The organism is Neobacillus sp. KR4-4, assembly GCF_042136325.1.
Lineage (GTDB): Bacteria > Bacillota > Bacilli > Bacillales > Cytobacillaceae > Neobacillus.
This window is the reverse complement of record NZ_JBHHJU010000010.1, coordinates 115,343-171,889: the sequence shown is the minus strand read 5'-3', so window position 1 is coordinate 171,889 and position 56,547 is coordinate 115,343. Positions and strand designations below refer to the sequence as shown.

At 38.6% G+C, this 56,547-nt stretch carries 63 protein-coding genes, 1 pseudogene and 2 riboswitches (1 of these 66 running past the window's edge); of the genes and pseudogenes, 18 read left to right on the top strand and 46 right to left on the bottom strand.

Annotation, left to right across the window (positions count from 1 at the left end):
- Together ACE198_RS12890 and ACE198_RS12885 are read left to right on the top strand one after the other, a co-directional pair.
- On the top strand, positions 1 to 278 hold the 3' end of the coding sequence (locus ACE198_RS12890; protein WP_375375792.1) for an alkaline phosphatase family protein. Its footprint begins 1,030 nt before the window's first position; the window shows 278 of its 1,308 coding nt (coding positions 1,031-1,308); its start codon lies beyond the left edge, outside the window; it ends in the stop codon at positions 276 to 278.
- Between the two features lie 14 nt (positions 279 to 292).
- On the top strand, positions 293 to 1,567 hold the full coding sequence (locus ACE198_RS12885) for an MFS transporter (protein WP_375375791.1): 1,275 nt from the start codon (positions 293 to 295) through the stop codon (positions 1,565 to 1,567).
- Positions 1,568 to 1,717: 150 nt separating this feature from the next.
- Here the strand turns inward: ACE198_RS12885 and ACE198_RS12880 are convergent, their stop codons facing one another.
- Entirely contained in the window at positions 1,718 to 2,065 is a 348-nt protein-coding gene (locus ACE198_RS12880) for a metal-sensitive transcriptional regulator (protein ID WP_375375790.1), read from the bottom strand.
- Positions 2,066 to 2,256: 191 nt separating this feature from the next.
- Here ACE198_RS12880 and ACE198_RS12875 point away from each other — a divergent pair, with 191 nt between their 5' ends.
- Positions 2,257 to 2,418: a hypothetical protein gene (locus tag ACE198_RS12875; protein ID WP_180230179.1), complete on the top strand. Its 162-nt coding sequence runs from the start codon at positions 2,257 to 2,259 to the stop codon at positions 2,416 to 2,418.
- Between the two features lie 121 nt (positions 2,419 to 2,539).
- Here ACE198_RS12875 and ACE198_RS12870 read toward each other — a convergent pair whose 3' ends face one another.
- Entirely contained in the window at positions 2,540 to 3,187 is a 648-nt protein-coding gene (locus tag ACE198_RS12870) for a TetR/AcrR family transcriptional regulator (protein WP_375375789.1), read from the bottom strand.
- 273 nt (positions 3,188 to 3,460) lie between these two features.
- Between ACE198_RS12870 and ACE198_RS12865 the strand changes: the two genes are divergently transcribed.
- Entirely contained in the window at positions 3,461 to 3,622 is a 162-nt protein-coding gene (locus ACE198_RS12865) for a hypothetical protein (RefSeq protein ID WP_180230178.1), read from the top strand.
- 43 nt (positions 3,623 to 3,665) lie between these two features.
- On the opposite strand, the gene ACE198_RS12860 is transcribed toward ACE198_RS12865, so the two are convergent.
- Positions 3,666 to 4,232: a DNA-3-methyladenine glycosylase I gene (locus ACE198_RS12860; protein ID WP_375375788.1), complete on the bottom strand. Its 567-nt coding sequence runs from the start codon at positions 4,230 to 4,232 to the stop codon at positions 3,666 to 3,668.
- A gap of 161 nt (positions 4,233 to 4,393) precedes the next feature.
- On the opposite strand from ACE198_RS12860, the gene ACE198_RS12855 reads away from it, so the two are divergent.
- On the top strand, positions 4,394 to 5,215 hold the full coding sequence (locus ACE198_RS12855) for a Cof-type HAD-IIB family hydrolase (protein WP_251460744.1): 822 nt from the start codon (positions 4,394 to 4,396) through the stop codon (positions 5,213 to 5,215).
- Between the two features lie 161 nt (positions 5,216 to 5,376).
- Positions 5,377 to 5,967 (top strand): hypothetical protein, encoded by a 591-nt coding sequence (locus ACE198_RS12850; RefSeq protein ID WP_251460742.1) that lies wholly within the window; start codon positions 5,377 to 5,379, stop codon positions 5,965 to 5,967.
- A gap of 94 nt (positions 5,968 to 6,061) precedes the next feature.
- Here ACE198_RS12850 and ACE198_RS12845 read toward each other — a convergent pair whose 3' ends face one another.
- From ACE198_RS12845 to ACE198_RS12830, 4 genes are all read right to left on the bottom strand, one after another.
- Positions 6,062 to 7,534 carry a sodium:solute symporter family protein gene (locus tag ACE198_RS12845; protein WP_098575352.1) on the bottom strand — a complete coding sequence of 491 codons (1,473 nt, stop codon included), beginning with the start codon at positions 7,532 to 7,534 and terminating at the stop codon, positions 6,062 to 6,064.
- Positions 7,534 to 7,731 carry a DUF3311 domain-containing protein gene (locus ACE198_RS12840; protein WP_098575351.1) on the bottom strand — a complete coding sequence of 66 codons (198 nt, stop codon included), beginning with the start codon at positions 7,729 to 7,731 and terminating at the stop codon, positions 7,534 to 7,536. Before ACE198_RS12840 ends, ACE198_RS12845 begins: the two co-directional genes overlap by 1 nt.
- Before the next feature lie 114 nt (positions 7,732 to 7,845).
- Positions 7,846 to 9,030: a M20 family metallopeptidase gene (locus ACE198_RS12835; protein WP_098575350.1), complete on the bottom strand. Its 1,185-nt coding sequence runs from the start codon at positions 9,028 to 9,030 to the stop codon at positions 7,846 to 7,848.
- Between the two features lie 15 nt (positions 9,031 to 9,045).
- Positions 9,046 to 10,293: a Zn-dependent hydrolase gene (locus tag ACE198_RS12830; RefSeq protein ID WP_251460789.1), complete on the bottom strand. Its 1,248-nt coding sequence runs from the start codon at positions 10,291 to 10,293 to the stop codon at positions 9,046 to 9,048.
- Between the two features lie 288 nt (positions 10,294 to 10,581).
- Here ACE198_RS12830 and ACE198_RS12825 point away from each other — a divergent pair, with 288 nt between their 5' ends.
- On the top strand, positions 10,582 to 12,426 hold the full coding sequence (locus ACE198_RS12825; RefSeq protein WP_375375787.1) for a helix-turn-helix domain-containing protein: 1,845 nt from the start codon (positions 10,582 to 10,584) through the stop codon (positions 12,424 to 12,426).
- Between the two features lie 57 nt (positions 12,427 to 12,483).
- Here ACE198_RS12825 and ACE198_RS12820 read toward each other — a convergent pair whose 3' ends face one another.
- The 10 genes from ACE198_RS12820 to fabG form a co-directional block, all read right to left on the bottom strand.
- On the bottom strand, positions 12,484 to 13,791 hold the full coding sequence (locus ACE198_RS12820) for a uracil/xanthine transporter (RefSeq protein WP_375375798.1): 1,308 nt from the start codon (positions 13,789 to 13,791) through the stop codon (positions 12,484 to 12,486).
- Between the two features lie 39 nt (positions 13,792 to 13,830).
- Positions 13,831 to 14,664: a DMT family transporter gene (locus ACE198_RS12815; protein ID WP_098575347.1), complete on the bottom strand. Its 834-nt coding sequence runs from the start codon at positions 14,662 to 14,664 to the stop codon at positions 13,831 to 13,833.
- A gap of 160 nt (positions 14,665 to 14,824) precedes the next feature.
- The gene (locus ACE198_RS12810) at positions 14,825 to 15,760 is read right to left on the bottom strand and encodes a manganese-dependent inorganic pyrophosphatase (RefSeq protein ID WP_251460734.1); all 936 of its coding nucleotides are present in this window, start codon (positions 15,758 to 15,760) and stop codon (positions 14,825 to 14,827) included.
- A 106-nt stretch (positions 15,761 to 15,866) separates the two neighbouring features.
- Positions 15,867 to 16,754, bottom strand: a complete 888-nt coding sequence (locus ACE198_RS12805) for a GNAT family N-acetyltransferase (RefSeq protein WP_375375786.1) — start codon at positions 16,752 to 16,754, stop codon at positions 15,867 to 15,869.
- Between the two features lie 107 nt (positions 16,755 to 16,861).
- Positions 16,862 to 18,076, bottom strand: a complete 1,215-nt coding sequence (locus tag ACE198_RS12800) for an iron-containing alcohol dehydrogenase (RefSeq protein ID WP_375375785.1) — start codon at positions 18,074 to 18,076, stop codon at positions 16,862 to 16,864.
- 13 nt (positions 18,077 to 18,089) lie between these two features.
- Positions 18,090 to 19,613 carry an aldehyde dehydrogenase family protein gene (locus ACE198_RS12795; RefSeq protein WP_375375784.1) on the bottom strand — a complete coding sequence of 508 codons (1,524 nt, stop codon included), beginning with the start codon at positions 19,611 to 19,613 and terminating at the stop codon, positions 18,090 to 18,092.
- Positions 19,614 to 19,981: 368 nt separating this feature from the next.
- The gene (locus tag ACE198_RS12790; RefSeq protein WP_098575343.1) at positions 19,982 to 20,755 is read right to left on the bottom strand and encodes an SDR family oxidoreductase; all 774 of its coding nucleotides are present in this window, start codon (positions 20,753 to 20,755) and stop codon (positions 19,982 to 19,984) included.
- 84 nt (positions 20,756 to 20,839) lie between these two features.
- Positions 20,840 to 21,247, bottom strand: a complete 408-nt coding sequence (locus ACE198_RS12785) for a MaoC family dehydratase (protein WP_375375783.1) — start codon at positions 21,245 to 21,247, stop codon at positions 20,840 to 20,842.
- Positions 21,244 to 21,693 carry a MaoC family dehydratase N-terminal domain-containing protein gene (locus ACE198_RS12780; protein WP_375375782.1) on the bottom strand — a complete coding sequence of 150 codons (450 nt, stop codon included), beginning with the start codon at positions 21,691 to 21,693 and terminating at the stop codon, positions 21,244 to 21,246. The genes ACE198_RS12785 and ACE198_RS12780 overlap by 4 nt, the downstream gene beginning before the upstream one ends.
- 20 nt (positions 21,694 to 21,713) lie before the next feature.
- A complete protein-coding gene (gene fabG, locus ACE198_RS12775; protein ID WP_098575340.1) occupies positions 21,714 to 22,478 on the bottom strand; it encodes a 3-oxoacyl-ACP reductase FabG in 765 nt (254 codons plus the stop codon).
- Positions 22,479 to 22,734: 256 nt separating this feature from the next.
- Between fabG and ACE198_RS12770 the strand changes: the two genes are divergently transcribed.
- The 3 genes from ACE198_RS12770 to ACE198_RS12760 all read left to right on the top strand — a co-directional run bounded on the left by ACE198_RS12770 (position 22,735) and on the right by ACE198_RS12760 (position 25,347).
- Positions 22,735 to 22,887: a YpzG family protein gene (locus ACE198_RS12770; protein ID WP_098575339.1), complete on the top strand. Its 153-nt coding sequence runs from the start codon at positions 22,735 to 22,737 to the stop codon at positions 22,885 to 22,887.
- A gap of 193 nt (positions 22,888 to 23,080) precedes the next feature.
- Entirely contained in the window at positions 23,081 to 23,584 is a 504-nt protein-coding gene (locus ACE198_RS12765) for a GNAT family N-acetyltransferase (RefSeq protein ID WP_098575338.1), read from the top strand.
- A 104-nt stretch (positions 23,585 to 23,688) separates the two neighbouring features.
- Positions 23,689 to 25,347 (top strand): PAS domain-containing sensor histidine kinase, encoded by a 1,659-nt coding sequence (locus ACE198_RS12760; protein ID WP_375375781.1) that lies wholly within the window; start codon positions 23,689 to 23,691, stop codon positions 25,345 to 25,347.
- Positions 25,348 to 25,369: 22 nt separating this feature from the next.
- Here the strand turns inward: ACE198_RS12760 and ACE198_RS12755 are convergent, their stop codons facing one another.
- The 4 genes from ACE198_RS12755 to ACE198_RS12740 all read right to left on the bottom strand — a co-directional run bounded on the left by ACE198_RS12755 (position 25,370) and on the right by ACE198_RS12740 (position 30,476).
- On the bottom strand, positions 25,370 to 26,476 hold the full coding sequence (locus tag ACE198_RS12755; protein WP_375375780.1) for a GerAB/ArcD/ProY family transporter: 1,107 nt from the start codon (positions 26,474 to 26,476) through the stop codon (positions 25,370 to 25,372).
- A 62-nt stretch (positions 26,477 to 26,538) separates the two neighbouring features.
- Positions 26,539 to 27,645: a GerAB/ArcD/ProY family transporter gene (locus tag ACE198_RS12750; protein WP_098575335.1), complete on the bottom strand. Its 1,107-nt coding sequence runs from the start codon at positions 27,643 to 27,645 to the stop codon at positions 26,539 to 26,541.
- 33 nt (positions 27,646 to 27,678) lie between these two features.
- Complete coding sequence (locus ACE198_RS12745; RefSeq protein WP_098575334.1) at positions 27,679 to 28,890, bottom strand: Ger(x)C family spore germination protein; 1,212 nt, start codon at positions 28,888 to 28,890, stop codon at positions 27,679 to 27,681.
- Positions 28,890 to 30,476 (bottom strand): spore germination protein, encoded by a 1,587-nt coding sequence (locus ACE198_RS12740; RefSeq protein WP_098575508.1) that lies wholly within the window; start codon positions 30,474 to 30,476, stop codon positions 28,890 to 28,892. The genes ACE198_RS12745 and ACE198_RS12740 overlap by 1 nt, the downstream gene beginning before the upstream one ends.
- Before the next feature lie 203 nt (positions 30,477 to 30,679).
- Here ACE198_RS12740 and ACE198_RS12735 point away from each other — a divergent pair, with 203 nt between their 5' ends.
- Positions 30,680 to 30,916, top strand: a complete 237-nt coding sequence (locus ACE198_RS12735) for a YczF family membrane protein (protein ID WP_375375779.1) — start codon at positions 30,680 to 30,682, stop codon at positions 30,914 to 30,916.
- An 18-nt stretch (positions 30,917 to 30,934) separates the two neighbouring features.
- On the opposite strand, the gene ACE198_RS12730 is transcribed toward ACE198_RS12735, so the two are convergent.
- Complete coding sequence (locus ACE198_RS12730; RefSeq protein ID WP_375375778.1) at positions 30,935 to 31,162, bottom strand: hypothetical protein; 228 nt, start codon at positions 31,160 to 31,162, stop codon at positions 30,935 to 30,937.
- A gap of 203 nt (positions 31,163 to 31,365) precedes the next feature.
- Between ACE198_RS12730 and ACE198_RS12725 the strand changes: the two genes are divergently transcribed.
- The gene (locus ACE198_RS12725; protein ID WP_098575331.1) at positions 31,366 to 32,310 is read left to right on the top strand and encodes an aldo/keto reductase family protein; all 945 of its coding nucleotides are present in this window, start codon (positions 31,366 to 31,368) and stop codon (positions 32,308 to 32,310) included.
- Positions 32,311 to 32,354: 44 nt separating this feature from the next.
- Here the strand turns inward: ACE198_RS12725 and ACE198_RS12720 are convergent, their stop codons facing one another.
- From ACE198_RS12720 to ACE198_RS12705, 4 genes are all read right to left on the bottom strand, one after another.
- Positions 32,355 to 33,578, bottom strand: a complete 1,224-nt coding sequence (locus ACE198_RS12720; protein WP_098575330.1) for an MDR family MFS transporter — start codon at positions 33,576 to 33,578, stop codon at positions 32,355 to 32,357.
- Positions 33,579 to 33,711: 133 nt separating this feature from the next.
- The gene (locus tag ACE198_RS12715) at positions 33,712 to 33,978 is read right to left on the bottom strand and encodes a phage holin (protein ID WP_098575329.1); all 267 of its coding nucleotides are present in this window, start codon (positions 33,976 to 33,978) and stop codon (positions 33,712 to 33,714) included.
- Positions 33,979 to 34,085: 107 nt separating this feature from the next.
- Positions 34,086 to 35,438 carry an ABC transporter permease gene (locus ACE198_RS12710; RefSeq protein ID WP_375375777.1) on the bottom strand — a complete coding sequence of 451 codons (1,353 nt, stop codon included), beginning with the start codon at positions 35,436 to 35,438 and terminating at the stop codon, positions 34,086 to 34,088.
- Positions 35,435 to 36,124, bottom strand: a complete 690-nt coding sequence (locus tag ACE198_RS12705) for an ABC transporter ATP-binding protein (protein WP_375375776.1) — start codon at positions 36,122 to 36,124, stop codon at positions 35,435 to 35,437. Before ACE198_RS12705 ends, ACE198_RS12710 begins: the two co-directional genes overlap by 4 nt.
- Before the next feature lie 216 nt (positions 36,125 to 36,340).
- On the opposite strand from ACE198_RS12705, the gene ACE198_RS12700 reads away from it, so the two are divergent.
- Complete coding sequence (locus ACE198_RS12700) at positions 36,341 to 38,434, top strand: transglycosylase domain-containing protein (RefSeq protein WP_375375775.1); 2,094 nt, start codon at positions 36,341 to 36,343, stop codon at positions 38,432 to 38,434.
- Between the two features lie 24 nt (positions 38,435 to 38,458).
- Here ACE198_RS12700 and ACE198_RS12695 read toward each other — a convergent pair whose 3' ends face one another.
- The 17 genes and pseudogenes from ACE198_RS12695 to ACE198_RS12615 form a co-directional block, all read right to left on the bottom strand.
- The gene (locus tag ACE198_RS12695; protein ID WP_375375774.1) at positions 38,459 to 39,175 is read right to left on the bottom strand and encodes an ATP-binding protein; all 717 of its coding nucleotides are present in this window, start codon (positions 39,173 to 39,175) and stop codon (positions 38,459 to 38,461) included.
- Positions 39,172 to 39,663, bottom strand: a complete 492-nt coding sequence (locus ACE198_RS12690; RefSeq protein WP_375375773.1) for an ECF transporter S component — start codon at positions 39,661 to 39,663, stop codon at positions 39,172 to 39,174. Before ACE198_RS12690 ends, ACE198_RS12695 begins: the two co-directional genes overlap by 4 nt.
- Positions 39,664 to 40,248: a cob(I)yrinic acid a,c-diamide adenosyltransferase gene (locus ACE198_RS12685; RefSeq protein ID WP_375375772.1), complete on the bottom strand. Its 585-nt coding sequence runs from the start codon at positions 40,246 to 40,248 to the stop codon at positions 39,664 to 39,666.
- 15 nt (positions 40,249 to 40,263) lie between these two features.
- Positions 40,264 to 40,698, bottom strand: coding sequence for a bifunctional adenosylcobinamide kinase/adenosylcobinamide-phosphate guanylyltransferase (locus tag ACE198_RS12680; protein WP_098575322.1), 435 nt, complete (start codon positions 40,696 to 40,698; stop codon positions 40,264 to 40,266).
- Positions 40,650 to 41,261 (bottom strand): histidine phosphatase family protein, encoded by a 612-nt coding sequence (locus tag ACE198_RS12675; protein WP_375375771.1) that lies wholly within the window; start codon positions 41,259 to 41,261, stop codon positions 40,650 to 40,652. Before ACE198_RS12675 ends, ACE198_RS12680 begins: the two co-directional genes overlap by 49 nt.
- Positions 41,219 to 42,010 carry an adenosylcobinamide-GDP ribazoletransferase gene (gene cobS / locus ACE198_RS12670; protein ID WP_375375770.1) on the bottom strand — a complete coding sequence of 264 codons (792 nt, stop codon included), beginning with the start codon at positions 42,008 to 42,010 and terminating at the stop codon, positions 41,219 to 41,221. The genes ACE198_RS12675 and cobS overlap by 43 nt, the downstream gene beginning before the upstream one ends.
- Positions 42,007 to 43,512 (bottom strand): cobyric acid synthase, encoded by a 1,506-nt coding sequence (locus ACE198_RS12665; RefSeq protein ID WP_375375769.1) that lies wholly within the window; start codon positions 43,510 to 43,512, stop codon positions 42,007 to 42,009. Before ACE198_RS12665 ends, cobS begins: the two co-directional genes overlap by 4 nt.
- Entirely contained in the window at positions 43,509 to 44,081 is a 573-nt protein-coding gene (locus tag ACE198_RS12660; RefSeq protein ID WP_251460693.1) for a bifunctional adenosylcobinamide kinase/adenosylcobinamide-phosphate guanylyltransferase, read from the bottom strand. Before ACE198_RS12660 ends, ACE198_RS12665 begins: the two co-directional genes overlap by 4 nt.
- A complete protein-coding gene (gene cobD / locus ACE198_RS12655) occupies positions 44,054 to 45,139 on the bottom strand; it encodes a threonine-phosphate decarboxylase CobD (RefSeq protein ID WP_375375768.1) in 1,086 nt (361 codons plus the stop codon). Before cobD ends, ACE198_RS12660 begins: the two co-directional genes overlap by 28 nt.
- The gene (gene cbiB / locus ACE198_RS12650) at positions 45,096 to 46,079 is read right to left on the bottom strand and encodes an adenosylcobinamide-phosphate synthase CbiB (RefSeq protein ID WP_375375767.1); all 984 of its coding nucleotides are present in this window, start codon (positions 46,077 to 46,079) and stop codon (positions 45,096 to 45,098) included. Before cbiB ends, cobD begins: the two co-directional genes overlap by 44 nt.
- On the bottom strand, positions 46,073 to 47,542 hold the full coding sequence (locus ACE198_RS12645) for an adenosylcobinamide amidohydrolase (RefSeq protein WP_098575315.1): 1,470 nt from the start codon (positions 47,540 to 47,542) through the stop codon (positions 46,073 to 46,075). Before ACE198_RS12645 ends, cbiB begins: the two co-directional genes overlap by 7 nt.
- Before the next feature lie 3 nt (positions 47,543 to 47,545).
- The gene (locus ACE198_RS12640; RefSeq protein WP_375375766.1) at positions 47,546 to 48,607 is read right to left on the bottom strand and encodes a FecCD family ABC transporter permease; all 1,062 of its coding nucleotides are present in this window, start codon (positions 48,605 to 48,607) and stop codon (positions 47,546 to 47,548) included.
- Positions 48,573 to 49,538: an ABC transporter substrate-binding protein gene (locus ACE198_RS12635; protein WP_375375765.1), complete on the bottom strand. Its 966-nt coding sequence runs from the start codon at positions 49,536 to 49,538 to the stop codon at positions 48,573 to 48,575. Before ACE198_RS12635 ends, ACE198_RS12640 begins: the two co-directional genes overlap by 35 nt.
- Before the next feature lie 192 nt (positions 49,539 to 49,730).
- A riboswitch (cobalamin riboswitch) is annotated at positions 49,731 to 49,922 on the bottom strand.
- A 60-nt stretch (positions 49,923 to 49,982) separates the two neighbouring features.
- The gene (ribH, locus tag ACE198_RS12630) at positions 49,983 to 50,453 is read right to left on the bottom strand and encodes a 6,7-dimethyl-8-ribityllumazine synthase (protein ID WP_251460681.1); all 471 of its coding nucleotides are present in this window, start codon (positions 50,451 to 50,453) and stop codon (positions 49,983 to 49,985) included.
- A gap of 56 nt (positions 50,454 to 50,509) precedes the next feature.
- A pseudogene (gene ribB / locus ACE198_RS12625) lies at positions 50,510 to 51,130 on the bottom strand (3,4-dihydroxy-2-butanone-4-phosphate synthase); the annotation flags it as partial.
- A gap of 24 nt (positions 51,131 to 51,154) precedes the next feature.
- Entirely contained in the window at positions 51,155 to 51,814 is a 660-nt protein-coding gene (gene ribE / locus ACE198_RS12620; RefSeq protein WP_098575310.1) for a riboflavin synthase, read from the bottom strand.
- A 151-nt stretch (positions 51,815 to 51,965) separates the two neighbouring features.
- A riboswitch (FMN riboswitch) is annotated at positions 51,966 to 52,114 on the bottom strand.
- Positions 52,115 to 52,241: 127 nt separating this feature from the next.
- Positions 52,242 to 52,712, bottom strand: a complete 471-nt coding sequence (locus ACE198_RS12615; protein ID WP_251460679.1) for a GyrI-like domain-containing protein — start codon at positions 52,710 to 52,712, stop codon at positions 52,242 to 52,244.
- 255 nt (positions 52,713 to 52,967) lie between these two features.
- Here ACE198_RS12615 and ACE198_RS12610 point away from each other — a divergent pair, with 255 nt between their 5' ends.
- Positions 52,968 to 53,171: a hypothetical protein gene (locus ACE198_RS12610; RefSeq protein ID WP_098575308.1), complete on the top strand. Its 204-nt coding sequence runs from the start codon at positions 52,968 to 52,970 to the stop codon at positions 53,169 to 53,171.
- Entirely contained in the window at positions 53,164 to 53,361 is a 198-nt protein-coding gene (locus ACE198_RS12605; RefSeq protein ID WP_283878803.1) for a YwbE family protein, read from the top strand. The genes ACE198_RS12610 and ACE198_RS12605 overlap by 8 nt, the downstream gene beginning before the upstream one ends.
- A gap of 97 nt (positions 53,362 to 53,458) precedes the next feature.
- On the opposite strand, the gene ACE198_RS12600 is transcribed toward ACE198_RS12605, so the two are convergent.
- The gene (locus ACE198_RS12600) at positions 53,459 to 53,659 is read right to left on the bottom strand and encodes a cold-shock protein (protein ID WP_026566955.1); all 201 of its coding nucleotides are present in this window, start codon (positions 53,657 to 53,659) and stop codon (positions 53,459 to 53,461) included.
- A 126-nt stretch (positions 53,660 to 53,785) separates the two neighbouring features.
- Positions 53,786 to 54,535: a Cof-type HAD-IIB family hydrolase gene (locus ACE198_RS12595; protein ID WP_375375764.1), complete on the bottom strand. Its 750-nt coding sequence runs from the start codon at positions 54,533 to 54,535 to the stop codon at positions 53,786 to 53,788.
- A gap of 206 nt (positions 54,536 to 54,741) precedes the next feature.
- Between ACE198_RS12595 and ACE198_RS12590 the strand changes: the two genes are divergently transcribed.
- From ACE198_RS12590 to ACE198_RS12580, 3 genes are read left to right on the top strand one after another with little or no spacing between them, the layout of a single operon-like run.
- A complete protein-coding gene (locus ACE198_RS12590) occupies positions 54,742 to 55,008 on the top strand; it encodes a spore germination protein (protein ID WP_098575305.1) in 267 nt (88 codons plus the stop codon).
- A 20-nt stretch (positions 55,009 to 55,028) separates the two neighbouring features.
- Positions 55,029 to 55,271 (top strand): spore germination protein, encoded by a 243-nt coding sequence (locus tag ACE198_RS12585; protein WP_098575304.1) that lies wholly within the window; start codon positions 55,029 to 55,031, stop codon positions 55,269 to 55,271.
- Positions 55,272 to 55,283: 12 nt separating this feature from the next.
- On the top strand, positions 55,284 to 55,691 hold the full coding sequence (locus tag ACE198_RS12580; RefSeq protein ID WP_098575303.1) for an Hsp20/alpha crystallin family protein: 408 nt from the start codon (positions 55,284 to 55,286) through the stop codon (positions 55,689 to 55,691).
- Between the two features lie 241 nt (positions 55,692 to 55,932).
- Here ACE198_RS12580 and ACE198_RS12575 read toward each other — a convergent pair whose 3' ends face one another.
- Complete coding sequence (locus ACE198_RS12575; RefSeq protein WP_098575302.1) at positions 55,933 to 56,235, bottom strand: heme biosynthesis protein HemY; 303 nt, start codon at positions 56,233 to 56,235, stop codon at positions 55,933 to 55,935.
- Positions 56,236 to 56,547: the final 312 nt, after the last annotated feature.

The window sequence follows — 56,547 nt, the reverse complement described above, 5'->3', positions numbered from 1 at the left end:
GAGGATATTTCTTTTTAGAAGACTACGAGGGGGAATTTATCAAAACCATTACTAAGGAGGATGTCAGCAAGGATCATAAGTACACATTAGCATGTCATGGCTATTCACCTGAGAAAGAAGAATATGGAACTATTTTTATGGCAGCTGGAAAAGGAATTCAAGCAGGCACCCTGCCTTCAATCCGTCTCATTGATGAAGGCCCCACATTTGCCCGTCTTCTTGGATTAGATTTAGGCCAGACAGATGGAAGGGTTATCGAAGAGATTTTGAAATTTTAAAAGGGGGAAAATCTATGAGCCGGATGTCAAAGCAAGAAAAGAGCTGGGTTTTATATGATTGGGCAAACTCTGCTTATTCCATCCTCATTACCACAGCCATATTTCCATTATATTTTAAAGCAGCGGCGAAAGAGGCAGGACTTGCAGCTTCGACTTCCACAGCTTATTGGGGCTATGCTAATTCATTTGCTACCCTGCTTATATCACTTTGTGCCCCTATTTTAGGAAGTATCGCCGACTTCAAAGGATTAAAGAAACGTCTTTTTACCTTTTTCTTTACATTAGGAATTGTTTTTACCTTGCTGCTTGCAGTGGTCCCAAGTAATCAATGGCTTTTTTTATTAATTTGCTATATGGTTACCGTAATTGGCTTTGGAGGGACAAATATTTTCTATGATGCCTTTCTTGTCGATGTAACGACAGAGGATCGGATGAATCAAGTATCCTCACGAGGCTTTGCAATGGGTTATATCGGCAGCACCATCCCTTTTATCATTAGTATTGCACTTATTATATTATCCCAGCAAAATATCATCCCCTTATCTGTGACTGTCGCAAGTCAAGCGGCCTTTGCGATAACCGCCCTATGGTGGGGATTATTCACGATTCCAATGCTTAAAAATGTCCAGCAGGTTTATTATAAGGAACCAGTGCCAAACCCGATTTCCAATGGCTTTAAACAACTATTTGACACCTTTAAAAAAATCAAACTATACAGATCCTTGTTTCTGTTCTTAATTGCTTATTTCTTTTATATTGATGGCGTCAATACGATTATTACCATGTCGACAGCCTATGGTTCTGACCTAGGCATTACATCTACTAACCTATTAATTATATTATTTGCTACACAAGTAGTGGCTGCACCGTTTGCCATTTTATATGGGAAACTTGCCGATAAATTCAAAGGCAAAACAATGCTGCTCGTGGGAATCTTTGTTTATATCATTATTTGTACGTATGCCTATTTCTTAAAGACCACATTAGATTTTTGGATCTTAGCGATGCTCGTGGCATCCTCACAAGGTGGAATCCAGGCCCTAAGCCGTTCCTATTTTGCCAAACTCGTTCCAAAGGAAAATGCCAATGAGTTCTTTGGTTTTTACAGTATTTTTTATAAATTTGCAGCGATATTAGGGCCATTCCTGGTTGGATTCACGGCTCAGATTACTGGAAATACAAACAGCGGTGTGTTTAGCTTAATTCTTCTCTTCATTATCGGAGGCACCATCCTACTGCGCGTTCCGGAATCAACAACTATCACAAAATCGAATTCACTTTCTCAATAAAAATGACTAAGACCTCAATTTTGAGGTCTACTTTTTTAAAAAGTTGGTTTATGCGATTCGCTGATTAAACTCAAAAATTCGCCAATTGAACCCGATAATTGCTGGGAATAAAAAAAGAACATACCAAAGGCACATTCTTCGTCGAAAAAATTATTTTTTCATTAATTTTTGAATAGTAATTAAAACCTCATCCAAGACTTCCAAATCACCTTCCTGTATTCTTTCAACAACACAGCTCTTTAGATGTCCTTCAAGCAGGATTTTGGCAACACTATTTAAAGCGGACTGAGTGGCCGATATCTGGTTAATGACATCATCACAATATGTATCTTTTTCAATTAAGCCTTTAATGCCGCGAATTTGACCTTCAATACGGTTTAATCTTGTGACAAGATTATTTTTCACTTTATCGGAATGATGACTTTTACGATCACTTTCATCAAGTGAGCAGCAAGGATCATCAATAAGCTCATTTTCCTTTCCGACTTCATTTGACATTGCTCCGCCTCCTTTTTGAGATGATTATATCATACACCATTTATTTTCATTTCACATATGAATGATATATAAAAATATTTGACTGTAATCCACAGAAATATTTTTTAACTTTTCTGATTATTTATTCTAGCTTTATTTCCTTATCTTCATATATAATATTTTCATAACTATTTTGAAGGGTGTTGGTTAATTTGGCAAACAAAGCTGATGTGAAAAAAATCTCTGTTAACTCAACAATTTCATTAAAAGGAATTGTCAAAGCCATTTTCAACGATACCGTTCATGTGCAGATTGGCGGTAAAATTATCACGCTTCCAGCATCTGAATTGCTGATTGAAAAGCCTGTCCAATAGTTCATTTATCTTGTAAATCCAAGCAATAGCAGTAAATTAGTATTTTACTAAAGAAAAGCCCTTCACATCTTTTGTGAAGGGCTGTTAAAATAAGCAAAAATTATTTCCAATCATTTATGATCTATTCTTCATCGGAAACACGCAATTGCTCTAATACATCTGGTGGAAATACCATCCGGCAAATAACTTTTGAAATCTCTCGATAGTCTGTACTTTTCCCACTAACGATTACGGTTCCGTGACTATTCTCCACTAAAACTAATATTGACCAAGCGACAGCTTCTAAATCCAAATCCTTCCACGTTAATCCATTTTCTTCGGCTTGCTTTAAACCGAACAAAATTTTTGAATAAATTTTCCTTCGTGCTTCACCTAAAAATTCAGCCAGACCAGGGTCTTTCAGCATCAATTCAGGCAGGACGCGCTGCAGACCTAACTCACTTAGTCGTTTATTATGAGCTTCTAATAATGATGCTAACAATGATTCCGGATCCCTTGAAACCCAGCTCGGTTCAGGTGGGAGAAGCTTGTCAATTTTATCTTCTAATACCGACATTAATAGCTGGCGTTTATCAGAGAAATACCGATAAAAGGTTCCGGTCGCCACCCCGGCATGGGCTGCGATTTCCTTAGCCGTCGTTTGCTCGTACCCACAAGAAATAAATAGATGCAATCCACTTTCAAGCAATGCATTCCTTTTTTGCTGAGCCCTCTCCTGCTTTGGGAGAAAAGGGAATTCACCAATTAATAGGTCATGATTGTCCGGCATTTTATCACCTCATTTATATCATACCACTTTTTTAAAATTTGAACCACAGTTCATGTTTTCGTTGACAGACCCTTCTCTCCATGCGATACTTGAACTACGGTTCATGTTAAATTGCTATTATTGTATAAACACCCCTTTACAAAATAGTTGGATCGTAACATGACCGATTTTTTATTAAATAATCCTCTATCTATGCAGGAATTCATTATATTTTTCCGAATAATTTAATGTAATATTAATTGTGCTTCTAACATTTCGAAAGGCGTTGATATTGTGGCAAACCAATCTGAATCCAAAAAAATCTCTGTTAATTCAACCATCTCCTTAAAAGGAATTGTAAAAGCCATTTTCAACGATACGATTCATGTTCAAATTGGTGGTAAGGTTATTACATTGCCTGCCTCTGAATTCGCAATCGATAAAACTATAAAGTAATTTGTATAGTAAGGAAGCCCACCACGGTAGTGATGGGCTTTTCTCATGGAGTACTTAATTTCTGGTAACAAACACAGGACTCGATATGGTCATTCACCATTCCAGTCGCTTGCATAAATGCATAACAGATAGTCGAGCCAACAAACTTAAACCCGCGCTTCTTTAAATCCTTACTTAATTTATCACTTATTTCCGTGACTGCAGGAACATCTTTCATTTCTTTAAAGTGATTTTGAATTGGTTTACCACCAACAAAGGACCATATGTACTTACTAAATGAGCCAAATTCGTCGACGACCTTCAAAAACGCATGTGCATTGGTAATAACAGCATTGATTTTGAGTTTATTTCTGACAATTCCTTCATTATTTATTAGTTCCTCGATTTTCTTTTCGTTATAGCGTATAATTTTTTCAGCCTCAAAGTTATCAAAGGCCTGTCGATAGTTCTCTCGCTTCTTTAAAATCGTATACCAGCTAAGACCTGCCTGAGCCCCTTCAAGATTTAAGTATTCGAATAAAAGCCGGTCATCATAGACTGGAACTCCCCATTCATGATCATGATAGTCAATATATAATGGATCCTGATTTACCCAACCACAGCGATTCATTATCAAGATTCCTCCCATACTCCCTTGATTGTTTCTTTAGTATTACATATTTTTTCAAATAGAAAAACCTCCCTCAGCAAAAAGGAGGCTAAAACAAAGTTTTTATCCTATTTTTATAGTAAGATAAGAGTATATATAGTAAAGAAAGGACTCAGCTAAGAATGAATTATAAAATGATTGTTTTAGATCTCGATGATACGTTACTACAGGACGACCATACAATTTCCCCACGGACAAAGAAGGCGTTAATGGATGCCCAGGAAGTGGGAGTTAAGGTCGTATTAGCATCAGGGCGACCAACCTATGCCATGTATGATATTGCTGAAGAATTGAATTTAAAGAAGTACGGAAGTTTTATTCTTTCTTTTAATGGGGCAAAAATAACAAACTGTCTAACCGGTGAAGAGCTTTTTAGCAGCACTTTGTCCCCTGAAACCGTACATCACCTCTACGATTTAAGTCGTCGTGAGAATGTTTGGATACATACCTATGTCGGCGACACCATTGTAACCGAAGCCGGGAATCAATATACCGATATTGAGAGTGAAATTACTGGTTTAGAAATCTTTGAGGTTGACAGCTTAGTAGATTCTGTGAAAGAACCTGTGGTTAAGGTGTTAATGCTTGAAGATGAAATGAAGCTTGCCAAAGTGGAGAAAAAACTTCAACAGGAATTAGCTGGTCAACTAAGTGTAATGCGTTCAAAACCTTTCTTTTTGGAATTCACCGAAGCAGGTGTAACAAAAGGTACGAGTCTCAACCACTTGATTGGACAACTCGGAATTAAACGCGAAGAAGTTATTGCTATAGGAGACAGCTACAATGATTTAGCAATGATAGAGTTTGCAGGACTTGGTGTAGCCATGGGCAATGCACCAGCCGATATTAAGGAAAAAGCTAATTATGTGACCGACACCAATATGAACGATGGTGTGGCAAAGGTCGTTGAAAAGTTTGTGTTGAAATCAGTACAGCTAGTGTAAATTAAAATTCATACATCAAACGCATGTGGTTTATAACAAAACCACATGCGTTTTTTTGTAAACAATGCACCAATTGCCTCTGACCTAGCCCAATCATGTCCCCTCTTATGAATATTAAGCATAAAATATCACATTCAAAAACATAAAAGGCGGAGAGAGGTATGGGATTATTCATCAACAAAAATCATCATCCGGAGGTCTACAAAAATAAAGGACAGCTGCAAACAAAAAATCAGATGATTTCAAGACAGGATTTTCTGTCAGAACTCGTACAAGAACAGCAAAAAGCGAATACAGCACTTAATAAAGCGTTATCTGAAATAGGCTTACAAACACAGTTACAAGAAAAAACACAATTCACTCAATGGAACCATATTGAATCACAGCTGAATGATTTACGTAATCGTTTGGAACGAAGCGAGGCTGTGAATCATCAACTTGTCAAACAAATGAATGAACAATTGGAAATACAAAAAGAGGTTTCAGAAAAAATGACGAAACAAGAGAAGTTTCAAGGGGGAGTTTTACTGCGCCTGGACAACCAAGAAGCACTAATGGACAAAATCTCCCGGCAAATCAATCATATTCGTTCGATTTTGTTTGAACGAACAAATTATTTAGCCGCGAAAATAGACGATGGCTATAAAATTACCTCTTCCTATGTGTACAAATTAATGACAGGAACAGAGCAGCCATTAACATTTTTGTTGATGAATCAAAAGAAAGAAGAAAATCACACACAAACAGACTGAATCCACTTAACTTTACAATTAACCATGTTCCAAAATAAAACACCTCCAGTCGTCAAATCACATCGACATTGGAGGTGTTTATATTGATTTTTAATTAAGCCACACGCTCATTCGTGTTATTAGAGGTTGCAGATTTTGTTACGAAACTAACAGCAAATGTAACTACTAAATTGATAATTAATGCGATAACACCCACATTTAGATCCTTAACAAATTGCGGTAGTGCAGGGAAAAGAGTCCCAACAGTTGAAGCACTGATTGTAATGTAGGCAACCGTAAAGACCCCTACTGCGATACCTGCGAAAGCACCTGCTTTTGTAACTACGTTGTTTTTCGCTAAGCTGAAAACCAATGCTGGGAACAATTGTGTAACAAGACTGTAACCCATTAATAACAAGGTTACTAAAGTGTCCCCGCCCTTAAATGTAAAGTATAAAGCGATAATTGCAACAACTGGTACTAAGTTCTTAGCTAATTTAGAAACTTGAAGGTCTGTCGCTTTTGGTACAAAGACCTTATAGACGTTTTTCGCTAATAGAGTAGATGCGGACATCATAATCATCGAACCTGGAACAATTGCTGTTAATAGACCAGCTGCACCGATTAACCCAACTACCCAAGGATCAAACGTCTGCATTGAAAGTTTTAATAAGGCAAGGTCACCGTCTGCCCCTTCTAACCCTTTCACCTGTAGGATGGCAGCAAAACCAACGAAGAAGACAAATAATAACACTAACTGATATAACGGCATGATAATCGCATTCTTACGGAAAACCTTTGAACTTTGTGCAGAATAAATGGAACCGAAAGTGTGCGGCCACATATAGAAACCAAGTGCCGTTAATAATACAGTTGATATGAACCAGGAAACACTTAAACCAGTTTCAGGCATAGCAAGGAATCCCGGTTTTGCAGCTTCAATTGCTTCAAACATTGGTTGGAAACCGCCATAGTAATGAATTGGCAGATAAATCCCTAAGAATAAAACAATCCCCAAAATCATGATATCCTTAATAACGGCTGTCCATGCAGAACCATGGATTCCTGAGATCATTACGTAAACCGTTACAGCAATAACACCAATCCAAATCGCTGCAGTGGATGAGATCGAACCACCTGAAGCTTCAGCAACGATAATCCCTAAACCTTTTAATTGAAGGACAAGATATGGAATAAGCGCTACTACGCCAACTAGCGAGACAAAAACACCAAGTAACGGGCTTTTGTATTTACTAACAAAAAAATCAGATTGAGACATTAAATTGTTATCTTTTGCATATTTCCAAATTGCAGGAAGCAACCAATAGGACATAATATAGGCTAAACAGCCGTATCCTAGAATATAATAAGTTGGGCCTCCTTTACCATAAGCCCAGCCGCTTCCGCCTAAGAAAGTAAACGTAGTGTAAATTTCCCCTGCCATTAATAAGAAGACAAAGATGGTGCCGAAGCCGCGGCCCCCAACAGACCATTGTTCAAGACTCATATCCTTCCCTTTTTGAGCTTGAACTCCGAGGAAGATGGATAACGCTAAAAATCCGAAAATGATAATTAATGCCGTATTCATTAGATCTCCTCCTCCTTATTTGCTGGGTCCATTTTAAACACAAGCGCCATAATTCCTGAAGTAATAACTACCCAAAGAACAATGTAAAAGAGAACAAAAGGCATTCCGAACACGTAGGGAGTGACCTTATTGACGAAAGGAACTCCGCCAAGTAATCCAATAAATGGTATGATTGCAAGAAGTTGATGTAATTTCATAGATAAACCCCCAATATTAGTTTATATTGATGCCTTCTTTCTATTTATATAGGCGGACCTTCGTGGAACCTTTTTTCTATATAAATTCCACGAAGGAACTAAATTGCGTATTTTTTAAGCTAAAAATTTAAAGGTCGCATGCAGGAACGTTTTTACTCCAATTTCTAGTGCGTCTTCATCGATTGTAAAACGTTCGTGGTGATGTGGATAAGTAATACCTTTCTCCTCATTACCTGCTCCAACATAAAAGTAACAGCCTGGAGCTTTTTCCATAAATGCAGAGAAATCTTCTCCACCCATATTTGGCCTCATCATATCAAGTGCCTCTTCACCAAATACTTCTCGTACGGTTTCTTCAATGACTGCAGTCACTTCGTTATCATTGATGACAGGGCGATAGCCAAACTCATATTTGAATTCGTAAGATGCTTCATGTGCTTCAGTAATACCCTTGACCACGCGTTCCATTTTAGCTGGAATCGATTCGCGAAGTGTTGAATCAAAGCTTCGTACAGTACCCCAAAGTTTTACAGAGCCAGGAATAACATTATGAGTTGTTCCTGCAAGAAATTGGGTTACTGAAATAACTAAACTATCTAGTGGATCCGTATTCCTTGAGACGATATGCTGAAGGTTGGTCACTACTTGCGCTGCGACAGCAATGGAATCAATTGTTTGATGTGGAAGTGCGGCATGCCCGCCTTTACCATTCACTGTAATCCAGAACGTATCGGGTGAAGCCATCATCGGACCGTACACAACTCCAACTTTGCCTTTTTCAATTGGTGACCATAAATGTGTCCCAATTACTAGGTCCACTCCGTCCATGACTCCTGCTTGAACCATTTCTTCCGCTCCACCTGGGAATAACTCTTCCGCATGCTGGAACAAGAAACGAACTTCACCTTTAATATGATCCTTTAATCCTGAAAGAATTTTTGCGGTACCAAGCAGCATCGCGGTATGACCGTCATGGCCGCATGCATGCATTACACCTGGAGTTTGGGAAGCAAATTCAAAAGTGTTCTCCTCTTGAATTGGCAGGGCGTCCATATCCGCACGAATTGCAAGTGTTTTACCTGGTTCAGCACCGATTAAGCGAGCCACCACACTTGTTTTAGTCGGGCGGGAAATCTCCAAGTTTCCAAACGATTGTAAAGTATCATAGATGAATTGCGAGGTTTTTTCCTCTTGGAATGATAATTCAGGATTTTGATGTAAATGCCTTCTCCAGGCAATGACTTGTTCTTTTGTTTCTTCTGCTAGTTGATTAAGATTGACTGTTGTAGTGATACTCATGCTCGACATCTCCTATTAGTTTGTTGTTATATTCACTTTTTGGACCGCTAGACTTAGAACTGTATGATATAGAATATTTGCTCCGTCTCTGCAGTCTTCTTTTGAACTCCATTCTGCTGGGTCATGACTAATTCCATTCTTGGAACGGATGAAGATCATCCCCATTGGACATAGGTCCATTAATTGCATCCCGTCATGACCTGCGCCGCTTGGAAGATAATTACTTTCTAAGCCTAATGTATCAAAGGCGTCTTTTGCTGCATTCTTTACGATATTAGAACATGGAGCCGGTGCAACCCGCTGTAGATCTTCAATCGTTAACTTAACACCTTGATTCCTACAAATTTGCTCGGCCTGTACTCTAATCTTTGCCTCTACCTCATCGCGAACGACTTCACTAATATCACGAAGATCTAAAGAGAATTCAACCCGACCTGGAATAATGTTGATTCCACCTGGCTGCACCTGAACTTGTCCAACAGTGCCAACGGTGGTTCCAGTCTTTGCCGCTTCTTCCTCAATCACGAGCATAATTCTTGCTGCAGTTGTCAATGCATCATGTCTGATCGACATCGGTGTGGCTCCTGCATGACCAACTTCCCCTTCTAAAATAAACTTAAGCCATAATGGACCAGCTAATCCTGAAACAATCCCGGCTGAGAGATTTTGTCCTTCAAGTACTTTCCCTTGTTCAATGTGAAGTTCGACATACGCCTTCACTTCTTCAGGCTTGCGGGCTGCTTTACCGATCGCTTCCGGCTCGAGACCATTTGCGACGAATGCATCAGCAATTGAGATCCCCTGTTTATCTTTATTAAGTAATTCTTCTTGTGTAAGTGTCCCAGCGATCCCCCTGCTGCCAATCATTCCAAAACTGAATCTTGCCCCTTCTTCATCGGTAAAAGCAATGACTTCAATTGGATGTTCTGTCTCAATCCCTTGCTCATTCATGACTTGAAGGGCTTCAACAGCCGATAGAACACCAAGCGGTCCATCAAAATTCCCGCCATTAAATACTGAATCGATATGTGAACCTGTTAATACCACTGGCGCGTCAGGGTTTACCCCTTCCTTCCTGCCTATTAGGTTTCCAACTTCATCCTCACGTACTTGCAAACCAGCTTCTCTCATAAATGCAGCTACAAGATCTTTAGCTGCTCGTTCTTCTGGAGTGAAAGACAAACGAGTGACACCATCAGATTCGGTTTTTCCAATTTCACTGAGAAGTTGCAAACGACCCCATAATCTCTCTTCGTTAATCACTGCTTCCATCCTTTCTGCCACATTCCTACTTGTTTAACGCTTTAATAGAATGGCGTGTATTATTAATGTATTTATAATTATAGAACTTATCAGAATATTTGTTATGTTATTTTTCACAAAATTCTTAACAAACAATTTGTGTAAAAACACAAATAAATAACAAATACCATCCTAACTCCTTATAATTCCTAACAAAAACCACACATTTTATTATAGAGTTTGTTACAATAAACAAAAGATATTAAATTTTTCATATTATTCTAAGATCATTAAATTGTGAGGTGCATGATGAAAGAAACACTTAGCCATCGTCAGTTGCAATCATTAATCCATGTTTCCAATGTGTTAAATTCATCACTAGATATTGATACGATTATTGATTCCATTATGGTTCAAACAGTGTCAGTTATCGATGCAGCGCACGGGGGGGTTCTATTCCTATATGACCCTGGTCAAGATCTGCTCATTCCAAAGTCAGACAGCAACTTTACATCTGAAATTACAAGGGTAAGGTTGAAACCAGGTGAATCGATGACAGGCTTAGCTTTTTCCGCGCAAAAATGCTTAATATTTCACAACCGGACAGAAGTTGAAAAGGCAACTGCCACATTATCGGAGAGGAATCATGCACTCATGGATCAATCGATTCCCACGCTGCCTTATTCAACCATTTGTGCTCCAATCTTATCAAAAGGAGCATGTATTGGTGTGATTACGCTTGACTCCTTTGATTCGTCGCTTCACTTTATTCCAGAAGATATACACCTTCTAACAGCGATTGCCCATCAAGCAGCTGTAGCACTTGAGAAAGCAAACCTTTATAGTGAGCAAGAAAAAGCCGTAAGACAGTTGGAAGATTTAAATAATACGATTTCAAAACAAAACGAGATGTTATCCCGCTCCGTTGATATCCATAATCGATTAGCTGCACTTGTATTGCATGGCGAAGGTCTCGATTCAATAATCACCTATCTGCACGATACATCCGGGAACACGGTCTTATTATTTGATGACCTTGGTGAGTTGATCTCTTCCGCTTTTAAAAGCAAACTGACCGACGATGAATTATATGCCATTCGAGATTTAGCACAGGACTCGATTCGAACACCTGGTAACGTCCGTTCATTGCTTGAAACAAACATAGATAAGGAAAGGCATTGTATTACCATTCTTCCCATTGGAGCAAAGCCGACTCTTTTTGGTTCACTTATTATCGTTTCCCCTGAAAAGATGCGTGATGTAGAAATTGCTGCCTTAGAGCATGCTTGTACGGTCATCTCACTTGAATTAGTAAAGGAGCAAGCTATTTTTGAGGCACAGGAAACAATCAATGGAGAACTCATTGATGTTCTATTTTCCGGTAAAATGGATGGCAACATCCTTCAAAAAGTAAAACAGCTGGATTTCGACCCATTAGGGGATTATTTAGCTGTGATGATTCGACTTGATGAAATGGACAATACTCCTAAAAAGAACAGTATCATCCGCCATCTTGTCCAAATGGCCAACCGGGTATTTTTAAAAAATCCGTTAAAAGGAATGGCCGTACGGAATCACGATCAAATTGTTGTTTTGCTAACTTTTCAACAAAAAGCTCCCTCCGCCTATACACATCAGCGCGTGAAGGAACTTGTTTCAAAATTTCAGCAGGAAATCCAGATAAAAAATTGGGGAACAACGGTTTCTATCGGGATCGGCAGAATCCATTCCAGTTTATTAAAGGTTACGAAATCCATGCAGGAAGCAGCGAAATGCTTACAATTCCTACAAAGCTTTGGAGGAAGAAATCAGGTCATCAGTTATAAGGAACTTGGGGTTCAACGACTTCTCCTCCAAAATACTGAGGAGGAACTCATCGATTTTATTATCGAAGTGCTAGGACCGCTATTTGAATACGATCAATCTCGAAAAGGAGAACTCCTCCCTTCGTTATTCGCCTATCTTGAACACAATCAAAATGCGAAGGAAGCAGCAGAATCCATCCATGTTCATACTAACACTCTGATGTATCGCTTAAAACGGATTGAAGAGATTCTTTCTACTGATTTATCTGATAGTCAACAATTTTTAAATATTCATCTCGCCGTCAGTCTCTATCCTTTTTTAAAAGATAAGCTGACACAACAGGTGTAATATTGATATCAAATAACTAGGCGCCCCTATTTTTTTAGGGGCGCCTTTCACTACTCTTTAACTAATTTTTCTTTCTGAACTTTGCATAGGGTTCTCTAGTTTAGTCCAATCTATAGTATTTTCTAGGACAATCGCTAGCAAAATTCCTACGAGTAAGCCGCTAGATAGCAGTGGTTGAACCAACATTGGCAGCGAGGAAAACATTTCAGACGGAATATTCATGATGGCAATTCCCAGCAGCACTGGAGCCGCAATACGATAGATCGTTCGCTGGTTAAAAAGAATGCCATTCAGATTGGTAAGTGCACCGCTGAAAAGTTGTAAATAAGCGACAAATAATACTGCATCGCCTACACTAATTGGTAATGATGAAAACAGGTTGCTTAATGCAGGGACCAAGCCAAGGACAATAAACAAAGCTCCACCAATGATGATAGGTGCCCGCTCAAATATAAGAGTAGACTGTAAAAATCCAAGCGAAGAAATATATGGCGCATATGGAACCATCCCAAACAGCCCCGAAACAATCGAATTTATCCCGGTTAGCACAAATGAGCGTCGGTATTGGTTATCTGTTGTTGAAGTCTTTAAGAAGGGCTCAACCCCTCTTATCGACGCCATGGTATTCGTTGTATTAACTAAACCAGTGATCACCGTCATAATAATGAGACCCAAGCTAAAACTAGGTTTCCCCCAAGGAAATAAATGAAAAAATTCCGTAGACGTACTCACATTCTCAGTTGTTGTTGGGAAAAATAAAGCGTGAATCACCCACCCTGTTACAATCCCAATGAGGATGGAAAAGTTCCGAATCACACCAGGCCCCTTCAAATTAATCCAGACAACAAGGATGATTAACAGGATTGATAATCCTGCGGTTGGAATATCAATCTGTTCGCCATTACCTAAGCCAAGCATTCCTTTGGTAAAAATGACAATCAGTTGGCTAGCAAGGAGAAAAAGGACCGTACTCATCACAACGGGTGTGAATAAACGCTTTAATATTGTTCCCATCCCTAACACACCAAGGATCATAACTAGAACTCCTGAACCAATAATCCCGAGCGCAAGTCCACCTCCTAATTCTTCCAAACTAATGCCAGCGGAAGAAGCCGATGCACAAAGACTTAAGATGGCCCCCCACCACAAGCCTGATTGCCCCTCCATCAAGGGATACTTATGCCCAAACAATGCTTGCAAGATACAGGCTGTCCCTGTATAAATAAATGCTCTTTGCATCGAACTTGCTACTTCCCCTGCTGATAAATTAAAGGCATCTCCAATCGTTAACGGGATGACCACAGTATTTGCAAACATGAAAAATAACCATTGTAGACCGGCCATGAACATGGTGGTCGAGTACATTCGGCTCAACTGCACATTCCTCCTTTTTATATTACTTCCTTAAACCACCGTAATAATAATTCCTAAAATAGTAATCACACATGCCGTTAGCTTCGCAGGAGTGATACGCTCCTTAAAATAATACCACGCCAAGAATACAGCAAATAATGGTGAAGTGAAAGCCAAGGAGACAACCAGTGTTCCATCAGCAAACTTTAAGGCTGTAAACAGGCAGACCCATTGGATGATGACGGTGAGTCCTCGTAAACTTAGATGTTTATGCAGGCTCGGAAACCATACTTTTGGACGATAAATCAGATAAGTAATCAAAGCAATCCCACAAGCCCGGTAAAAATAAAGTGTCACTGGATTAACCCAGCCATGAACAAGTAATTGCTGAGAAGGGACCATACTCACACCAAAAACAATCGCTGAAGCAATCCCTAATAAATTCCCTGGTTTCCGAAGCTCAAGAAATGGGGTCAGCGGGTTGCGGCCTTTTAAATTTAAGAAATAGACGCCCACCATAATAAACAAAACAGACACGAGCACAAATGGATGGAAACCATACAGAATAGAGTTTGGTATAAACGTGAACAATGGAGTTAAAGCCATGTAAACTGAAAGGACAGATACCTCGATTTTGTTCATTGCTTTAAAGAAAAGCAAATTTCCGAGCATATCCAGCAGGACAACCAAAATTAATAACGAAATCGAGATCGCGTTTGCTTTGAATAAATAAAGCCATGGCAATGTTAAACCAAGAAACACACCAATGTAGGCAAATGAAGTAACAATGAAACTATTATTATCCTTCATTTCTCCAACAATCTTCTTGGCATAAAGCGCATTTAGTGCATTAAAAAAAGAACTGATTAATGACAAAAACAGCATGCGAATTTTCCTTCCTCTTGTTGAATTTTAAGATAATTTCGGTTTTCTAAATATTTAATAGATTACAACAAAAGATTGTCGAAGGAAAGAAGGAATTTATTTGTCTAGTCTACTAACTGAAAAAACCGTCCATGGAAATCTCCATGAACGGTCTATTTTACTATTCACCTTTAGTAAAAATATCAGTTAAAACTGGTACAATTTGCTTTTTACGAGAAACAACACCTTTTAATGTAGCCGTGTTATCCGCTAGTGTTACATTATAGGCTTTTTCAACGGCAGTTGTTTTACTTCCTAACGCTAAACCAACTGAATCATTTGTTAAAATATCTGTTACCACGAACAAGAATAAGTCTAAGTTCTTTTCTTCGATAATGGTAGTGATCGCTGCTTCTAATTCCTCTTGGCGAGCAAGAACATCGGCAGTATCAACGACATTCACTTGAGCAATTTCTACTTTACTTGAACCCATTTCAAATCCTTTTGCGTCTAGACTTAAGAGTTCAGAAATGGATTTATCGCGAACATCTGCCCCAGCTTTGAGCATTTCAAGTCCATAAGTATCAGCGTCTACTCCAGCAATTTCAGCTAACTCGCGTGCTGCTGCCACATCCTCTGGCGTACAAGTTGGAGACTTAAATAATAAAGAGTCAGAAATAATCGCAGAAAGCATCAAACCTGCAATTGGTTTACTGATTTCTTTATTGTTTTCTTTATACATTTTATTTAAGATCGTTGCAGTACAGCCTACAGGCTCGCAGCGGTAATACAATGGATCGCTCGTTTCGAAGTTCGCAATACGGTGGTGGTCAATAACTTCTAGGACACGAACATCCGCGATATCATTGGCACTTTGCTGGCGCTCGTTGTGATCGACTAAAATAACTGAATTCACTTCACTAGCTACCGCTTCAACCAAACGTGGAACCTCTGCATTGAATTGGTTAAGCGCAAATTGTGTTTCCCCGTTAATTTGTCCTAAACGGACAGGTTCAACATCCATCCCTAATTGTTTTTTTAAGTCTGCATAGGCAATCGCAGAACAAATTGTATCGGTGTCAGGATTTTTGTGACCGAAAATAAGTACTTTTTCCATTTGTATTTCTCCTAGTCCTATTATTTTATGTAGGTCAAGCCCAATCGACCTGAGATTGGCCCTAACGAAAATTATATAATAATATGATTAAGGATTCAAAAAATTTTTATTGATTCATTTTTTTGACCATTTGGACTTGCTCTGTTGTTTTTACAAAGCCTAAATCTTGCAATATTAAAATGACAGGATTAGATAATGACGCATTTATGATCATGAAATTAATGGGATTCTTATTTTCTCTTGTGATCGTACTAAATATTGACTTAATCGATTCCTCTTTCAACTCAGCGAATATTTCAAGCTGATAGAGCACTACCTTCTCCAACTGCCCTTCTTGATTCCAAACCCTTTTGAATAAAGAGTAGCCTATTGGATTCTGATTCTCGTCATAATAAATCTGCGCTTCCCCTGACTTAACACTCTGCCACTGACATTGCCAAGGAAGATTTTCTTTGTAAAAATGGTAAGTTTGGAGCTGTTCGGGCCGAATCGATTCGTGTGAAATCGTTTCGGCCTTCAAGTCTACTGTACCACTAGTATAAACAAGGGAATCAGTAATCTCATAGCCAAATCGTTGATATAATCGAATCGCCCTTTCGTTTTCCTTTATGGCTTCAAGTGTGGCAACTTTGACTTCCTCTTTTGCATACACGTTTAAGGCTGCCTCCATTAACAACTTGGAAACACCCTTCCCCCGGTATTCAGTAGCAATTCCTGTTCCCCCATTCCAGGCTGTTTTTTGTCCGTCGACGACGCGAAAACCATTTAAAACAATCGCTACTGGTTTTTTTTCGTCAAAAGCTACCAATGAATGTTCTAACGATAAGCCTTCATTAACAAACCGGTTAAAGAATAATTCAGGTGTCATTTCTAATTGCACAAAATAGCCTTCAAACCCTCGATTCCAAGCCGTTATTGTATCTTGGATGGTACATTCTGTAAGTCTTTTAATTGTGATATTCATACAGTCGTTCAATTTTCTAGTATCCTCCACTGATTTCACTCCCATTGGTATGGTTAATTACTATGTAAAATATTTTAAATTGTCATTGAAAAACCATTATGATTTACAACACATCCATAATGGTTTTTACTGTTATCCTATTTTACTGTCAACGGAACCACCTTTTGTCCAATTGCTGCAATTAATTCTTTTGACATAGGAAAGCTCAATGCGGCTGGATCCTTCATGACAGCTGGAATCGCAAGTCGTAGCGCCTCTTCGGTGATATTGAATTGCTTGAAATCTGCCGGTAATCCTACCTTATACTGAAGTAATTTAATTTTTCCAATCACTTTGGCTAATGCTGTTTGTGGGGTGTCCCCCTTTACGTCTACATTCAAGGCCTGGGCTAGTTCAGCTGCCTTAGAAAGATATAAATCAGGAACCAGCTCCATGACCACCGATAAAAAGACGGCATTTGCGAGTCCATGCGGTATCCGGAATAAGGCCCCATAGGCGTGTGCCATATTATGGACAGGAATTGCGTTTAAGGCAAAACTAAAAGCGGTAATCCCCATCAAGCTTGCTTGTAATAAATCCATTCGGGCATCAAGGTTCGAACCATCTGCAACGGCAATAGGCAGATTTTTTTCAATCAGGCGAATGGCGTGGAGAGCATAGGCGTCAGTTAGGCCCGTTGCTGTTGGCGATGCGAGGGCCTCAATGGCATGTGTTAAGGCATCAAATCCTGTAAATGCTGTAATCATTGGTGGAAGTCCGACGGTTAAATCCGGATCCAAGATCGCCATATCGGCATTAATAAATGGATTGATGATATTCGTTTTCATTTGGATATCTTCATTAAAAATAACGGCAATCGGTGAAACTTCTGATCCGGTACCCGCTGTTGTCGGGATAGCTATATGTGGAATTGGCATGTAGTTGGCTTTTGGAAAGGACTCATACAATAAGCCGCCTGGAATCGCCTCTTTTATATCTGTCAATCCTTTGTGGAGAGCGTATTTTACCCCTTTTACAGTATCAAGAACACTGCCCCCGCCAACGGCTAGTAGGGAATCCGCTCCGATTTCTCGTGCGTAGCGGACGGCTTCATTGATACATTGGCTTTCGGCATCCTGCTTAATATCTAAAAATTGCCCCACCAATTCAGGTCCAGAGCCATGACCTGTCAGCGTAAAAATTTCGGCTACTTTTTCAACAATGCCTGCTGCCTCTAAGCCTCTGTCACTTAAGAGAAGTATGCGTTTAGCGCCCAGGCCTGCAAAAAGACTTGGGACCATCGCTCTTGAATTTGAACCGCTATATATTCCCGTACGTAACATAAACTGTGATAAGGTTGTTTTCAAATTCATCATCACCTCTTCATTAGTTTTGTCCAAACAGAATTCCATACCAATTACGTCGCTCTAACTCCGGTGACATTGATGTGTATACATGCTTTACTTGGGTATAGGCATCGAGTGATTGCTGTCCCATTTCACGGCCAATTCCGCTTTGTTTGTACCCGCCAAACGGGGCATCACTACGGAGCATATGCCAATCATTTATCCAGACGACACCCGCTTGCAATTTTCTAGCGACTGCGTACGCTTTATTAACATCGCGTGTCCAGACTCCTGCGGCTAAACCATAAATGGTGTCATTCGCCATTCGAATCGCATCATCCAGGTCAGAATAGCGAATCACACAGAGGACTGGTCCGAAAATTTCTTCTTGGGCAATTTTCATATCATTGGTGACATTCGTAAAAATCGTTGGTTCGATAAAATGACCTTCTTCACAGCCAGCTACCTTTATTTCCTTGCCTCCACAAAGAAGGGTAGCCCCTTCTTGTTTACCTGTTTCAATATAAGAAAGGATCATTTCCTTTTGCTTTTTTGAGATTACTGGGCCAACATCGGTGGCAGCATCAAGTGGATTGCCGAGTTTTAATCTCCTAGTGAGGGAGACTAACCCTGCAACGACTTGGTCATAAAGCTTATCCGGGACAAAAAGCCGTGTCCCTGATTCACAAAGCTGTCCGGAATGGAGAAATACTCCAAACAGACTTCCAGGCAGAGCAATATTAAGATCGGCATCATCTAGAAGGATATTTGGTGATTTACCACCTAACTCCAATGTGGTTTTCTTAATTGTGCCAGCTGCAAGTCCCATAATACGTCTGCCAACCTCTGTCGAACCAGTAAAGGCCACTTTATCAACCTTTGGATGGTTAACTAAGGATTCACCGATTTCCGCACCCGGACCTGAAACCACATTGATTACACCTGGAGGGAGCACGGCTGAAATAATTTCTGCTAGTTTAAGAGTCGATAGAGGTGTATAGCTGGCAGGCTTGATGACAATTGTATTCCCCATCGCTAGTGCGGGAGCAATCTTCCAGGTCGCAATCACCATCGGAAGGTTCCATGGAGTGATGGCAGCACATACTCCGATTGGCTCACGCCAAATAAAATTGTGGGCAGGTCCCGGGAATGGCGGAACAGGAAGTGTTTCTGAGAATGGGTAGTCTACCGTATAGTTGGCTAATGTTTGGAACAAGTCTACCATTTGCAGAACATCACTATTGCCAATTCGGCGTACCGTTCCGCCAGAACTTATTGCTTCCAGGTATGCCAGTTCTTCGGCATGTTCAGCAATTTTATAGGAAATAGCATAAAGTACTTTGGACCGGTCTTTTGGCTTCATGTTTCTCCAGTCACCTTGGTCAAACGCCACGCGTGCTGCATTTACAGCGAGGTCTACATCTTCCTTCGTCCCTTTCGCCACCCTTGCAACTAGTTCATCATTTGCCGGGTTAAACACATCAAACGTTTCATGACTGCTTGCAGGTACCCATTTTCCGTTAATAAAGTGGGGAAATGTTTGGACATCTACCTTTACCGTCATCGTAATTCCTCCTATTTCGCCTTAAAGTACTCCCAACTAACTTCTGAAAATCTATAAATCTCCTTAAAGCAAACCTCGATTGCTAGCTGTTAATATGGTTCTTTTTTCCACCTAATTTCTCCTCTTTTTTTCCTTTACGGTTTGATGACAATTTCTATGTATTTAGCTAGCAGCTCTATTCTATCGGCGAATTTCTTGACTCTATCAGCGAATTTCTCTATTCTATCGGCGAATTCTCCGGTTATATCAGCGAATTGCTAAAAAATACTAGACTATCCCCGTTCACTGGGGAATTCCCTCAATTTAATGAGCGAATTTTCCTGCACGCAGTATTATGAGAGAATCCTCCACTTCAATGAGTGAATCCTTTACATCGCATGTGCGCCCCCATCGACCACCAGGACATCACCTGTTACAAAATCGGATGCTGGTGCAGCTAGGAATAGGGCAACACCTTTAAGATCATTTTCAGAACCAAACTTTCTTAATGGTGTACCTTCAAGAATTGCCTCTCCCCCATGATCAAGCAACCCCTTAGACATTTTCGTCGGGAAAAATCCTGGGGCGATCGCATTTACATAAATACCACTTGGCCCCCATTTAACTGCCAAATCCTTCGTAAAAGTAATCACTGCCCCTTTGCTAGAGTTATAGCCAATGGCATTCATATATTTGGGATTACTGCCCTTTAAACCCGCTACTGATGCAATATTAATTATTTTTCCGGATTTTTGTTGAAGCATGACCTTACCAACCGCTTGAGACATTAAGAAAGTACCTGTAACATTAATATCCATTACCTTTTTCCATGCTTCGAGCGGCATTTCTTCGACCGGTGCACCCCAGGTTGCACCACTATTGTTAACGAGAATATCAATTCGCCCAAATCGCTCTACTGTTTTGTCGACGACATTCTTAATATCCTCTGGATTTGTGACATCACATTTTAAAGCCAAACTCTCTACACCCACTCTTTTTAACCCTTCACTAATTTCCACACAAGCTTCCAATTTTCTTGAACAAACCACTACATTTGCGCCAGCTTCAGCAAAGCCTTCAGCGATCTTCTGTCCCAATCCTCTTCCTCCGCCAGTAACAATAGCTACTTTTCCTGTTAAATCAAATAACGCTTTCACATTCATCCATCGTTCCCCCTATTCCGTTTCATTAGATAACAATAAACCCAGCACCCAAAAGAGATCTCTTGGTGCTGGGTCAGAATTCATTCATGCTTCATATTGTTGATACAAAACTTTCCCTTTTAACACTTCATTCCCATGTTGATTCACAGCCTGCACCGTAAAGCTCAGGATTCTATCCTGCTTTTCTTTCAATGTTGCCTTTAACGTGATTACGTCATTTAATAATACCATCCCTTTGAAGCGAATAGAGTAATCCTTCATAAAGCCTTCATCATAATACGCAGTAAAAAGCTTGGCAAGATTCCCCATCGTCCACATTCCGTGAGCAATGATTCCTGGTAATCCGGCCTTTTTTGCCTCATCATCAATGGTATGGATTGGGTTAAAGTCTCCAGATGCACCTGAATATTTAATAAGGTCCATCCTTGAAACAGGCTCCAGTTGAATTTCTTTAAGAGACTCTCCGACCTGTAACTGTGTGAGTGTACTCATTTAACCAACACCTTCCTCACAGCTTCTGATATGACCACCGTAGAGGTTGAACTAAATATTAATCCACCTTCTGTATCCTCCCCAAAGCTTTCAAGAATCAGAAATCCCATTTCTCCGAAGTTCCCTTTTTTCTCAAAATAATTCTTCACTCTGGAATAGCAAAAGATCTCCTCACCAACCCTTAGGGGACGTTCATAGTGAAAGGTTTGTTCACCATGGATTAAGCCTTCATTTGGCAGGTTTAATCCTGCAATGTCACCATAATCAAATGTCATTGGAAAGGTTGGCGGGGCAATATTGGTTTGATATCTAGACTTTCTTCCCGTTTCCTCATCAAAATAAATTGGATGGAGGTCCCCAATTGCTTTTGCAAATCTCTTAACAGCTCCTCTTTCAACGACATTTTTAACCTTGTTCGATTGTTTACCTATCTGTTCTTTAAACAATTCACCCTCACCTCATCTATTTAGCATTTTGGTCCGCCAGCAACATAAATCACTTGACCATTAACGAACGATGAATTTTCATCCGCAAAAAAGGCAACTGCATTGGCAATATCTGCTGGCTTTCCACTTCTGCCAACTGGGATACTTGCCACACTCGCTTGAATGAGCTGTTCAAATGGAATCCCGATTCTAGCAGCAGTTTCTTTGGTCATCTCTGTTTCAATAAATCCAGGGGCTACCGAGTTGGCAGTAATCCCGTATTTCCCTAACTCGATTGCGAGTGTTTTTGTAAAGCCCTGCAACCCCGCCTTGGCGGCAGCATAATTGGCCTGACCGCGATTTCCAAGTGCAGAAGTTGATGAAATATTGATTATACGGCCATATTTATTTTCGACCATATATTTTTGTGCAGCACGGGCTGCATTGAATGACCCTTTTAAGTGCACATCCATGACCATTTGCCAGTCTGAATCTGTCATTTTAAATAATAGATTGTCACGGATTACACCCGCATTATTAACTAAGATATCAATGGATCCGAAAGCTTCATAAACCTCTTTCATCACGGTTTCAACTTGCTCCGCATCCACGACATTTGCAACTTTCGAATACACATCAACACCTTTTTCTTTCAATGCAATGGTTGTTTCACTTAACGCCTCTTCATTTAAATCAATTAATGCAACCTTAGCCCCTTCTTTGGCAAAAAGCTCAACGATTCCTTTTCCAATTCCACGGCTTCCACCCGTTACAAAAGCTACTTTTCCAGCAAATCTTCCTGTCATTTTTATTCTCCTCCGGTATAATTCTTATTCGAAAATTACTAGTTAATTCCATTAAACTATCGTATGCTTAACCACGCTAAAGCATACCTACCGGTTGGTATGTAACTTTATTTTATTCTGAACTTTCAGATAATACAAGTGTTTATTTACATTTAATAATTTCAGTTTCAATGACTATTTTCCTGTTTTTTTACAAATGATAAATATGATATTCAATAGAATATCTTCGTTTCAAATCCTTTAATGAGGTGATTTGATGAGCTATAAAGATCAATTAGATCCGCACTCTGAGCTTTTTCATTATGGTACAACGAGAGCGAAGCATACCAAAGCACAGGTTAATGGACAAACAAAAATGTCTCAAAACCAGATCATTCTAAGGAGTAATGCCAAAGCCCATCGCTGGTAAGGGTTTGGCCAAGAAACGAGTTATGGCAGTTTAGAAATAAATTGTCATAAAATGAAAAGGCCTTTTCTCGGAGAACAATTTCGAGAAAAGGTTTTTTTTTTTCAATAATCATCGTACGTCGTTATTGATAATGTTAGTTCCAAAAGTTAATATAAAATCTATTAGACCATAAAAAACTGGAGTGGTAATTGACATGTTTGATGACTTTACGATTAGAGATGCAAATTTGAGTGATTTGGCAGCCATTATTGATATTTACAATACAACCATAGCAAGCAGGATGGTTACAGCCGATTTAGAACCAATTTCAGTGGAGAATCGGTTACAATGGTTTCATGAACATTCACCTGCTTTTCGGCCATTATGGGTTGTGGAAGACAAAGGTGTAATTTGCGCATGGGTAAGCTTCCAATCCTTTTACGGGCGCAAAGCTTATAATGCAACGGCGGAAATCAGTATTTATATTCATCCAGACTTTCGAGGGAGAAAACTAGGTAAATTTTTAATTCAAAAGGCAATAGATGCTTGTCCAGGCTTAAACATCAAAACCCTGCTTGGCTTTATTTTTGGTCATAACGAACCTAGTATCAAGCTTTTTAAAGGATTTGGTTTTGAGAAATGGGCCCATCTTCCAAATATAGCTGAACTAGATGGCGTTGAGAGAGATTTACTTATTCTTGGGAAAAGAATCCAATAATTAAAGGGATTCTACAATTTCTACCATTGTATTATTCCAATATAATGGTTTTTCTAGTACTATAGACTATGTACCATATTTATTGAACAGAACTGGAGATTTCCATGAATAAAAAAAGGCTGATCCTGTTTTACTTAATTACAAGTATTATTTGGATCTTTGGGTCCAATTATTTAATTGAAAAGTTTATACCCTCTTCAATAGTTAATGCGGTTGAAAGGGCAAAAGAGATTTTATATATATTGGTTACCGGAGGATTTCTTTATTTTTTTATCAGTAAAAAAGAGGAATTATCTGCTACCAAGGAGGATCAAAAACGGTTATCTACATTAATTAATTCAATGGTTGATTTTGTTAACTTTAAGGATGGACAAGGACGTTGGATTGAAGCCAATGAATTTGGGTTACATTTGTTTCAACTTGAGAATGTGGATTATCGAGGGAAAAAGGACTCTGAATTAGCCAATTATACTGACTTTTATGGTGATGCTCTCAGATATTGTGAAATTTCTGATGAAGAAGCATGGAATAATCGGGCCATTACTCGAATTGAAGAAGTCCTTCCTGTCCCAGACGGGTCAGTAAAAATCTTTGACACGATTAAAGTGCCTTTATTTAATAGTGATGGCACCAGGCAAGGCTTGGTAATCATCGGACGTGATATTACCGAGAAAAAGGAAATGGCGTTAAAATTGGCAGAAAGTCAGCAACAATATAAATCATTGTTTGAATACAGTCCAGATATTGTTTATATGATGGATTTGAGTGGGACTGTCACCAATTTAAATTCACAATATGATGTCATTACCGGTTTTAAACGAGAAGAAATGATTGGAAAAAATATAATAAATTTATTACCGAAAAGGTATATCAGATATCTGCCTGAATTTATATCCACGGTTGTTGAAGAAATTAAACCAGTCTTGTATGAGATCAACATTCCACATGCAAACGGGAATCGGATCATCTTACAATGTACCTCCCTCCCAATCATTATAAATGGGAAGATTGCTGGAATTATTGGCTATGGCAGTGATGTCACCAAATTAAGAGAAACTGAAGAACGTCTTAGAAGGACGGAAAAGTTATCGATTGTAGGTGAATTATCTGCAAGTGTTGCTCATGAAATTAGGAATCCACTAACATCTTTAAAAGGGTTTGTTCAGCTTTTACAAATAGAAGATAGTAAGCACGATTACTATTATCAAATTATGTTAGACGAATTAAACCGAATCAATCATATTGTTGGAGAACTTTTATTATTAGCCAAACCGCAAATATTAAAATATACCCAAGCAGTCCTTCAAAAGATATTGAAGGATGTCATTTCATTGTTGAGCACCGAAGCCAGTTTATACAATGTCCAAATCGAATCCTCCTTTCCAGAGAATGAAATTTTGATTGAGTGTGAACCCAACCAACTCAAGCAATTATTTATCAATCTTATTAAGAATTCGATTGAGGCTTCACCAAAGGGTGGAACTGTTTCAATTCATTTAGAACAGTTAGAAGAAAATAAAGTAGTAATCAATATTAATGACACTGGCTGTGGAATTTCAAAAGAAAGATTAGAGAAAATTGGCGAACCATTTTATTCTTCAAAAGAAAAAGGAACAGGGCTCGGATTAACGGTAAGTTTCAAGATTGTTGAATCACACCAAGGCACGATACATTTCAACAGTCAAAAGTATCAAGGGACATCTGTCCAGATATCCCTGCCTGTTAAGCAAAATACTCACCGATTGGCCAATGAAAAAATATAATAAATAATTTAAGCCCGAGCTATCATGCCGGGCTTTTCTTTTTCTTCTTATTCCGGAAAAAGGCAATAATTAGTAAGGAAGACGGGATGATTATTTGAAATGGCCAATGCAAATAAAGTGGGACCAAAATCAACCCTTCCTTTATATGTTCTGCATAATTGGAAGCAATGGTAACTGATGCAAATAAAACGATTAGACCTAAAGGGAAGCCAATTTTGCGTTGATTAGGAATTCGAAAGATATCCGCTGCACCAGCTACTGCTGCATAAAAGTAAATTGCAATTTTGAAAAAACCGCCAATAATTAGATAGAGCATAAATAATACGTCTAAACGTTCAATAAAATCAGCAATTTGAATTCGGCCAACAGTGGTTAAAAGTGGGAAAGTAGATCGATGAAAAAGAGCCACTCCTAATACAGAAATATTTACGATTACTGTTATGGTAATATTTATCCCACTTAAGATCATCCCACTCAAACAAACAATCTTAGCCTTCTTTTTATCCCTTAAGAATGGAAGCAGCATCGTAAAAACGACCATTTCTCCAAAGGGAAAGGTAATGGTTTGCGTTAGAAATGTTTTTATGACAGGTTTCATCCCGTTTTCTAAAATTGGTTTTAAGTTTTCTAAATGGATCAAACCAGAAAATACAATTAAGAGCATTCCTAATATTGCTGTCACATAGACAACTGCAAAGAAAATTTCTCCAACCCTTGATATTACTTCAAATCCTTTATGGATAGCATAAATTATCGTAAGAATCATTAAGGAATTGATTACAAATAAAGGAGTACTGTTATAAATGGTCGAAGATAATAACTCTCCAAAATCCCGTAAAACTCTTGATGCACAATATAAAAAATAAACAACATATAATACTCCAATTAACCGGCCAAACCATTTCCCAATTATTTCTTGAAGATAACTAGTTAAGGGCAGGTCAGGATAGTACACAAATAATCGATAATACACATAGAAGACCATTAATCCACCGATTAAACCCATCAATACAGCAATCCATGCATCCTGTTTGGCACCTGCTGCAATCCCCACCAGAATTGCACTGCCCATTTCAAACAATACAACTAGGACAAATAATTGGGTTGTACTAATTTTTGCTTTTTCCATTTAAGTATTTTCCCCCCTTTAGAAGGGTTATTTAGTACATCTATTCCAAAATCCATTTCGCCTTAAGCTGAACTTGTTCTTTTCTTTCGATCACGAAAAAACGCAATGATTAGTAAGATGGATGGGATTATAATTTGAAAGGGCCAAGATAAATACAGTGTAACAATATCTACCCCCTCCTTAATAAATTCTGCAAAATTAGATGCAATCGTTATTGATGAAAACAAAACGATAAGTCCAATAGGGAATCCAAGCTTTCGTTGATTTTTAATTTGAAAGATATCAGCAGCCCCTGCTACCGCTGCATAATAAAAAATGGAAATTTTAAAAAAACCACCAATGATTAAATAGAGCATAAATAATACATCTAAACGTTCGATAAAATCGGCAATCTGGATTTTTCCTATCGTGGTTAATAAGGGGAAGGTGGAACGATAATAGAGGCTCACTCCTAATACAGTAATATTAACAATCGATGTAATAGTAATATTTATTCCAGCCAAGATCATCCCGCCAATACAAACAATTTTAGCCTTACTTTTCTCATTTAAAAACGGGAGAAGCATCGTAAAGACAACCATTTCACCAAAGGGAAAGACGATGGTTTCTCTTAGTAATGTTTTTATTATGGGTTTCCAACCATTTTCTAAAATTGGTTTTAAGTTTCCTAAATGAATCAAACCAGAAAAAACGATTAACAGCATGCCTAAAATAGCTGCAAAATAGACCACTCCAAAAAATATTTCGCCTACTCGGGCTATTACTTCAAACCCTTTATGGAGCCCATAGATAATAGTAATAATCATCAATGTATTGATTACAAACAAAGGGGTGCTATTGTAAATCGTCGTCGTTAATAACTCCCCGAAATCTCTCAATACCCTTGAAGCAATATAAATAAAATAAATAATATATAAAAAGCCAATTATCCGTCCAAGCCATTTACCAACTATTTTTTGAAGATAACTAGTTAAAGGCAGGTCAGGAAAGTACATATATAAGCGGTAATAAATGAAAAAGACAATGATTCCGCCAGCTAATCCGAACAAAATAGCGATCCAGGAGTCCTGTTTCACTTGTGATCCAAGTCCAAGAAGAATGGCACTCCCCATCTCAAACATAACAATCAGAACGAACATTTGGAAGGAACTAACTTTCGCCTTTTCCATGTATTACCATTCTCCCACCTTTTAAAAAAAGCGTTATTTATTAATATCAGACCAAAACGGATTCGTCCGAACCCCTTCACGCCGGACGTAAGTATCCACCTTAACATTCACCTCAATGTCTGCAAAATAATTGTTCCAATCTCCCTTTAGTTTTTTCCATAGGACAGGATTGGCTTTATGAACAACATCACCAAACCCAAAAATATCGCACTTTAGCCTTTTCACTTCCTTCACAGTCGTCTGTACTTCCTTCTTAATTGCTTTCTCCGTTAACTTTTCAATTTTTCCTATCGTTTTTGGATCCATCAAGTCAATAGCTGTATTTGCTTCACTCACCCAGCCCTCGTTCTCAATCTTTATATTAATAACGGGTTTTCCGTTTTTAAATACAGGTGAAACCTTGGTTTTTGACCGAATAGGGACGATACTAAGGGCATTTTTCTTCCCATTCCATTTAAGGGTAATATCAGTACTCTTGGCTTTATTTAAAATCCATATGACCCCGCGAGACTTTTTACTTTCTATCCAATCAATCAATGCCCCATCTTTAATGACTGCGAGTCCATCCGCTGAGAGAAAAGCATCCGTGGTTGTTTTTTGCAGATTGGTTGCTTTATTGGCTTCTTCTTTTATTCCAATTAGTTTATAACCATTTAATATCGGTTCTTTCCCGTTTCCGACGATTCCGTCAATCAAATCATCAATACTTATACTCATGTTCTCCCCTTTCATTGATTCTGTAAATTTTAACTCTTTAGTAATTTTGGTAACAGGCAGTTTATCAAGAATAGTCAGCGTAGTTACGATTTGCTCTGCGCTAGAACCTCTTGCAATAACGATCTCTGTAGTAGTTCTGAACTCTGGGTCCCTTGCAAAGGCATCCAGCATTTTAAGCATTAAAGTTCTATCCCTAGCTACCTCTTCACTTATAACCACTAAATTGGTATGTGCATAATATAGCCGTCGGGAAACTTTTTTCGTTGCATTTCTCGCTGCTTCTGTAATCGTCCTCCCCTTGCTTTTATAAACGGCAATCGGCAGACCTTGACCTCCTCCAGTTTGTCCTGCTGAAACATTCGCAGGATTAACAAGCTGAAAGGAGACATGGTACAAATTATCGTCTCCCCGATCAATACCCAGTGCCATCACAAAGGCCAAGTCTGTGAGTTCTTTCTGATTCCAACATGCACTGAGGATTGGTATAAACATTATTAATACCAACATCACAAGCAAGAATTTTTTCATTATTCTTCACCATTTTTAGATTGATTTTCCGATTGCTTTGGAGGTCCAGGCTTTTGGTTTTCCCCGGTCCTTTTCATGTTGCCTTTACTAATAAACATTGGTCTATTTTTGATAGCCCAGACAGGAAAACGAACAAATGCATCTTGTTGATTATGAAGGTTAAAAGGTGCGAGCGGCATCATGTACGGAATTCCAAATGAACGAAGTGAACATAAATGAATCGTCATGAACATTAGCCCTAACATGATTCCATAAAATCCCAATACTGTCGCTAATCCCATTAAAACAAAGCGAACTAATCTTGCTGCAATCGCCATAGCAAAAACGGGAGTGGAAAAATTTGCGATGGCGGTAATCGAAACCACAATAACCATTACTGGCGAAACGAACCCAGCCTGTACTGCGGCCTGCCCAATAACCAGGGCCCCTACTATCGAAACGGCTTGGCCAACAGCCCTTGGAAGTCTTAATCCCGCTTCCCTTAATATTTCAAACGTTACTTCCATAATTAATGCCTCAACAAAGGCTGGAAATGGAACACTTTCACGTTGGGCCGCAATAGCGATTGCCATGGTTGTCGGAATCATTTCTTGATGAAAGGTAGTCGCGGCAATATAAACGGATGGTCCAATTACGGCAATAAGGAAGGCTAGAATTCTTAATATTCGTATACCAGTTGAAATGTCAAATCGTGAATAATAATCATCTGGTGCTTGGAAAAATTGAATAAAGATAGCTGGAACTGTCACAACAAATGGAGTGCCATCACAAATGATCGCAATTCTCCCCTCTAATAAATGGGATGTAACGACATCCGGTCTTTCTGAATGGTACGTTGTTGGGAATGTTGTCCAAGTTTGATCCTCAATTAATTGCTCTATATAACCAGAACCGAGGACGGAATCGATATTGATTCGTTGAAGCCTTTCTTTAACTTCACCAACAATTTTTTCATTGGCAATTCCATCAATATATAAGATTGCGATATCAGATTGGGAAACAGTACCTATTTTCATGGAATCTACCCGTAAGTTAGGGCTTTTTACACGACGGCGTATTAAAGCCGTGTTCGTCCGGAGTGTCTCTGTAAATGAATCTTTTGGACCTCGAATCGATAATTGGGTTGAGGGTTCTGAAATGGCCCGCTTTTCCCAGCCTTTGGTTTCGCCGCTAATTGCTTTGTTGCATCCTTGCAAAAAGATGACTGTATTTCCAGAAAATAATGAATCAAATACTTGATTCCAATTTTCAATTGTCTTTACATTTCCCAGTGCCATTGTTTCATCCATCATGAATTGAAAAATATCTATCGGTCCTTCGGGTACTTCTTTTTCTATCACTGATTCTAGAATAAAGTCGGCTATAGCTTGATCACTAGCCAATCCATCAATAAAAACAAGTCCGCCTTTATGGGAACCGATCTTAAACTCGCGGACGTTTATATCGCTGCCATTGCCAGTCTCCTCTTTTAAACGAGAGATATTCTCTTGATAATCTCTTAAAATAGGCAAATCCTCTGGTTTTTGCGGATCTTGTTTTTGCTTATAATTATCGTCCTGTCTCTTTTTTTGTTTATTTTTGAGCATTTTAGACAAAATCGACACAATACCCGCCTCGCTTACGATTATTTATTTACTTTTCATCCATTATTGGATATATTGCCCAAAGGCTGCCACTTTATCCCATTGAAAAAGGTTAAAACAAGCATGATAAACATTTTTAAACTGGAATAAGGAACTACTAATAATTAAAGAATAAAGACAATATGATACCAAAAGGTGTGATGGTGTTGAAAATATTTTTTGTAACTTGCTTATTGGCGACGTTTAGTGTAATCCTAATTGTTTCACTAGATCTTTTAATGGGTATAGGTTTTTCAGGAATTATATGGAAGGCAATAAACCCATTTAAAGTAATGGAGCCAGCTGAATATGTAATTATTTTTTTATTTCTTTTGTTTTTCGTCATCGATACCTTTAGTGGTTATTTAAATAAGAAAAAAGAAAAGCAGAATCCATCTAATTAAAATAGATAAGAGCCTCCCCTATAATGGAAGGCCCTTATCTCTCTTCGTTTTTGGTACTTCTTTTTCTCTTCTATGGAACAACCTTTTAATTAATACAACCGTACCTAGTACTAGTCTACTTAACCATCTCCTTTTACCTTTTATATTTGGCCCATACACATACCGATTCCAAAAATAATAGGTAAATTCCTCAACTATCAGCAATAGGACAAACAATAGTGATGAAATAATGATCCAAAACCACATTGTAAGAACTCCTTTTCAAATAGATAATAAATCTTATTCGAAAAAACCTAATAGAAAAGCTATCACAAATTTTCGTATAATTTACTTTGTAAATATCTGTATATTCTTATTTTAGCAAAAACTCACTAAATTGTGGACTTTTAGGTAAATTTTGTTGTATTTTTATTTTGAGTAACGAAATTTTTTAGGAGGGAATTAATAAAATGGAATATCGTCGATTAGGAAACACTGGCTTAAAGGTAAGTGAAATAAGCTTAGGAAGCTGGCTTACATACGGAGGCTATGTAGAGGAACAAAATGCAGCCGCTTCGATTGATAAAGCCTACGAATTAGGGATCAACTTTTTTGATACGGCCAATGTTTATATGCGTGGGGAAGCTGAAATCGTAGTAGGAAAGGCCCTAAAAAAATATGTACGTGATTCTTTTGTATTGGCTACTAAAGTATTCTGGCCAATGGGTGATGGTCCGAATGATAAAGGATTATCTCGTAAGCATGTAATTGAACAATGCCATGCTAGTCTTAAACGTCTTAACACTGATTATGTAGACGTATATTATTGCCATCGTTATGACCCTCATACACCGCTCGACGAAACTTTACGTGCACTTGATGATTTAGTCCGTCAAGGAAAAGTCTTATATGTTGGAGTAAGTGAGTGGACGGCTGAACAAATTACCGAAGCTGTTCATCTTGCCGACAAAAAGCTGCTTGACCGTATAGTAGTCAATCAGCCGCAATACAGCATGCTGCAACGTTATATTGAAAAAGAAGTCCTGCCTGTAAGTGAAAAGCATGGAATTGGGCAGGTTGTCTGGTCCCCGCTCGCCCAGGGTGTCCTGACTGGCAAGTATAAAAAAGGCCAACAAGCTCCAACCGGGAGCAGGGCTTCACAGGAAAAATACAGCAATCTTTTTGGCTTATTAATGGATGAGAACCTTGATAAAGTAGAACTTTTAAAAGAGGTAGCCCAAGACAATGAACTTTCCCTCGCTAATCTTGCCCTTGCTTGGATCTTGCGGCAAGAGAATGTAGCCAGTGCACTTGTCGGTGCAAGCCGTCCTGAGCAATTGGAGGAAAATGTTAAAGCGTCGGGTGTTAAGCTTAACGATGAAACTCTGGCAAGAATTGAAGATATCCTTAGATAGATAAATATGATGCCTCTGGTTTCCTTTCCAGAGGCATTTTTTACTCAAATTGTTTTCTCAAGGTTTGGAGTTTTTTCGTTAATTCTGTAAAATTTATTTCCTGCTAAGAAGAAAACCACACTACCCAGAGTTGTGATTGTGAGAACCCAAAACATGATTTGGCCTTGAAACTGACTAAGTAGAAAGCCGCCAATAATTGGCCCTAAAAAATTTCCAATCTTCCGAAATTGTGCTGCCCCGAAATAAGTTCCACGCAAATGTTCGGGTGCCAATTGATCAATCATCATGCTGTTGGAAGGGAAAATTAAAATTTCACCTATGGTTAGGAACACAATGGCTAGGATGGCAGATACCCAGCCGTTCACAAAACTAAAGACAACTAATCCTGCTGCCATAAATACAGCACCGACAACCATTACCTGCATTAACCGGAACTTCTCAGCAATGTGACTAATGGGCATTTGCAGGAAAACAACCATTACCGCATTTATTGTAATCAGTGTTGAAAAAATGACAATGCCATTTTCGACTGTACCTTCAAGTATTTGCGGCAAGTTGGAATCAATTTGTACATAGCCCATATTGACCAAAATAATACCAATGATTAGATACCTTAATGCTTTATCCGTTCTAATAATTTTAAATGCATCACCGAAAGAGACACCCTTTTTGTTTTGTCCAGGCTGAGTTAGGACTAGTCTCTTCATCAGGTACACTAGCACCATTGCATACATTAAATAAGTGGTTCCAGTTATTGCAAAGGATAGCTTTGCGGATGTACTGGCTAAGTATGCTCCAACTAACGGACCTACCGATGCTCCAATATTCATGGCTGTATATCGTAATGAATATACCTTCATCCGCTTTTCTTTATCGGTTAAATCCGCCATTAGGGCTTGAGCGGTTGGCTCAAAAAATGAGTTGGACAGTCCGTTTAATGCGTTTAAAAGGATAAACCAGCCCTCACTATTTGCAACCGTAAATCCATAATAAACAAGGGCGACCGTAAATAATGAGATGAGCATGACAGGTTTACGTCCAAACCGATCTGATAAATGACCGCCAATAAAACCACCAACTGTTGCCATTAATGGACTCATCCCTACGGTTAAGCCGATGACGATTGGCGACAGATCCATATGCCTGGATAAGTAGATAGATAGGAAAGGAAGAGTCATAAAAGAAGCGCCTCGTGATAAAACGGTTCCTATTAATAACACCCAGACGATTGGATGAAATTGCCTGATATAGTTTTTTACTTTTACCATATATATGTACTGCCTCTCAGAATTTTTTTTAGTCAATATCTAGTAAATCAATTTGTATGACTAATGTAAAGAATTTTCTCACTGTTCTAAGAACAAAAAAGCCAGTCCCGATTATGGAACTGACTATATTACACTAGTTTGGATCCTTGTATGTTAACGCTCGTTCACTATCCTTATATCCCTTTGTGGTTGGATCCTGTACTATTCCTAACAACGACAACACAACAAAGACGGCATTAACAAAAGTTAACACACTATTCTGTATCGAATCAGTCAGCTGAAAATCAATGATTCCAAAGGAATTTAAACACTCTAGCAGCATCTGAGCCACAATCATAATTTGGGATACAAATGCGATTACCCAGTTCTTGTTTCTTAATCGGACTTTCCAGTTAATCATCTTCCCCATCCTCTCCCTTTATAGTTAACAATCTTTCTATTAACATATGCTTGGATGAGGAAATGGTTGTCCGCAAGTATCAAAGGTTTTAATCTTTATTCATTACATTACACTTCTCTTCTCATAGCTTTTAAGACATCAACCTTTGTTGCGCGCTGTGCTGGGCGTAATCCTGAAATGATAGTTACAGCGTAACAAATTACCACACAGATAATCGGTAAAACAAGCGGAATATCACTAAAAATTAGGTCTAATTCTGTTTCTTGGCCAAACGCCTGTTTGATAATTAATGGAATGGCAAAATTAACCGTATAGCTAATTCCATACGAAACGATCGTCCCAATAAGAGCACCGATTAGCCCAATATAACTGCTTTCAAGCAGAAAGATTCGTTTAATGGTTTTCGGGTTGGCACCGATTGCTTTCATGATGCCAATATCAGGGGCCCGCTCAGTCACCGCCATCGTCATCGTATTGTAAATACCAATGGAAGCAATGAGAATAGCAATTGTACCAATAAATATAAGGCCAGCCTTTGCAATCATAAACACCATATTGACCTCTTTTAATTCATTGACAACAGAATATGTTGCATAATTCTTTTCTTTTAATTGGTCAGAGATACTTTGGACTGCTTCCATGTTTTTTGCATAAATCTTTACTTCATCATACATATTTTTATTGTTTACAAGATCTTCCGGTATCTCTTTTGTATTAATATCCAACATGTATCCTTTGGGTGTCCCCGTAAACCTCTCAATTTCAGTTAACATCACATCAGAAATAAAGACACTACTATCCTGTGCCCATTCTTTTGTTGGCTTTTTAGAGATACCCACTATTTTTAATGGGATCTTTTTTTCTATTTGTTTTCCCTCTTTAAACTGTTGGACAGTTAATACAATGTCTTTTCCAAGTAACTCTCCTTTATAGAGATACTCACCTTTAATCTGTCCTTTTTCATTATACAAATCTTCGCCCGCATCCTTGTCAGCAAGATTAGTTAAGAAATTATAGCCAATGACCACTTCATTTTTCCCTTTTGGCAAATGCCCTTCCGATAATTCAAAACCAGCTTTTAATTCAGCTGGAAAATTCGCCACAAAGGTTGGTGCCGATTCTTGATATTTTCCAATTGAAAAAACACCCTCCTGCTGTAACATTTTCCTTCTTGTCACCGCTTTTACATCGTTTATCTTTTCAAACAATTGGACATCTTTATCATTTAATGCGCGATAAACCCCTTCATTTTTTGTTTCCTTACCATGAACATCAATTTGGGTTATGACCCTTCGTTCGGTGATTTCCTTTACCACCGATTTCTGTAATCCAAACCCTACTGAAGCGAGTACAATTAAGAAGGCACAACCCATCGCTGTGGCAAGAATCGTCATAAATACTCTTGTTCTATTTTTCTTCATATTCTGGCGGACGAAGCGAAATTGATCTCTTAGTTTCATACCAGCACCTCCTCAACCATGCGGCCATCTATTAACTCAATCTTGCGTTTCCCGATCTCAGCCACTTTATCATCATGAGTGATAATCAAAAAGGTGATTCCCAAATCTCTGTTTAATTCTTTAATGAATTTCAATAACTCTTCCTCTGTTTCACTATCAAGACTGCCTGTTGGTTCATCGGCAAGAATAATCGGGGGATTGACAATTAAGGCACGAGCGATACTTACCCGCTGCTGCTGCCCGCCTGACAGCTCTCCAGGATAATGATCCTGGTAATCTAGTAATCCCACTTTTTGCAGCAAACTTTCGGTTTGCACTTTTCTTTCCTTTTCATTTACACCTTTTAAAATCAACGGCAATTCTACGTTTTGAAAAGCGGTCATACTCGGTATCAATTGAAAGCTTTGAAAAATAAATCCTAGATGATTAATTCGGAAATCCGCGAATCTTGATTCATTTAATTCCGAAACCTTTTCCCCGCTAATCCAAATTTCACCCTCTTTCGGATGAATAAAACCACTAACCAAGTTAAGGAGCGTCGATTTTCCAGAACCGCTTCTCCCGACAATTGTAACGATTTCACCCTTTTCTACACTAAAAGAAATATCTCTCAGTACTGGAATAACCGTTTGCTGTCCTTTTTTTCCAATTACAAAGTCATGACTTAAATTATTAATTGTAATCATAATTTCCTCCTGTTTCCCAATCGCTTCACCCTAATAGACGAAGCCTACTCACTTAACCCCTACAAAGTTAATAAAATTTTTTATAACTGGTTGGATTCACTTAAGTTTTTTTGGTTACATATGGGAATATTACTTGCTATATGGGCTTTTACTAGTCTTTTTGATTGATAATATTTATAATGAATGAAAATTACATTTTGAAAGTAAGGAGATCACATGGAGAAATTGCATCCATATTGGGAAAAGATTGTTCGTTTCTGGAAGAACAAACATTTAACACAAATATCATTATTACTAATCCTAGTCGTTGTTTTATCAACCATTCTTTACTTCGGTTGGATTGCGATGAGAGCAAATGTAGAATCACTAAAGCAAGGGCTTAGTCAACCGACCGTTATCTATGATAAAAAAGGGAAAATAGCAAGTAATGTTGCCACCAATCGAACCAAGGGAGTAAAAATCGAGGAGCTGCCTAAGTATGTCCCAAATGCCGTGGTGGCAATCGAAGATGAACGATTCTATGAGCATGGCGGCTTTGATATTAAGGGTATTGCTCGTGCCTTTTTCAGTAACTTGTTTGCGGGCAGGATCACTGGGGGCGGCAGTACGTTAACCCAGCAGTTAACAAAAAATGCCCTGCTATCTCCTGAACGAACCTATAAGCGAAAAGCAGAGGAATTATTTTTAGCCGTAAAAATTGAAAAAGTTTATACAAAAAACGAGATATTACAGATGTACCTTAATCAGGTTTATTTCGGGAGCGGATCCTGGGGTATCAGTAACGCTTCAAAAAAATATTTTGATAAAAATATTAAAGACGTTTCTGTCAGTGAGGCCGCAATGCTAGCCGGATTGCTGCATTCACCGAATTACCTAGATCCATATAACAACTACGATTTAGCTATGAAAAGAAGAAATACTGTATTAAGTAAAATGAAAGAACAAGGGATGATAACTAGTTCACAATATAACAAAGCGAAAAAAGAAAAAATCCGTCTTAAGGATGGCGGCGGAAGCAATGTGGAAAGAAAATATCCATATTATGTGGATGCAGTCCTGAATGAGGCAATCAATAAATATGGTTTAACCCAAGAAGAAATCCTAACTAGAGGCTATCGAATTTACACAGCGATGGATCAAAATCTTCAGACTGATCTTGAAAAAGTGTATAGTGAAGACTATTTGTTCCCGCGCAGTAGAGGGGGAAAACTTGTTCAAAGTGGCTCTGTTCTAATGGACCCTGCAACAGGCGGAGTGAGTGCCCTAGTTGGAGGACGTGGTGAGCATATATTCCGAGGCTTTAATAGGGCAACACAATTACGAGCACAGCCTGGCTCATCAATCAAACCACTGGCAGTATATACACCTGCCCTTGAAGAAGGCTACAAGTACTCATCCGAGCTCGTCGACAAACCCATCAAGTTCGGAAATTATAAACCAGAGAATTTTTCAAAAACCTACGAAGGAAAGGTTGAAATGTACAAGGCGCTTGAAAAGTCACTGAATATCCCTGCAGTTTGGCTTTTAAATAAGATTGGTTTAAATAAGGGAATCGATTCATTGAAAAAGTTCGGTATCCCTGTCGAAAAAGCAGATAAGAACCTCGCCATTGCACTGGGCGGAATGAGTACAGGGGTCTCCCCCTTACAAATGGCTAACGCCTTTTCAACTTTCCCAAATGGCGGAAAACGAGAAGACAGTCATTTAATTACTAAGATAGTTGGTCCAACTGGAAATGTGATTGCGGAGCATGAAGCAAAAACCACAAAAGTAACATCAAAAGAAGTCACAGATGAAATGACAGCGATGCTCTTAAATGTAGTAGAAACAGGAACTGCAAGGCGAGCTCGTATCCCTGATGTCCAAATAGCCGGAAAGACGGGGTCAACCCAGCTGCCCTTTAATAATATTAGTGGAACGAAGGACCAATGGATGGTGGGATATACGCCAAATCTGGTTGGCGCCATCTGGATAGGGTTTGACCAAACCGATCGGGAACATTACTTGCCAAGTCCTAGCTCGGCTAATGTGGTGCCTATCTTTAAGGAGATTATGAAGAAATCCGTTCAACATCTTCCTAAAGAGCGTTTTGATGTTGTTTCAATCAATGATAAACTCGCAGGAAAAAGCACTTCAATGGAGAGTATCAATGAACAGGCAAAGAAAATAAGCAAAGAATTAAATGAAAATGCTCAAAAAATCGGGCAAAAGATCAAAGAAAATGCTCCAGGTTGGAAAGAAAAATTGGATCAAGTTTTATATAAGGTTGGCAAGGGAGTTAATTCTCTCATTGAAAGAATTCAGCATTAATAGAAAATAGCACCCCTGACGGTGCTATTTTCTTATTTCTATGGTATATAACAATTCCCCTGTGATTTTTCGGATAATTTCTTCTTGATCGGGTTGAAAACACACAATGAAACAGGTGGATGGGCCAGCTGATTTAATGATATCAACAGTAGTAACCACCCGTTCTTGTGTTATCATTTCATTTGGGAACATTTGATTGAGTTCATACAGGATCCCTTTAGAACCTACCGGCCACAGCATTGCTCCCTTAATCAAACTCACCTCATGAAAAATAGCTAGCGGCGCAACCTGGTCGTTTCGTTCGATCACTTCGTTGCCAACTAGCGGCAAACCAATAACAGCTATTTTCAAGTGTTTAGTGAAAGCAAGATCAGTTATTTTAGCAGAAGACTTCTTTCCCAAGACCATTAACCCTATCGCAGATTGCAGAAGTTGAAAGTTACTTTCTGTACTTCCAGTAATCCTTACATCTGATAACTTTAGTTCAGACAGTCCCTTTTCTATTCCACTAACTAACTGATTCCATGGTTCATTACCGCAAAAATTATGGAGCAGCACTGAAACAGGTTCTCCTCCTGCTGCAATACATTCCATTACGGCAACTCTGAATGCATAATAAGCGACCGTATCATAGGAGACATGAACATGGTCCTGCGCCTTCATTCCAATGGCTCCGCTACTATCACATGCTATAATAAGGGAGTCCCCCTCACTAAAAGGAATGGTTACGATATCCCTCATTGTTTAACATCCTGATTGTGCAATCTATGAGATACAAGTGAATTGAGACGGGGAATTGCAACCATTGCGATGACCGTATTAATGACGGAACCAATAAGCAAGGAAGGAATAATCCCCAAATAAAATCCTACATTCATTAAATAAATAAATGGTAACGGAGCAACCAAGGAATTTCCAATGATGAAAACAACACATGCTAAAAATTTAGTATTTTTATACATGACCCCAAAACCCCAAACCAACAGGGCCATTTCGCCAGCAATTAAAAAGTGCAAGGGCCCTAGTGGGAACCCACCGATTAACGCCGATATTAGATGCCCAAATGCCCCCACTATTGCACCTGCCCCTGCCCCAAACAAAACTGATGCCAAAAGTGCAGGGAATGCATCCAGTGCGACGCTCCCGACTATCGCTGGAATCTTAATCATAGCTCCGACCACAGACAATGCCGTTAACATGGCCAGACCGCTAACCCATTTTCCTTTCATTTACTTTTCCTCCTTCCGCTTTCCATCTCTAAACACATTGGAACTGCGAACATATTCCACATCACTGACCTTTAATCGGAAGTTGATTACTCTTGCCAGCGCAAAGAAATAATCTGATAAACGGTTTAGATACATCAACGCAAGTTCAGATGTTTTCGGATCAGCTTTTACTAACTTAACAACTAATCGTTCTGCACGTCTAGTCACTGTTCTAGCGATATGAATGGTTGCTGATGGTTTGGTTCCACCTGGTAAAATAAATCGCTCTAACTCAGGCGCTTCTTCAATGAACTCATCGATTTTCTTTTCAAGGTAATCAATAGATTCTTGGTGAAGCTTTAATTCTCGCTTGGCCGTCACATTTGCAAGGTCCCCGCCACAATCAAATAATTCATGTTGGATTTTTTCAAGATCGGCCAGCACGTCCTTAAATAAATGGGGGTCTAGTTCTTGAATGGCCTGACCGACAAAGCAATTCACTTCATCCACTGTACCGTATGCTTCAACGCGGGTATCATCTTTATCTACTCTTCCACCGATGATGCTCGTTTTTCCTTTATCACCTGTTCTTGTGTAAATTCTCATCTTTTCCATTCCCCTTTACTTTATTGTTTGGTTTAATCCATACCAAATGACGTCAACTTTTTCTGCTTTGGAGGCGATATCTTGATAAGCCCAACCAGTTACATCCCGCCATCGTCTATTTTCTGCCTCCATTGGAACAATTCCTTTGGATATATCAGTTCCAATCACAATTAACTTACGCTGCTCGGCTGTATTTTCCCAAGTGTCCCATTCCTCCAAACAATTTGCCCAGAATTCCCGACACTTATCGGTATCGAATCTCGCAGTTAAATCTTTTAGCCAAATTTCTACTCCTTCAAGTATGATCACTCTTTGGTCGAAATCAATTAGATTTTTCGGTATAGAGCGGCCATCATAAGCTGAAACCCAATGTTTATTCTCATAACAGCTATAGGTGTTCTTTACCCATGCCCTTTTGCCGTTAAAGGCACCTCCAATAATAAAATGCATCGTTCACCTCTCCTTAGTGCTTCTCTTTCAAAAATGAGTTCGTACCCTTGATCATGATTTACTTGCCAAGCCCAAAATTCTTTTCGGTCCGGTGCAAACCTAGATAACAGATAACGAATAACTCCACCATGAGTAATTACCGCACAGCTCTTTAGGTTTGATCTAAGAACCTCGTCGGTAATTTTTGTCCAGCCAGAGTCTACCCTCTGGGTAAATTCCTGATACCCTTCACCTTTTGGCGGAATATGTAAATTAGGAGCTTTCAGCCAGTTGCGATAGTGAACATTTTCTTTTAATTCTTCGTACGTTTTCCCTTCCCATTGACCGAAATTCATTTCTCGTAATTCTTTGATAAGTTTTATACTAGCATTTGAAAATAATCTTTCTCCTGTCTTAACACATCTTTGCAAATCACTAGAATAATAATGCTCATAATTTTTTGAACTGACGCGATCCTTTGTTTCAGGTGATAAGGGGGAATCACTCCAGCCCAAATAGGCTTTTCGTTTATTTTCTTCAGTTACTCCATGACGAAATAGTGCAATAACCACACGGTCATCCATAATAGTAACTCAATCCCTTCCACCGCAGCGCCTAAAACATCCCCGGTAATACCGCCAAACCATTTCATAGCTTTTCGGCGAAAAAGAAATGTACAGCAGGCTGCAGCCAGAATTAATATACCTATAATGAAGAATTCTTTACTAAAAAAACTAACTAAAATCAGTAGACAGATTAGGTAAAAAGGATACGGCCAAAGTGACTGCGGTTTCGCTGCTTTTTGGAACAACGCTCCGAGACCTTCATTTTTGGCTGCCCTCACGGTTAACAACAGTACTCCCATAACACTTTTACTTAAAAACGGAATCATTGCAATAATGATAAAAAGTACGTTTTCAACATTCACTGTACTTTCATAAATAAAAAGAAACCGACAACTTAATAAAACTAAAATGGATAGAACTCCGAATGCACCTGTCCTAGGATCCTTCATGATTTCAAGCCTTTTCTCTTGATCTTGATAGGAAAAAAAAGCATCACTCGCATCCATCCAGCCATCGAGATGGATTCCTCCCGTCAAGAAAATTGTTGCCAGCCATAGTAAGAAGGCTGCAGCAAGATGGCTAAATGGAGTGAATTCCGAACAAAAATAGAAGATTGCTGAATAAATGATCCCTTGTAGTAATCCTACCAGCGGAAATGCCTGCACTGCCTTTTTAAGATGTTCCTGATCCATTGGCAATTCTAATTTGATCGGGATTGCCGTAAAAAATTGAATATCGATTAAAAAACCTTTCCAGAACTTCATCATTTTGTACCCCATTGATGGATGAGCTTTTTCATCAGATCCCATCTAAAGTGACTTTTCATCTCATCTGCCAAAATATCAAATCGTTTATCTTTATACACGCTAATAGATTTGACCCCTTGGACTGGCAGTGCTTTCTTTTTCCGGATCATGTTTAACCATTGATTTCTCCACTCATCATTATGAAAAAGATGGTGAAGATATGTACCAATAATTTGACCGTCATTTCCGAAATACCCCTCATCATCCCCGTTGGCTAAGGTTAAAAATGGTTTAGCCTCATTAGAAAAGGTAGTCTTTCCTAAATGGATTTCATAGCCCTCTAACCGTTGATGTGCAGGCAATCCAGTAGCTTGATGATACTGGGCATTGACAGGATTAGTTTCTTTATCTTGATAAAAAGTAGTCGTCGCTGGGATCAAACTTAATCCTTTAGCATGAAAGTTAGGAATATTTGTGTCGCTGCCAGATTTATCAATCAATTCTTCGCCAAGGATTTGATACCCACCACAGATCCCTAAAATAAAACCACCATTTGCCACATGTTTTTTGATTAAAATATCTAACTGTTTATCTTGTAAATTTTGCAGATCACGGATGGTACTTTTTGTACCAGGTATAATAATTGCATCAGGTTGTCCGAATTCACTTGCATGCTTGACCCAGCGGATTGTTACATCTTCTTCAAATAAGAATGGCTCCAAGTCACTATAATTTGAAATAAACGGGAGGTGGATGACAGCAATATCTAGTGTCCCTTTTTTCGGATAGGCAAATTGGGTCCTGATCGATAATGAGTCCTCGCCATCAATCATATGATTTTCCACAAACGGCAATACACCTAATACAGGCACACCTGTTTTCTCTTCAATCCACTGAACTCCGTCCTCAAATAAGCTGAGATCACCGCGAAATTTATTAATAATCACACCGACGATTCTTTCCCTTTCATTAGGGTCCAGTAATTCAAGCGTGCCGACAATACTTGCAAACACTCCACCCCGATCAATATCAGCAACTAGGACAACTGGTATATCCGCCAATTCAGCCACCTTCATATTAACAAGTTCGCGGTCCTTTAAATTAATTTCAACTGGACTTCCTGCTCCCTCGATTACCACTACATCATATTTATCAGCAAGATGCTGTAGGGATTCCTTAATCACTGCTAATCCCTTTTCATAAAAGTGATCCCGATATCCGCGCCCTGAAAGGGTATCAATCGCTTTCCCCAGGTAAACAATTTCAGCATCCTGTTCGGAACGGGGCTTTAATAGAATCGGATTCATCCATACCGATGGCTCTGTTCTAGCAGCCTCTGCTTGAATTCCTTGAGCTCTTCCAATCTCCTTACCTTCTCTCGTTACATATGAGTTATTAGACATGTTCTGCGATTTAAATGGGGTAACCCTTACCCCCTCGTTAGATAGGATTCGGCACAGGGCTGTGACGATTAAACTTTTGCCCACATCTGAAGCTGTCCCCTGAATCATGAGTCCTTTCATGATATAGCCCCCTTGATAACGATCGGAATTCCAGCTTCAACTAAAAACACTTGGTCCGCCTCCTTGACTAAGTACTGATGGACTTGTCCAAGTAAGCGCCCATAAGTGAACACCATCTCATTGCCAAAGAGGGACTCATTTAAAACCTCATTACTCACGATTAACATCGTTCCCACACGTTCTTTTATAGAAGTAATCCCGGTGAGGATCGTATCTTTAACGGTGGTTAAAAATCGTTCATCCCACTTTTGCTCCGAAGAAAAAAGTTCATTATTTAATAGTGTGGTAAGACAATCTAGTAAAACCACATCCTCGGCTTTAAAATCATTTGCTATCTTTCCTATTTGAACGGACTGTTCATATGTTTTCCACTGATAGCCCCCTGTTAAGCGATCCCGTTGGTGTTTTCCAATTCGTTCCTGCATTTCTGGATCAGAAGCAACACCCGTAGCAAGATAACAAAGTCGACCACCAGTTTTACTTGCCAATTTTATTGCTTGCTTCTCTGCAAAACTGCTCTTCCCGCTCCTCACACCACCCGTTATGAAGATGAATGTTGATTCCGCCATTTAGCTAACACCTCCATTAATTGATTATTTTCTTCATGACCTTTTATAGCAAAACGCAGCCATCTTCCATCCAAGCCTGGAAAATTAAAAGTATGGCGGGGAATGATGCCCTGATGAAGAAGAAACTCAAATAATGTGAACTGATCCTGTAAATGCGGGTCCTGTAGTAAGTAAAAATTTACATCAGATGACGAAGCAATATAGTTATTGTGATAAAAAAAAGAAAAAAGCCTCTTTCTCTCACAATCAATATATTCCTGTGTTTCTTTAATAAAAGCTTCGTTTTGAAGACAAAGCTCCCCAGCTAATAACGCAATGGTATTAGTGCTCCAATGAGATTGGAGCTTGCTCAGTTCTGAAACTATTGCTGGTTGTGCGACTAAGTATCCCAAGCGGATACCTGGTATCGCAAACATCTTTGTCAATGAGCGAATAATGATTAAATTTGAAAACTTGTTTATGTATGGAACAACTGATTCATATTCGATTAAAAAATCAAAAAATGCTTCATCTAAGATGACAAGGCAATCTCGTTTTTCACACTCTTCTATAATCGAGATCATTGTTGACGGCGGATAGTGAATACCGGTTGGGTTATTAGGATTGCACAAAAACAAAGCATCCACATCTTCTAGACTAGAGCGTAAATCACTAAGATTCAATGTAAAGTCTGGCTCAATTAATTGATGGTAGACAATTTCACATTGATTGACCCGACATACTTCTTCATATTCTGAAAAAGTCGGCTCGACGAGAAGGACTCTTTTGCGAGCAAGCATTCGACCAAGCAGCGTAATCAATTCTGCTCCACCATTGCCAATTAAAATAGTATCCCTCTCGGTCTGTTCTGCTTTTGAAATCATGTCCGTAAGCTTTATGGCAAACGGATCTGGGTACACATGAATTTCTCGAAAAAAATCCACCCACTTTTCCTTTAGTGAAGGTGGTGGACCAAGTGGATTTATATTTGCGCTAAAATCGATAAACTCCTTTGGGAGCGCTAACCCCATAGCTTTATATAAATATTGCGGATTCGATCCATGTGATGGCCAACTCAATGAGTATTCCCCCTATCCATAATAGTAGTAAAAACAGAAAAACCGTCCTGCTAAGAATAGAATTGGCGCCAAGGATCTGTGATGCTTGGATTATTTGAAACGGGTCACCCATTTTTGCGCGGTTAGATAAGTTTCCTTTGTAATAGTTGATACCACCTAGCTGGATCCCTAAAATAGCTGCAACAGCCGCCTCTCCCCAGCCGCTGTTTGGGCTTGGATGCTTTTTTGCATCACGGAACAAAATCATCCATGCCTGCCTAAAACCTGTCTTTTCTGGTCGACTTCCAATCAGCATGGTCATGCCTGTTAATCGACTGGGAATCCAATTCATCACATCATCCCATTTTGCAGAAGCCCAGCCAAATTCTTTATATCTATCGTTCATGTGGCCCACCATTGAATCACATGTATTTGTGGCTCGATAAACCATCGCCAGTGGTGCCCCGCCAATGAGTGCCCAAAACATGGGGGCAGTCACACCATCACTTGTATTTTCAGCCACCGTCTCAATTGCCCCCCGAGCAATTTCACCCACATCAAGGTTTTCTGTATCACGGCCAACAAGATAAGAAAGTTTTTTCCTCGCTTCAGAAAGTTCCCCTACACTTAATGGTCGATAGACTTCTAGTGCCGCTCCCTTTAAACTCTTTTGAGCAATAGTTGTTGATATAATGATACTTTCTATTAATATCCCAACAAATGGCTGAACACGATAACTTGCCAAAATTACAACGAATACAAGTGAATAAACAAAGAGTAAAATAAAAAGGAGCATTCCCACCCCTTTCCATTTTTTAAACTTTCCCTTATTTAATCGTTTTTCAAGAAATGAAATCATTGTACCAATCCATTTAACAGGATGAGGCCAGTGGGGTGGATCGCCAATAAACATATCGATAATGTACGCAATGGTTATCGCGGCTAAATGATAAACTAACATGTTCGTTTCCTTTTGCTTGATTTTTGAATCGCTTCTGTCGTGCATTGATAAACAGCTTTGCTAATGAGCTTTCCTAATGGGGTTATCGTTCCTGCATATTCCAGCACCTCGCCAGATTGGGTAGCAGCAATTAATATACTATCGGTCGAGGTTCCAGTCGCGAAGGTTCCGGTCACTTCATCCATTACTTTTAGATCATTCATTGCCTTAACCTTTGTTTCAGTGGCAGTCATGATGCTTTGAATAAAGGCTTCTTCAGTTAACTCCCCTTCGATAAATATCCATGTATTAATGGTTCCAGGTACCATATCAAATGAATGTAGTTCACTCTTGGAAGCATCAATCGCATTTCCAACCCCTGCTGTTACCACTACAAATATCGAGAAGCCAGTACCCGTATATCTTTTGTAAACAACATCTTCCAAAATTACTGCTGTCATCATGCCCACTGTTTCCGACGGTTCAAACCCTTTTGATTTTAGAAATAAGGCCATCTCTCTGCGATGGTCACTACATTCGTAATCCTTATTGACATGTCGATTCACAAACGACTGATGCCATCCAGTCCCCGAACCAATTACTCCTGAGGACATGGTTCTTAACGGCATGGGAGAAGTTAATTCAATCCATTCTTCTGACATCTGTAACCTCGACTCATCAATTGTAAACATGATATTGTTGTGATTTACTTTTGGCAATAATGCCATCTGTGGCGCAGCGACTCTAGGATGAGGGTGTTTTTGAATGTCGGTATGGTAGACGTCTCTGATTCGTTCTTCACGAAGGACCTCATTCGGAATGTGATTGATATTAATCCGTCCGTTTTCAAGGAGGAGCAGCCGGTCACAATAAAGCCCCGCAAGGTTTAAATCATGAAAAATAGAGATGACCGTTAAACGATTTTCTGATGTCCATTGTTTTAAGAAATCTAACAATTCCTTTTGATAGGATAAATCTAAATGATTTGTTGGTTCATCTAATAAAAGAATTTCAGGCTCCTGGGCTAAAGCTTGTGCAAGAAAAACTCTTTGTTTTTCCCCTCCTGATAACTCCTGAATATTTTTATTTTGGAATCTTGAAACACCAATTTGCTTCATTACTCTTTGAACAACTTCTTCATCGACGGAACCCCATGATTGAAACAAACCCTTTTGATGGGCATAACGCCCGAGTGAAACGGTCTCTTTCACCGTATAAGAGAAAGATTGTGAGGAATGTTGGGACAGAACAGCAATTATTTTGGCCAATTGTTTTGCCTTGTAATGCTGGAGCCGTTTTCCGTTGATAAGGATTTCACCTTTTTGGATTGGTAAAATACCGCTTAGCATTTTTAAAAGGGTTGTCTTCCCACTTCCATTCGGTCCGAGGATTCCAAAAAGTTCTCCCTTTTCCACTTCAAAAGAAATCTCCTCCAGTACTGCTTCGCTCGTGTATCCGCCAGAAACCTGTTGAACGCTTAGCATCCATTAACCACTTCTTTCTCTCCTTTTTCTTTGTAGCAGGATTATTGCAAATACCGGAGCCCCAATTAAAGCAGTGATAACACCAATGGGTAATTCTGTTGGAGAAATGATCATTCTTGAAATCAAGTCGGCTAAAATTAAAAAACCTGCCCCCGATATGATAGACAAAGGAAGAAGCTGACGATGATCAGGACCCCATAATAATCTCGACAAATGTGGAATGACCAGACCAACAAAACCAATGGTGCCTGACACCGCAACGGCTGCCCCTGTTAATATCGAGCCTGCAGTCAAGATTAAGAGCTTTCTTTTATGTACATTAACACCAATATGTTGTGCCCGTTCTTCCCCAAATGACATCGCATTTAGCTCCTTGGCATTAAAAAGCAATAAACATGAGCCAATGATGAAAAAGGGTAAAATAATTTTTATGTAATCCCAGCCTCTCATTGAAACACTTCCCAAAAGCCAGCCTATAATCTGCCGGAGTTCATCCCCAGTTAGTGCAATCATAAGCGAAATTATGGCTCCTAAAAAGGAACTGAAAATAATACCTGTTAATATAATGGTTTCCACTCGCATTGATTGTTCGATTTTACTTGCAAACATGAGAACTAGGAAGATTGTAAAAAAAGAGAATAAGATACTTAACAATGGTAATGTAAAGGATCCTATGAAGGGAATGGAAAGCTGAAAAAACAGGGTCAACACCGCCCCCACAGACGCTCCAGAGGATACACCTAATGTATAAGGATCTGCTAACGGATTTCTAAGCAGCCCTTGAAAGGCTGCCCCTGCAATAGCAAGGGAAGCTCCAACAAGACCTGATAAGATTACTCTAGGCAACCGAATATTTAAGACAATACTCGTATACATTGGGTCAAATTTCTCCAAGGAAATGAGCCCGAATAAGTTTGCACTAATAATCTTTATGATAGTTAAGATTGGAACCGAAACCGTTCCTATCGAAATACCTATTAATATAGAAAGAATCAGGAAAATTCCAGCTATACAATAGGCTAAATACTTATTATTTAAAAACTTCAGGATAGACAGCCTTCGCAAGATCTTCTACTCCTTCAACAATCCTTGGGCCTGATCGAGTCACACGATCAGAATCCACATCAACTACATGCTGATTCTTTACAGCGTTGACCGTTTCCCAGCCCTTCCTTGTTAATACTTGATCGACAGGATTCTTGACATAGAATCCATAGGTAGTGACGATAACATCAGGATTTCGTTTAATCATGGCTTCTTGGTCAATTTTAATCCAGCCTTCTTGATCGTTAGCAATATTTTCAGCATTTATTACACTTAGCATTTGATCCATAAACGTATTCTTTCCAGATGTATAAATTTCTGGAGCTGGTGAAACCTCAACCAATACCTTTTTCTTTTCTTTTATCTCTCCAGCCTTTGCTTTAATTTCTGCTAATTTATCTTTCATCCCAGTGATGATTTCATCAGCTTTTGCTGTTTCACCAGTGGCTTTCCCAATCAAATCTATAGAATCAAAGACTTGATCAAAGTTTTGCGCGTCATTAACGACTAAAACAGGAATCCCTGCATCTTTTAACTGCTGAAGCCCAGCTTCAGAACTAGAAGCCCAAGAGGCATGTGCTAACACTAAATCTGGCTTTAAGGAAATAATTTTTTCTAAGTTTATTTCTTGGCCGCCAACTTTCTCCTTTTTGGTTGCCGCTTCTGGATAATTGTCGAAATCGGTTACTCCCACTACTTCCTTATCAAGACCTAAGGCAAAAACAATTTCAGTATTACTTGGGATCAGAGAAACAATGCTTTCTGGTTTCTTTTCAATAGTAACTTCCGCCTTGGTTGCATCTTTAATCGTAAGTGGATAGGTAACTTCCGCTGTTTTCTTCTCTACACTAGTATTTGAATCTTCCTTTACCTGGTCTTTCTTTTCAGCACAACCCGCTAACACTCCTACTGTCAATAATACTACTAACAGCAATGAATACAACTTCTTCATTTTTCTCCCTGCTTTCTTTGAAAAGTATCATGTATGTAACAAAAAATAAATTTTTTCTTGTGCTAAACAAAATACGGGATAACAACAAAAAACATCTCCAAAATGAAATGGAGATGTTGGTATGATAGATTCAGGTTACTAGCATAAGTAAATAGAGTCTAGCCTTCAACACCTTCCTATCCTCGTAGGTTATTGGCGCACAAGAATTAGGCAGGTTTCCTGGCTCATGATCATCGCTTCCTATGCCTTCCCATCGTATACGACAGTGACACAATATAGGTTGCTCCCATTTACAGTGGCGGGACCGCGTTGGCTTATACCAACTTCCCTTTTAAGCTTAAAATCATCTGAGAAGATTTTAGCACCTAAATTTAAAATAATATTTTTTTGTTATTTTTATTATAGAAAATAAGAAAAGATTTGTATATGATTTTTTACAACAAGTTATTGCTCAATACTTCTGCATAAATTTGCCATTTCAATTGCCGCCGTTGCTGCATCCCAACCTTTATTTCCTGCCTTTGTACCAGCTCGTTCAATGGCTTGTTCGATTGAATCCGTTGTTAACACTCCAAAAATAACAGGAATGCCACTTTTCAAATTGATCGCAGAAACACCCTTTGCTACTTCATTACAAACATAGTCAAAATGTGGAGTTGAACCGCGAATGACCGTTCCAAGTGTAATAACTGCATCGTATTTATTACTATTGGCCATTTTTTGAGCGATTAATGAAATCTCAAATGCCCCCGGAACCCACGCAAGGTCCACATCTGACTCGCTAACTCCATGTCTTTTAAGTGCATCCTGTGCACCGCTTAATAATTTACTAGTAATAAATTCATTGAAACGTCCAACAACTATTCCAATTTTTAACCCAGAACCAACTAAATTTCCTTCAAAAATATTTCCCATGTGTATGCCTCCATCAATTGTTTTGTGTAGTTGAGCTTTAGAGCGGTAATCTATGCTTCCCGCTTAACCATTCGTTCATTTTTCATTCTATATTCAACTAGATCTTTAATCGTAATCATTTTAAGGTTCATTCTCTCTGCAATTTTAAAAAGATCAGGAACGCGGGCCATCGTTCCATCCTCATTCATAATTTCACAAATAACCCCTGCAGGCTTCGCACCGCATAATTTGGCAAGATCAACAGCTGCTTCTGTATGCCCATTTCTATTCAGAACTCCACCTTGTTTAGCAACGAGTGGAAAAATATGTCCTGGTCTTAAGAAATCACCGGCTTCTGATTCGGGGTCAACCATACTCAAAACTGTTGCGGATCTTTCAAAAGCAGAAATGCCAGTGGTAGAGAATTTATGATCGATACTGACAGTAAAGGCAGTTCGTTTCGGATCTGTGTTGTTGGTAACCATTGGATGTAAGTCAAGCTTATTAGCTAAATCCTCGTCAATAGGCACACAAATTAGGCCTCGGCCGTGAGTGGCCATAAGATTTATGACCTCAGGTGTAGCTTTTTCAGCAAGGGAAATAAAGTCCCCTTCATTTTCCCTGTCCTCGTCATCACAGACAATGATAACCTTACCTTCCTTTAGGTCCGATAATGCTTCATCAATTGTATTAAACACAGTTACCTCCCCTTTCAATTTTATTTAAAAAAATCCATGCTCTTCTAAAAAATTAGCGGTTATCCCCTTGCTGCTTTTTTGCGGAGGTTGATTAGAAAAATTAGTTATAAAATGACCAACATATTTTCCTATCATATCGCATTCTAAGTTTACAATATCCCCTGAACCCTTCTGTCCAAGAATCGATTCTGACAATGTATGCGGGATAATGGATAATGTAAAACTATTCTCCGAAACAGCAAATACGGTTAAGCTTGTCCCATCCACCGCTATCGACCCTCTTAAGATTACATATCGCAATAATTCCTCTTCGGCTTCAATCTCATAGTAAATCGCATTTTCAAGTGATTGTTTACTTTTTATTACACCTGTTCCGTCAATATGTCCTGAAACGAAATGACCGCCAAACCTTCCACCCGCTGCCATAGCCCGCTCAAGATTTACTTTGGACCCTCGTTTTACCATACTTAAACTGCTAGCTCTGACCGTTTCCGGCATCACATCTACTGTGAACAGTTTACCCGTAAAGGATGTAACCGTCAGACAAACCCCATTAACCGCAATACTGTCCCCAAGATGGACATCGTTTAGTATTTTATTCGCTTCTATGTTCAATACAAACGACTCGCCAGTCCGCTGGATGTTTGCGACTACGCCAATTTCTTCAATAATTCCAGTAAACATATTGTCCAAACTCCTTACTATGTTTCCCTTTGATTCTGCCCAAAAAATTAAAAAAGACCCTAAAGACAGTTTGTCATCAGGGTCTTGAAAAAAAGACAATAGAAAATAAAGGCTTAAAAATAGGTACACTTCACCCTATTGTTAATCCTGTCTTTTCCTTCTCCCATCCAGACTTTAACTGTCGGCCCTGGAGTTTCACCAGATCCACCGCTTAACATATTAATGTTAACCGGGTCACGGACTAAGAAGCATAGCTTCATCACCGCCGGTTAGGAATTTCACCTGACCCCGAAGGAAATTATTTAAATATATACTTATATGTTATGACATTTCATTCTAATAGTAAAGCTATTAGCTTAACTATATTGCACTAAAAACACAATTAATAACCAGAACTTAGCTTACCGTCATAATTTTACCAACTTATTTATTGTTTATAAGTCTTTACAGGTAAATAAATATCAAAATGTAATTCACCAGTCTCATTTTGATGTTTATGCTCTTCTTTATACACTTCCAAACTTAGGGCATTGTGATCATGTTCATATCCATATTCTTCCATCCAGGCATAGATTTGTTTATATGTACTTTCCACTGTTTCATGACTTCCTTGATGTGTAGCAAATACATAATTTTTACTTGGAATCGTAAAACCAACCATACCATCTGGGATTTCCTCAATTTTTTCAACTGGAGTTGTAACATAATAAGTAAATTCTGTTTCTCTGCTGTGAAAAGGTGCGATCAAAACAGGGTCTTTGGTTTGATATGATACTTCTTCTAGCCGATCTATCATCTTTTTAAATAGACCTGGGAGTGTACTGATTTGTGAATAAGTTCCGTTCCATGAAATTCCAACAACCTTCATTTCTTCTTTTTCTATTACTTGGATACTCATGCTAATCCCCCTTTTGAATTATCATATTAATATAATTCTCACCGTCACTCTTAAACTCCTGCAAAAATAATTCGACTAAATTCATTCCAAATCGTCCACACATGTATAGGTATTAAAATTAACGGACGTTATTCCAAAAATGAGAAATAACGTCCAAATTTTTTTAACTATCTTTTTTTAAATGATGTCGTAAATTTTATTATTTGGATGAAAATAGCATATAATGGACTTAGCACATTAATAGGAGGATTTTTTATGAGTAATGAAAATCAAACAAATCCACAGGAAGAACCCAAGAAGAAAATAAGTCTACAAGAAGCGATGAAACAACAACTGCAAAATAAGAAGAACAAATCTGCCGGAGGAACTTCAAGTTCAAACAACTCGATGGCAACTAAAAAGCTGCAAAGCCAGCAAACGAAAAAAGTAAGTAATTCGCGGAGAAAAATGGGTGTCTAGTGGTCAGAATCGAGTAGATATTTCCCCAGGTGCACTCGTCAAAATTGTCCTAAAAGCAGATCAACGAAGCGGGAAACTAACAGAGGGGACCGTCAAGGATATATTAACAAAGTCCAGTTTTCATCCTCACGGCATAAAGGTCAGGCTTACGGATGGACAAGTTGGCAGAGTTAAGGAAATAAATAATTAGTTTAGAAAGTCCTCTTTGCACAATGATGCAAAGTGGGCTTTTTTAATGGAAGTAAAAAACAGACCCAAAAGGCTTGGGTCTGTTTATTGGCGGGTCATTATGATTTACGGACGTTTACTGCTTGTGGTCCACGTTGGCCACTTTCAATTTCAAACGTTACCTCTTGACCTTCGTCTAATGTTTTGTATCCTTCGCCTTGAATAGCAGAAAAGTGAACAAATACATCTTCTCCACCTTCACGCTCAATGAATCCAAAACCTTTTTCACTGTTAAACCATTTTACTTTACCTGATTCCATTCTTTGTAGCCTCCTAGCATGTAACTATTACATGTAAATTGCAAATTGATTGCATAATTATTTTTACCCATTTCCTTTTTACCTATACCATAACAATTTTAAAAATTTTAATTGGATATAAAATCTTTATAAAACCCATTTGTGGATTGCTTTTGCAACTCCGTCTTCCTCATTTGTGGTAGTTACCCAATCCGCTGCTTCTTTCACAAGATCTTGTGCATTTCCCATTGCAACTCCCATGCCAGCTGCCTTGATCATCGCCAAATCATTAAGACTATCACCTACGGCCATTACATTTTTCATATCCAATCCCAGCCTGTTACAAACAATCTCCAGACCCTTCGCTTTATTAATACCGGCCGTATTCACTTCAATATTTTTCAACGTAGAATTACTAAGTTCAAATTCACCTTTTGCCTGTAATTCTTTCATGATTATCTCTCTGGTTTCATCATCATCGATATTAAAGCCAAATTTCATCCATTCTAAAGTATGCAAGTCCTCCGGCATTTCATTATGCCAATTGCGTTCCGTGCTAATCGCCCAAAACTTAGTCTTATGTTGCAGCGATAACCTCCACATCCACTCAACAAGTTCAGACTTTACCAAGTTCCTCTCTACTAATTGACGTTGATCATCCCATATTTCACTACCATTAACAGTGACTAAATAAGAATCAAGCTCCAATGAATCAGCATGCTCTCTGCTCGTCAAAAGTGAACGGCCTGTACTAAGAACCACATAGATTCCTTTTTCCTTAGCAGCTTTGATGGCTTCACGATTTGCTTCCGATACCTGTCCTTTATTATTTAAAAGCGTACCATCCATATCGAGTGCAACTAGTTTGACTTCAATGTCATTATTAATATTATCCATATGTATATCAAGCTCCCTTCCATACTTTTCCTATAATAAGATAACATCATTTCTAAAAACTAATCAAACATTAAGTTTACATAATATAGTTATAATAAATACTCTGACAAGTATCTTGCAATTTTCTTATAATCCTTTAATAAGTAACCTATAGGCGCTCTATTGCATATAGTACCCATAAGCCAAGAATAGAAAGGTGTTTAATGATGCCATCGGTTGTTATCAATTTATATTATCTAAAAATAAACAGTATTTCGGGCAATGGCTCCATAACTATAGGGGAAGCATCTCATAACAGTCCCACAGCCAATAGTAAATTACAAGGAATTAATGCTTCATATGGAGATACTTCACCAACTGAGGCAATGATGGAAAACCTGTTAAATGATCCAGACGTTAATGATCAAACCTCTATTGGAACTACTGATTCTACTAATGTCAATACACCAATTCAACCTGTACCACCAATCTAAAATTATAGGAGTTATCTGATATGCCATATCAAATAAATATTTTAAATTTCAAGATAAATGGAGCCACCCAAAACGGGAATGTTGATATCGGTCCTACTGTGCATAACAGCCATACTGCAAATAGTAAATTTGTGGGAGCAAATTTCACTTTAGGTGATTTATCACCAGCCACTTCTTTAATGTCCTCAGGCAATATAGATACAGATATTAGTGATCAGGATCAAATAGCTAACCCATCTATGCCTATAGCTAATCAAATTTAAAGGAGCAGCAATATGGATATAGAAAAAATGAGAAGATGGCTAGAGATTACTAACGAGTATAGAGAGAGCAATTTTTGGTCTAGCGTACTAAAGCAAAAACAACCAGATGAATTTTTTAGAGAAGTATCGCTTAATCCAAAATTTGACTTATACCAAAATGATTATTATAACTTTATTATTTTTGAAATACCTGGGGTAAATCCAGAAGATGTTTCGCTTAGCTTAATTTCAAATAATCATTTAAAAATTAATGGCAGAATAAAACCTGTTTTACCTTTAGAAATGGAAATGAAGAGAGAACGTGAATATGGTGATTTTGAACGAGTAATTGACCTACCTGAACCAACACAGGCTCATTTAATACATTCACAAATTAATAATGGACTACTTCATTTATCTTACCCTCGAAATAAGAAGTGACTAGAGTGTTTATCTCCAATATCATAAAGACTTATTGCAAAAGATTTCCCTTCTATGATTGTAGAAGGGTAAACTTGTTTTGTGATTAAATCATATGCACACTCCTTTTATTAGTATGAAATTACTTACGATTGTTCATGGTAATTGATTATATGAAACAATTACTAATTATTTCAAGTTTTAAGAAAATAACAATAATAAAAAAACGCCTGTCAAAAACAAGCGTTTTAATGTGGTGCTATTAATGATGGTGATGGACACCCATGGTTGGGTTAGTAATCAGCCACTCTTCTTTCGGTAATTGGAAATATTGAATCCAAATACTATTTAGGTTTGGGTCATTTTTATCAATAATGAAATCAATTTCTTTATCGCTTGTGACGACAACATCATTTTCTGTTGGTGTATCAAGCTTTAAATCATAATGGGCATGGTCACCATGAATACTTGTGACATACACACGAAAAAGTTTTCCTTGTGCTTCTTCTTGTTCTAACATTTTTTTCAAAGCTTTTGCTGCATTACGATTCACTTTTACCTTCATTTTTGGCTCTCCTCATCTATGTATTCCTACGTATTATCCCACTTTTTTGCAAAAATAGACAATGATTAGTTTTGAACTAAAAATACTTAATTTACCAGGTAAAAATTTACATACATTCTTTTCCTCGATAGGAATTTTAAAACCTTAACAAATTTGTCACAAATTAATCGAAAAACGTGTATAAACATCACAGCATTATTGTTAATATAGGTTTTAGAAAAGACTAACGGACTAATTACTATTAAATAATAACTAATTTAAATTAGGCTTAATCAGTACATGGAAGCAAAAAAAGAAGTAATTCAGTCTTGT

Excerpts from the sequence above, each read along its gene's own strand:
- ACE198_RS12610 (WP_098575308.1), top strand. The coding sequence starts at position 52,968 with ATGAGTAATGAAAATCAAACAAATCCACAGGAAGAACCCAAGAAGAAA.
- ACE198_RS12880 (WP_375375790.1), bottom strand. The coding sequence starts at position 2,065 with ATGTCAAATGAAGTCGGAAAGGAAAATGAGCTTATTGATGATCCTTGC.
- ACE198_RS12745 (WP_098575334.1), bottom strand. The coding sequence starts at position 28,890 with ATGAAAAAATTCTTGCTTGTGATGTTGGTATTAATAATGTTTATACCA.
- ACE198_RS12795 (WP_375375784.1), bottom strand. The coding sequence starts at position 19,613 with ATGACGGTAAAGGTAGATGTCCAAACATTTCCCCACTTTATTAACGGA.
- ACE198_RS12825 (WP_375375787.1), top strand. The coding sequence starts at position 10,582 with ATGAAAGAAACACTTAGCCATCGTCAGTTGCAATCATTAATCCATGTT.
- ACE198_RS12815 (WP_098575347.1), bottom strand. The coding sequence starts at position 14,664 with ATGCTGTTTTTGTCATTAATCAGTTCTTTTTTTAATGCACTAAATGCG.
- ACE198_RS12590 (WP_098575305.1), top strand. The coding sequence starts at position 54,742 with ATGCCATCGGTTGTTATCAATTTATATTATCTAAAAATAAACAGTATT.
- ACE198_RS12575 (WP_098575302.1), bottom strand. The coding sequence starts at position 56,235 with ATGAAGGTAAAAGTGAATCGTAATGCAGCAAAAGCTTTGAAAAAAATG.
- ACE198_RS12615 (WP_251460679.1), bottom strand. The coding sequence starts at position 52,712 with ATGAGTATCCAAGTAATAGAAAAAGAAGAAATGAAGGTTGTTGGAATT.
- ACE198_RS12765 (WP_098575338.1), top strand. The coding sequence starts at position 23,081 with ATGTTTGATGACTTTACGATTAGAGATGCAAATTTGAGTGATTTGGCA.
- ACE198_RS12860 (WP_375375788.1), bottom strand. The coding sequence starts at position 4,232 with ATGAATCGCTGTGGTTGGGTAAATCAGGATCCATTATATATTGACTAT.
- ribH (WP_251460681.1), bottom strand. The coding sequence starts at position 50,453 with ATGGGAAATATTTTTGAAGGAAATTTAGTTGGTTCTGGGTTAAAAATT.
- ACE198_RS12685 (WP_375375772.1), bottom strand. The coding sequence starts at position 40,248 with ATGAGAATTTACACAAGAACAGGTGATAAAGGAAAAACGAGCATCATC.
- ACE198_RS12720 (WP_098575330.1), bottom strand. The coding sequence starts at position 33,578 with ATGGTAAAAGTAAAAAACTATATCAGGCAATTTCATCCAATCGTCTGG.
- fabG (WP_098575340.1), bottom strand. The coding sequence starts at position 22,478 with ATGACAGGAAGATTTGCTGGAAAAGTAGCTTTTGTAACGGGTGGAAGC.
- ACE198_RS12870 (WP_375375789.1), bottom strand. The coding sequence starts at position 3,187 with ATGCCGGACAATCATGACCTATTAATTGGTGAATTCCCTTTTCTCCCA.
- cobS (WP_375375770.1), bottom strand. The coding sequence starts at position 42,010 with ATGATGAAGTTCTGGAAAGGTTTTTTAATCGATATTCAATTTTTTACG.
- ACE198_RS12820 (WP_375375798.1), bottom strand. The coding sequence starts at position 13,791 with ATGTACTCGACCACCATGTTCATGGCCGGTCTACAATGGTTATTTTTC.
- cbiB (WP_375375767.1), bottom strand. The coding sequence starts at position 46,079 with ATGTTAGTTTATCATTTAGCCGCGATAACCATTGCGTACATTATCGAT.
- ACE198_RS12690 (WP_375375773.1), bottom strand. The coding sequence starts at position 39,663 with ATGAAAGGAAAATGGGTTAGCGGTCTGGCCATGTTAACGGCATTGTCT.
- ACE198_RS12600 (WP_026566955.1), bottom strand. The coding sequence starts at position 53,659 with ATGGAATCAGGTAAAGTAAAATGGTTTAACAGTGAAAAAGGTTTTGGA.
- ACE198_RS12790 (WP_098575343.1), bottom strand. The coding sequence starts at position 20,755 with ATGAATGTGAAAGCGTTATTTGATTTAACAGGAAAAGTAGCTATTGTT.
- ACE198_RS12885 (WP_375375791.1), top strand. The coding sequence starts at position 293 with ATGAGCCGGATGTCAAAGCAAGAAAAGAGCTGGGTTTTATATGATTGG.
- ACE198_RS12855 (WP_251460744.1), top strand. The coding sequence starts at position 4,394 with ATGAATTATAAAATGATTGTTTTAGATCTCGATGATACGTTACTACAG.
- ACE198_RS12680 (WP_098575322.1), bottom strand. The coding sequence starts at position 40,698 with ATGCATTTTATTATTGGAGGTGCCTTTAACGGCAAAAGGGCATGGGTA.
- ACE198_RS12700 (WP_375375775.1), top strand. The coding sequence starts at position 36,341 with ATGGAGAAATTGCATCCATATTGGGAAAAGATTGTTCGTTTCTGGAAG.
- ribE (WP_098575310.1), bottom strand. The coding sequence starts at position 51,814 with ATGTTTACTGGAATTATTGAAGAAATTGGCGTAGTCGCAAACATCCAG.
- ACE198_RS12665 (WP_375375769.1), bottom strand. The coding sequence starts at position 43,512 with ATGAAAGGACTCATGATTCAGGGGACAGCTTCAGATGTGGGCAAAAGT.
- ACE198_RS12695 (WP_375375774.1), bottom strand. The coding sequence starts at position 39,175 with ATGAGGGATATCGTAACCATTCCTTTTAGTGAGGGGGACTCCCTTATT.
- ACE198_RS12760 (WP_375375781.1), top strand. The coding sequence starts at position 23,689 with ATGAATAAAAAAAGGCTGATCCTGTTTTACTTAATTACAAGTATTATT.
- ACE198_RS12740 (WP_098575508.1), bottom strand. The coding sequence starts at position 30,476 with ATGCTCAAAAATAAACAAAAAAAGAGACAGGACGATAATTATAAGCAA.
- ACE198_RS12595 (WP_375375764.1), bottom strand. The coding sequence starts at position 54,535 with ATGGATAATATTAATAATGACATTGAAGTCAAACTAGTTGCACTCGAT.
- ACE198_RS12645 (WP_098575315.1), bottom strand. The coding sequence starts at position 47,542 with ATGCTAAGCGTTCAACAGGTTTCTGGCGGATACACGAGCGAAGCAGTA.
- ACE198_RS12835 (WP_098575350.1), bottom strand. The coding sequence starts at position 9,030 with ATGAGTATCACTACAACAGTCAATCTTAATCAACTAGCAGAAGAAACA.
- ACE198_RS12755 (WP_375375780.1), bottom strand. The coding sequence starts at position 26,476 with ATGGAAAAAGCAAAAATTAGTACAACCCAATTATTTGTCCTAGTTGTA.
- ACE198_RS12800 (WP_375375785.1), bottom strand. The coding sequence starts at position 18,076 with ATGAATTTGAAAACAACCTTATCACAGTTTATGTTACGTACGGGAATA.
- ACE198_RS12810 (WP_251460734.1), bottom strand. The coding sequence starts at position 15,760 with ATGGAAAAAGTACTTATTTTCGGTCACAAAAATCCTGACACCGATACA.
- ACE198_RS12660 (WP_251460693.1), bottom strand. The coding sequence starts at position 44,081 with ATGGCGGAATCAACATTCATCTTCATAACGGGTGGTGTGAGGAGCGGG.
- ACE198_RS12585 (WP_098575304.1), top strand. The coding sequence starts at position 55,029 with ATGCCATATCAAATAAATATTTTAAATTTCAAGATAAATGGAGCCACC.
- ACE198_RS12850 (WP_251460742.1), top strand. The coding sequence starts at position 5,377 with ATGGGATTATTCATCAACAAAAATCATCATCCGGAGGTCTACAAAAAT.
- ACE198_RS12705 (WP_375375776.1), bottom strand. The coding sequence starts at position 36,124 with ATGATTACAATTAATAATTTAAGTCATGACTTTGTAATTGGAAAAAAA.
- ACE198_RS12725 (WP_098575331.1), top strand. The coding sequence starts at position 31,366 with ATGGAATATCGTCGATTAGGAAACACTGGCTTAAAGGTAAGTGAAATA.
- ACE198_RS12730 (WP_375375778.1), bottom strand. The coding sequence starts at position 31,162 with ATGTGGTTTTGGATCATTATTTCATCACTATTGTTTGTCCTATTGCTG.
- ACE198_RS12710 (WP_375375777.1), bottom strand. The coding sequence starts at position 35,438 with ATGAAACTAAGAGATCAATTTCGCTTCGTCCGCCAGAATATGAAGAAA.
- ACE198_RS12750 (WP_098575335.1), bottom strand. The coding sequence starts at position 27,645 with ATGGAAAAGGCGAAAGTTAGTTCCTTCCAAATGTTCGTTCTGATTGTT.
- ACE198_RS12715 (WP_098575329.1), bottom strand. The coding sequence starts at position 33,978 with ATGATTAACTGGAAAGTCCGATTAAGAAACAAGAACTGGGTAATCGCA.
- ACE198_RS12845 (WP_098575352.1), bottom strand. The coding sequence starts at position 7,534 with ATGAATACGGCATTAATTATCATTTTCGGATTTTTAGCGTTATCCATC.
- ACE198_RS12840 (WP_098575351.1), bottom strand. The coding sequence starts at position 7,731 with ATGAAATTACATCAACTTCTTGCAATCATACCATTTATTGGATTACTT.
- ACE198_RS12785 (WP_375375783.1), bottom strand. The coding sequence starts at position 21,247 with ATGAGTACACTCACACAGTTACAGGTCGGAGAGTCTCTTAAAGAAATT.
- ACE198_RS12675 (WP_375375771.1), bottom strand. The coding sequence starts at position 41,261 with ATGGATGACCGTGTGGTTATTGCACTATTTCGTCATGGAGTAACTGAA.
- ACE198_RS12580 (WP_098575303.1), top strand. The coding sequence starts at position 55,284 with ATGGATATAGAAAAAATGAGAAGATGGCTAGAGATTACTAACGAGTAT.
- ACE198_RS12635 (WP_375375765.1), bottom strand. The coding sequence starts at position 49,538 with ATGAAGAAGTTGTATTCATTGCTGTTAGTAGTATTATTGACAGTAGGA.
- ACE198_RS12770 (WP_098575339.1), top strand. The coding sequence starts at position 22,735 with ATGAGCTATAAAGATCAATTAGATCCGCACTCTGAGCTTTTTCATTAT.